The sequence below is a fragment of the Nocardia sp. NPDC050412 genome, assembly GCF_044458825.1.
Lineage (GTDB): Bacteria > Actinomycetota > Actinomycetes > Mycobacteriales > Mycobacteriaceae > Nocardia.
This window is the reverse complement of sequence record NZ_JBITIJ010000003.1, coordinates 229,601-287,271: the sequence shown is the minus strand read 5'-3', so window position 1 is coordinate 287,271 and position 57,671 is coordinate 229,601. Positions and strand designations below refer to the sequence as shown.

Genomic DNA, 57,671 nt, shown 5'->3' with positions numbered 1-57,671 from the left:
CGACGACGAAACCGTCGCGGACGTACGCGATCAGCCCGCCCAGCTAACGGCGTGTGGTGTCCTTCCCGGCGACCGTGCCGGTGAAGGTATGTTTCGATGTCGATGCCGTCGAGTGGCAGACGGACGGCGTTCTGAATGCCCCGGCTCCCCTGACATGTCGGGATTCTTCGAGGTCAGCCTCCCGCCCACCCCAGAGGTGCTTGTGTTCGCGAGCCCTGCTGATGCCTTTTCATAGGTATAGCCCACGTCCATTACCGATGCTGGGGTCTATACCTACGGCCCATGCTGGTTGTCGTGCAGAAGACGAAGGTCTGGGTGACGCCGTCATCAGCCCTTCAACCACACAATCTTGCGACGGGCCGAGCTCGACTTCATTGCCGAGTCGACGGCGAACAGGTGCGTATATGCCGCCCTGCGATGACAAATCCATCCGGCTGACCGAAGTGTAATCTCTCGTGGCCGACCGACCGGAAACCGAATCATCCATGACAACTGCACTATTACCTCTTGCATACGGATACGTGCGTGACGATTTGCTCTGTGACCGCGACTGGAATTCGAGCGAAGCCAGACTGCGGGACACTGCCAGGTCACTCGGCTACGAGCTGGGCACCGTGTTTCGCGAGCCCCCACCACAGAACGGGACACTGCCCCCGGCGTTCGTCGATCTCGTCCAGGAATGCAGGCGAGCCGAGGCACACACCGTGATAACCCTGCGTGGACACATGTCGGATATGTCGGTGTGCCGGATGGTCCTGCTGGCGGTCCTCGAAGTGCGAGCCGGTGCCGCGGTGCACGAAGTCGAGTTGTGAACCATTCCATCAGCGCATCAGCCGCGAGGTACGGCTGAAGCTATGCACCGTCGTTGCCATCGCGCAGGGAATGGATCATGCTCCGCAGGATCCGGAAGGCGTTTGACTGCTCGGTCTCGGTCATGCAGGCCAGCATTCTGACCTCGACGGACCGGACCGCTACGGTCGCCTTCTCGAGGCTCCGTCGGCCGCGAGGCGTGAGCCGCGTGGGCAGAACCTTCCCGACGGGTGCCTCCGCAGGCCTGGTCACGTAGCCGTCTCGTTCCAGGGCCTGGAGCAGCACGTTCATCGTCTGCCGGGTCACGAACGCGCCCCGCGCGAGCTCGGAGTTCGACAAGCCCGGTCGTTGAGCCAGCAGCTCGAGGCAGGAGTAGTGCGTCACGCTCATCCCGAGCGGCCGCAGCACCTCGTCCATGGCTGCACGCAGCGCGCTCGACGCCTCTTTCAGCAGGTAGCCCAGTGACGTCTCCAAGTCGACGCCAGCACCGTCTTGACTCATGTCAGTATTCTGACATAGATTAACCGGTGTCAGAAAACTGACACAGACTGAGGAGCATCATCATGCCCGCCACCGGCCCCGACTTCATCTCGCTCCAAGCGCGCGACCTCGACGCTTCGCAGGCGTTCTACGAGCAGTACCTCGGCCTCGTCCGCTCGCAGACCGGACCTCCGCACGCCGTCGTCTTCGACACGAAGCCGATCGCGTTCGCACTCCGCGACGTCGTTTCCGGCACCGATCTCGCATCCGTTGCTCAGCCCGGCATCGGTGCCGCGATCTGGCTCCACGCCACAGACGTCCAGGCCATTCACGATGCTCTCGTCGCCGACGGTCACACCATCGTCTCCGCACCGATCGACGGCCCCTTCGGTCGGACATTCACCTTCGCCGACCCCGACGGCTACCAGGTCACGCTCCACGACCGCGCCTGACAGGCCAAACGCCACCGGACGATCACCAGCCCCCGCAGAGCGCGGTTGCGCCCGAGACTCGAGAATCCGGGCGACGTTTGTCTACCCCGGGGTGATACCGATACCGACCAGCCGCGACCCCGTCGCCCGTAACGAGTGCGCACTCCAGCGCGCGGCTGGCCGTATCCCGGCCGACGTGGCTCCGACGGTGGCCGCGATCCTGACCCGACACGCACCAGCCGCCACGGCGATGAACGCCTTCTACTGGAAACTGTTCGATGGCGAAATCCACACGGATTACGCCCAGTTGGTAGATCAGCACGATCTGACCATTTGACCGGTCATCGGGTGCATGAGCGCGCTCGACCGACGCGCGACGCATCTTGTGGTTCCTGAGCGAGAAATCGGTCGAAGCCCCATCTCACCCGCCTGTTTGCCAAGCTCCGCGTCTCGTCTCGCGCCGAACTCGCCGCCGTCGGCGCCGGTGTCCGGCATCGGCCACGACTCGACCGGTAACCGATTTGAGGGGTTTCCCTACTACCTGCGCTGTCCGACGGTATCCGAAACTTGTTGCGGCAGTGGCGTCGAACGTCTGACCGGCGAAATCTCGGCGAGCTGCGGAAGCCGAGACCGGAGGACGTGCGCTGTGCAACCCATCCATGCCGACCTCTGGTGTACGGCATCGCGGCCGGACCGCCGATGAGCGCGGCATTGTCAGGTCCTGTCGTCGTACGGAGCGCCCACATGGAGCCGATCGAGACCAGTGCCGACGACCAGACGGCAAACCGGCTCACCACGGAGACATTGTCGTCGCTGCGGAACTGGGTGGGGGCCGTGTGTGAGGCGGAGCTGCGTCGCCTGGACTCCCGTGCACCCAGGCTCGACGCCGACGCGCGCGCCGAAGTGGCCCGCGCCATCCAGCGGGTGGTCGATGGCCTCCTCGGCGACCTCGGATCGCGGGTGGCCCGCGATGCCGGACTCGTCGACGCGCTTCGGACCTTCTTCGTATTCGACCGCCCAGGAGGCAAACCTTGACCAGAGTGGGTGTGGTTGTGCCACCGTCCAATCCGGCGGTGGAGCCGGAGTTCGCACGCCTCCTCGACGCGCGGGCAGATCTGCATGTCACCCGCTTTCCGGTACGGCCAGGCCGCCCGCTGGCGGAGCGTTTGGACGCCTACAACGACGCGTTGCCCGACATGATCCGTTCGTTCGGCGATCTGTCGCTCGACGCTCTGGTCATGGCGTGCAGCGGCTCCCGTTATCTGCTCGGCCCGGCCGACGATCGTCGCCAGTGCGCCGAGCTGAGCGCAGAGTTCGGCCTGCCGGTCGCCTCCGCCACCGAAGCCATCAGATGCGCGCTGGCACACCTCGGCGTCGATGAAGTCGCCTTGGTCTCGCCCTACCAGCCGTGGCTGACCGCATGCGCCGAGCGGTTCTGGGCGGCGGCGGGCGTCCGAATCGCCCAAGTGGTCGCGGTGCGGGCCGGAACGCGTTTCGCTCCCTACGAGGTGACTACGGACCAGCTTGTTGCGCAGCTCGAGCAGGCCGCGCCGCCACGGGACACGGCGCTGCTGCTGACCGGCACTGGCATGCGCACGCTGCGCGCGATCGACCTGCTGACTTCGCGTGCTGAGCGGCTCGTTCTGACCGCCAACCTGTGCAGCGTCTGGTGGGCGCTGACCAGCGCAGGCCTGCCCGCCTCCTGGGGACGCACCGCGCCCCAGACGCCGGCCCAGTCGGTCGCGACATGAGCCCCGAGGTGATTGTCGCGGGCGCTGGACCGGTCGGTTTGGTTGCGGCTCTCACCCTGGCCAGGGCCGGGGTGTCGGTGCTGATGCTGGAACGAGAGCCACGGCCCGCGACGCGTTCACGCGCCGCCACCTTTCACCCGGCCACGCTCGAACTGCTAGACGAGCATGGAGTGGCCGCGGCCCTGGTGGCGCGCGGCGTCGTCGTGAACCGCCTGCAGTGGCGCGACCTGTCCGGGGCGGTACTTGCCGAGATGAGCATGGCCACCTTGAGCGAGCTGACCCGGTATCCCTTTCGGCTGCACGTGGAGCAGTCGGAGCTCGTCGCGCTGCTGCTCGCCGCCCTCGAAGCGTATTCAGAGGTCGATGTCCGATTCGGCACCGCGGTGCAAACGGTCACCGACACAGGCGTATCCGTGTGTGTCCGCGCCGCGGGCGGCTGGTGTCGGGCCAGGTACCTCATCGCTGCGGACGGCGCGCACAGCACTGTCCGGGCCTCACTCGCTGCGGCATTGCCGCTGTCGGTCTATCCGACGCATGCGTTGCGGATCTTCACCCGCGCACCGCTGGACGAACTGCTTCCGGGCTTGGCGTCGGTGACCTATGTGCGTGACCCGATTCAGTCGTGCAGCTTGTTGCGGTTGCCCGACCACTGGCGGCTCATTCTCCGGCTCGCCCCCGACGAGCCCGTGCCGCGGAGCGTGGCCGGGCTGGAACTGAGCACCTTGGACATCTTCGATGTGCACCGCTACAGCTTGGCGAGTGGCGTACTCGACGCTTTCCGCCACGGCCGGGTGTTGTTCGCGGGCGACGCCGCCCACGTCACCTCCACCGCAGGCGGTCTCAATATGAACGCCGGTATCCACGATGCGGTCGATCTCGGCCGGACACTCGCCGGCGTGCTGGCCGGACAGGCCGCACCGGACGCGCTGGCGGAGTGGTCGCGGCGACGCCGCGCGGTCCTGGTCGATCATGTCGTCCCGGCCAGTGAGGCCAGGGTCGCCGGCGTTCAGGACGGCGACAGCGCGCGGCTGCGCGCCGCTGTCGCCGCGCTCACAGCCATCGCCGCCGAACGCGAGGCCACCAGGAACTACCTCGTGAACGCCGCCATGCTCGACACCGCCCCATTACCGGTAAGGAAGATCTGACATGCGAATTCGGTTCCAGAAACATGCCGTCGAGGGGCGTTCGCAGCTGCTCGACAAGCTCTACGCCGACCATCTGGCAAAGGTCTCCGATCCCACCACCGAGGTCGAGATCCATACCCTGCCGCCGCTGCTCTACTCGACCGAGCTACCCGAGGACTTGGTCGGGTTCGGGACGATCGGGCTGCTTTTCGCCGACTATTTCGCGCGCACCGCCGTCGCCGCCGAACGCGACGGCTGTGCCGCTTGGATCAGCGGCGCTGGCCAGGACCCGGGGCTGGTCGCGGCACGGGTGCGCGCCACCATTCCCGTCGTCGGGTACGGCGATGCCACTTGGCAGACCGCCAGGCAGGAGCGTCATCGGCTCGGCCTGATCGGCTTCATTCCACATCTGGTCGAGCCGATTACCGACAACATCGCCGCCGCGGGCGCCGCATTGGCCTCTTATCAGTTGATCGATGACGGCGCGGCGGTCATCTCTCGTGCGCTGGCCGGCGACTTCGAACCGTTTGTACGGGCCTACACCGTCGCCGCCGAGCGGGCGGCGGCGGCAGGCGCTCACTGGTTGGTGCCCGCAGAAGGCATACCCAACGAGCTCCTCGTCCACCTGGAGATCCAGGAGCTGTGCGGACTGCCGGTCATCGACCCCGGCGGATTGGCGATCAAGACCGCCGAGCACCTGGTAGGACTCCGCGCTCTCGGCATCACGGCCAAAGCCACGACCGGATACTGGCATCGGCGGCCATCCCCGGACCTGCTGGCGCACATCGAGCAGATCTTGGAGTTCAAGGCATGAGCTTCCCCACCGACCGACCGCGGCGACTGCGCCGCACCGCCGCGCTACGAGCGTTGGTAGCCGAGCATCGGCTGCACCCGTCGGACCTCGTTCAGCCCATGTTCGTGCGCGAGGGCATCGACGAGCCGAGGCCGATCCCAGCCATGCCCGGCCAGGTCCAGCACACGCGCGAAAGTCTGCGCAAGGCGGCTGCGGCGGCCGCGCAGGCAGGCGTCGGCGGCATCATGATCTTCGGTGTGCCCGAGCACAGGCACCCGGACGGACGTGGCGCGTGGGATGAGCGCGGCATCGCGCAGCTCGCGATCCGCGACGTCGCGGCCGAGGTGGGCGACACGACTGTGGTGATCAGTGATGTCAATCTCGACGAGTACACCGATCACGGCCAGGTCGGGCTCCTCGACAATGACGGTGACGTGGATAACGACGCCACGCTCGACGCCTACGCCCGAGTCGCGTTGGCGCAGGCCTGCGCCGGAGCCCACCTGGTGGCGCCGAGTGGAATGATGGACGGTCAGGTCGCCGCCATCCGTGCCGGACTCGACGCCGCCGGACACGAGCGCGTCGCCATCCTCGCGTATGCCGCTAAATACGACTCCGCCTTCTACGGTCCGTTCCGCACGGCTGTCGAATCCTCGTTCACCGGAGCCAGATCCACTCATCAACAGGACCCCGCCAACCTCCGGGAGGCGATCCGCGAGGTACTGCTCGACATCGAGGAGGGCGCCGACCTGGTCATGGTCAAACCCGCAGGCCTCTATCTCGACGTGGTGCGCCGAGTGGCCGACGCCGTGAACGTGCCGGTTGCCGCCTACCAGGTGTCGGGCGAGTACGCCGCCATCGAGACGGCAGCGCAGCACGGGATGGTGCAGCGCGAGAGGGCCATCGAGGAGAGCCTCATCGCGATCCGCCGGGCCGGGGCACGGATCGTCCTCACCTACTGGGCCACCGAGTTCGCTCAGCGACTGCGTGCTTAGTCGACGACCCACAACCCAACTCGGCCGCTGTCGACGTCGCGAGAGAGGCGATCGGTGAGCGATCCTCGGCGCCTCAGGCGTCGTCGTGACCTCACCGAGGCGGTGTTCCGAAGTCGGTGTACGCGTCGGCGCCGATAACGGTCGAGGCGCCACCGGCCAGACTCAGTGTTCGGGCTCGCTGATAGCGGCAGTGGGCAGACGAAGTCGCGGGAGGCCTTGTCCGCGGCGGACGGTTCGTCGGCCTCCTCGCCCTCCTCGACCTCCTCGGCCGAATCGAATGCCGCGGCTGTGGCGAGCGGGCGCGCTGGGTCATGGCCGAACAGGGCGGTGGCCCCCGATGCCGATTTCGGCCGCTTCGGCCAAGGCGTTGACCCGCTCCAAATGCCCCCAGCCGGTGTCATCGGGACCGAGGCCAGCAATTCGACTCGCCGATAGGTGGTTTCGGCGGTCGCGAAGATACCCCTCCCAGCACTAGGCCGCGTCGAGCCGCGCTGCGCGCCAGCGGGGCACCGGTCCGGTCGGCCAGGGCCACCACCCGCTCGATCCGGCCACCGCTGTCATTGCCGAGCGCGCGGGCCGGCTGTCACTGTCGGCCCCCGGTCCGCGAACAGTGCTACCGGTCAGGTCAAGGCCACACATGCGCCGAGGCTGCCAATGGATCGACGTAGTCCATTGCGCGCCAGACGGATACGAACGGTTTGGCTCGAAACTGAGTGCACGAAGGTGCGTTTCGGTAGCTGCAACGCAATCGCGTCACGCAATGCCGAGACCGGCGCCGAGGTCATGCGCAAGCAGTCCACGGAGATCTCGAAATCCTTCGCGATCCGCTTCAGCGGCCGCTGGCTCTTGCGGGCCCCAGCGACCACGTTGCGGTCCACCTTTCGGGCTCACCCGCTCGGGTGCCGACCCGCCGAGAAGCACGAAATCTGCTCGGTCGCAGCAGGAATACGGTCTTGACCCTCGACCGACACGCCATTATGGTTCTCTCAATTATTCGTCAACTTTTATCGAATAATTGATAACTCCGGATCCAGCTTTCGGTGGCGCTGGCGTACACGGGCGTACGCCACATGGAGAGGTACGCAGTTGTCCTTGATAGGCAGGTGCTTCGGGCGCATCGGCGTGTGGGCCAGGGCTTGGATCGCTGTTGCGATGTTTGTGGTCCTCGCGCTGGCAACTCGGGTTCCTGCGGTCGCCGTACACCACACCTCCGAGACGACGATCGGGGCCATTTGCCCGGATGACGAAGTCGCCGCTGCGCCGGAGTGGGCACCGTCGAGCAGCGAGGTCGATGCCGCCTACGATCGACATCCCTTCGTGGGCAATGGCTATCTCGGGCTGCGGGTGCCCCCGCGCGGTATGGGCTACGCCGTGACGAACGAGCGCAGTGGTTGGCCGTTGTACACACCCCGCTACGACGGCGCGTTCGTTGCCGGACTCTACGGTCATACACCGACTGTCGCCGCGGACCGCGAGGTGGCGGCGGCCATTCCGAACTGGTCGGGCCTCACCGTTGGTGTCGGCGACGAGAAGTACTCCGGCGCGACACCGGCGGCGCAGATCACGAATTTCGCACAGACGGTGCACCAGCGGTGCGGGCTGGTACGCACCACTCTCACCTGGACCACACGGGACGGCAAGGCCACCGATCTGGTGTACGAGGTGCTCACCGATCGCGTCGATCAGCATGTCGGTGCGGTGCGGCTGACGATGGTTCCGCACTGGTCCGGTCAGGTCACTGTCAGCGATGTGATCGACGGCGCCGGGGCGCGACGAATGACGCAGAGCGGCGGTGGTGCGCGCGGCGAGGACGGTATCGGCGTCGGCTTCCGAACTGATGGCACTGCGGTCACCGGCGAGGTCGCTTCGGTGTTACGCACGAAAGCATCGACGGCACAGCAGGTTTCGCCAGCGCTCGAACTGAGTATCGGCCGCGAGGTGCGGTGGGAGGTGCGGGCAGACGAAACCTACGAGGTGACGAAGTTCGTCGGTGTGGACACAACGCTCACCGCCTCGGATTCCGCGGCTGCTGCTTTCGACGCCGCGCGCGGGGCCGCGGACAAGGGCTGGTCGCGGCTGCTCGCCGACACAGCGGCGGCGTGGCGGACGCTGTGGCGCGGCGACATTGTCATACCGGATGATCCCGAGGTCCAGTCTTGGGTGCGTGGCTCGCTGTATTCGCTGTATTCGAGTACGAATTCCCAGCAGGACAACAGCATTTCACCGGTTGGGCTCAGCAGCGACAACTATGCGGGCGCGGTGTTCTGGGATGCCGATACCTGGATGTTGCCGATGCTGTTGCAGTTCGCGCCCGAGCTGGCGAAATCGGTTGTGGACTACCGATACAAGACGCTACCGGCCGCGCAGGCCAATGCGCGGCTCCTAGGCTTGCGCGGCGCGTTCTATCCGTGGACCAGCGCCAGCCGCGGCGATCTGGCCGATTGTCACAGCTGGCTACCGCCGCACTGCCTGAACCAGATCCATCTGCAGGGCGATATCTCGCTGGCCGCCTGGCAGTATTACCTCGCTACCGGTGACGAGGACTATCTACGCACCCGCATTTGGCCGATCATGCAGAACGTGGCCGAATTCTGGGTCTCGCGTGTCACGTCGAATCCGGACGGCAGCTACTCCATCAACAATGTCGCAGGCCCCGACGAATACAGCAACGGCGTACCGGATGGGGTCTATACCAACGCTGTGGCCGCCCTTGCCCTGCGCGACGCCGCACACGCCGCCGATCTCCTCGGCGAACCGATCCCACCCGAATGGACCACGATCGCCGACCGGCTCCACATTCCGTTCGATCCGGCGCGGCAGATCTTCCTCCAGTACGACGGCTATCCAGGCACACCGATCAAACAAGCTGATGCCGCGCTGCTGATCTATCCACTGGAATGGCCTATGTCCCAAGAGGTTTCCGAGCATACGCTGGACTACTACGTCGAACGCACCGATCCCGGCGGTCCGGCGATGACCGACTCCATCCACGCCATCGCCGCTGCGGCGGTCGGGCGCCCTGGATGCGTGACCCAAACCTATCTCGAACGTGCGGTGCGTTCATTCATGCGCGCGCCGTTCGGGCAATTCTCGGAGTCGCGGGGTGTCGGTGGTATCACGGAGACCTTGAGCGCTCCAGCGTTCACGTTCGTTACCGCGGCTGGGGGATTCCTGCAGTCTTTCACGAACGGACTGCTGGGGCTGCGCCTGCGCGAGGGCGGGATCCGTATCGACCCCCTGCTATCGCCGGAACTGAAATCCGGAGTGTCTATTCACGGAATGCACTGGCAGGGAAGAACGTTCGACGCCGAGCTCGGGCCCGAGAGCACAATCATCACCCTCACCGATGGTGTGCCGATGCACGTCGAAACCCCGACCGGCATAGACCTGCTAAGTGCCAGCCAGCCCTTGACCGTCATGACTCGACGACCGGATCTGGAGCACAGCGAAAACCTCGCCCGATGTACACCGGTTGCCGCCTCCTCCGAGGAACCGGGCCGATACGCCGCCGCCGCGGTCGACGGCAGCCTCGCCACCGGTTGGGCGCCCGAGGGCACCCAAGCAAACCTCACCGTCGATCTCGGCACCGATCACCCCATCAGCAGAATCCTCCCGCGCTGGGCCGAGCACGCCCCGACGTACACAATCACCGCATCCACCGACAACCAAACCTGGACACCAGTCACCACCGATCCCGCAACCGGCACAGTACAAAACTCACTCACCGCCCGCTACCTACGCCTCCAGGTCATCAATCCCAATCCCACAATCCATCCCACTGTCCAAGAACTGGAGATTTCCGGCCCACCACGCTGACGTGGACTATCGCTAAGGAGTTTCCGGCGTTATTCCGCGCTGATCCGGCAGGTGAGCGGACCCACATCAGCGGTTCGGGATACAAAATGGGTGGGGTTCGATCCATTGTCGGTTCTCCTCGAATAGAAAGGCGGGAGACCACGTGCGTGGTCTCCCGCCTTTGCTGTGATTACCAGGGCCCGATGATATCCTTGACTTTCTGGACGATCTCCTCGATTGGAACGTCTGCCTGGATTATCGTGCCGTCGTCAGGGTTGATGAGATCGAGGCGTGTGCGGGTGAGTTTGGAATATTTGATCACCCACTTGCCGTTGCTGTTCACATAGCGATCGTGGTAGTTGCCATAACCGTGCACTCCGAGTGTGCCACCCCAGATGAGTATGTCCTCCAGCCTCCAGTCGCCCTCGGCAGTCGTCGCGGACGTCAGCCGGATCGCAGGATCGAAGCCCTGGTGGTGCGTTTTAGCGGGACCGATCGTGAGCTTCAGGAAGGCGATGAAATTGTCCCTCCCGACAAGGATGGGGCCACCGCTGCCCGTGGTGTCCACGATGACGTCCGGAGCGAGGAGTTCGCGCAGCGCGTCCCAGTTTTTCGCATCGATATCCGCGAAATAGCTGGTCTTGAGCTGCTTGATCGCTTCGATATCGGCGACCGCGTCGGTCGCCGAGAAGGCGCCCGGGGTAGCGGGGGACGGCGACGGCTCGGCGTTGGCGATCGAGATGCCGACAGCGCCGAGCATTGTCGCCGTGCTCAACGCGACAGCGGTGCGCAGTACACCTCGCTCGCTCGGTCCGGGAAGGAACCGACGATGGATTTCTACAGACATATCTCTTCTCCTCTTCGAGAGGATATCTCGAATAATTTGGTCAGTTGCGGATGCTCGACAGGACCGAGCAGCTCGAGTGCTTTGGTCCATGCAGAACCTAAAAGGCGATGTCTTTTCTGAATACGGAAGCATTTCCTCCACTCGGCGTGCGGCACCCGGTGGTTCATTTCGTGCATTGCGGTGTTTCTGAGCCGAAGGAGCTCGAATCGATTTACCTCGAACAATAGGAGGTGTGCATAACTGGTGCCGTACGTTGGTGATATTTTTAGCACCGAGCACTGAAAACGGGAAGAAATAAAAGTTGTGCGGAATTTGTCAATCTCGATCCCATCCGCGAGAGCGGTTCAGCGCGCTTTCATCCCACTCACCGGGAGCGGGGTTCGACAGGGCAAGTACGGGGTCGCAACCGTAAACCAGCAATGCTGTTGAATTGGCCCTATGTTGATCGGATGATCGAAAGGCTATCAATGGGCCGGTCAATAAATATATAGCATACTAGTCCGGTTTAAGCCGTGCGGTAACCGGAAATTTCCGTTTACCGAGATACGAAGTATCGGAACCTCGTTCAGCGCACCGAGCCGAAACCGCCGATGGATCCACGGTCCCGCTCTTGCTGGGCATCGTCGATTACCCAGGCCACGATCTGTGCGCGGGAGGTGAAGCCGAGTTTGCTCAGGATGTGTTCGACGTGGTGCTGTGCGGTGCGTTGGGAGAGTACGAGTTTCGCGGCGATCTGTTTGTTGGTGAGCCCCTGGGCGACAAGGTTGGCGACCTCGCGTTCGCGCTTGGTCAGCGTGAGTCCGGAGTCGGGTGGAGTGGTGGTGAGTGGTTCTCCCAGGGCGTACGCCACTGCGGCGTTCATCGCCATGGCTTGTCCGCGCCGGAAGGCGACGTCGAATCCTCGGTCGCCGAGTGCGCGACGCACCGTGCGCTCGCTTTCGTCGTGATAGCGGGCTAGCTCCGTGAAAAATGTGGTGACACCAGGGGCGGGTCGCAGCAGGTTTTGGGCGGCACCCATCAGGATGGCCGCGCGTTCACCATGGTCGTCGGCGTCGGTCCAGGCCAGTCCCTCGATGGCCATAGCCGCGACGACGGGGCTGCGCACGCGCCGGTTGGCCCGTAACGATTCCAGCAGTAACTCTTGCGCATGGGAACGGTCGTTTTGCTGCCATACGGCGATGGCGATGCCCCACAGTGTGGTCGATCGGAACAGCGATTCGCCGCACGCTTGGGTGATGGACAGTATCTGCTCGTGATACTGCATCGCCCGTCCGGTATCTCCCTGGAGTGCGTGTGCCCAACCGAGGTCGGACAATGTGGAGATATAGAGATGTCCTCGAATATTGGATTCGAATACCGCGAGGGCGGGTTCGAGTACGGATACCGCCCGATCGAGCTCACCCCGAAACAGTGCCAGAACTCCCTCGGCGGATGCGGCCAGCGCTTTGGTGGTGGGCGCGGGATCTTGTTCGGCGAGTGTGCGTGCCTGCTCGACGAGGGTGGCCGCGTATTCCAAGTTTCCCTGTACCGCAGCCATGTGCGTGCTCGTATGCAGCGCTTTGACGCGATCGGGTATCGAGTGCGCGGCCGGGTGGGCCAAGAGGCGGTCGAGCCACCGTCGGCCTTCACCGAACCGCCCTCGGAAGCTCCAGAACACGAATAACGCTGCGGCGGTGCGCAACCCGGCCTCCGCTGACTCCGCGGTAGCGTCGGACACACAGAACTCGAGCGCTTCTCGCAGATTCGATTGTTCGCGGTCGAGGCGAGCGAGCCAGTCGAGTTGCTGATCGCTGATCCACCCGGCCTCAGCGTCCAACGCCAACCGCTGGTACCAGTCGCGGTGTCGTCGGCGCAGATCCTGGCTTTCGCAGGCCTCCTGCAACTTCTCCCGACCGTAGTCGCGCATCGTCTCGAGCATTCGGAAGCGCACAACGCCTTCGGGTTCCTCCCGGTTCACGATCGACTTGTCCACCAGGGACGACAATGCGTCGAGCAGACTTTCCGGTGCCAACTCGGCACCACATACGTATTCGGCGGCGTCGAGTTCGAAACCCCCGGCGAATATCGTCAGCCGAGCCCACAGCCGCTGCTCGACCGGGGTGCACAGCTGGTAGCTCCAGTCGATGCACTCTCGTAGCGTCTGTTGCCGGGTGGGCGCTGTGCGGCTACTGCGGGTGAGCAGCGCGTATCGATCGGTGAGCCGCTGCAGGATCTGATGCGGCGACATTGCGCGCATCCGTGCCGCGGCGAGTTCGATCGCCAGCGGCAATCCGTCCAGCCAGGAACAGATACCCGCTACAGCCGCCTTATTGTCGTCGGAGAGTTCGAATCCGGGAACTACCGCAGCGGCGCGGTCGGCGAACAATGTCACGGCGTCGTATTTGGACAGTCCGCGCAGCGCCGGTTCATCGTCGGGGTCCGGAACGGTCAGCGGCAACACCCGCAGTACCGCTTCGCCGGCGATGTCGAGCGGCTCGCGGCTGGTGACGAGAATCCGCTGATTCGGACAAGCCATCAACAACGTCTCGACCAGCTGCGCCGCAGCCGCCAACACTTGCTCGCAGTTGTCCAGAACGAGCAGGGTTTCCTGGGACTGCAGGAACTGGACCAGCACTTCCTGCGTCGATCGGGCCGAATCGTCGCGCAGGCCGAGCGACGCCGCCACGACGTCGATCAGCAGCGACGGGTCGCCCACATCGGCCAGTTCGACAATCCGGACGCCATCGGTGAAATCGCGTCGAGCGTTCGCCGCCGCGCGCAGCGCCAGCCGGGTCTTGCCGACGCCACCGATCCCGGCCAACGTCACCAGTCGGTAGGTGGACAACAGATTCTTCACCTCGGCCGCCTCGGAGCGGCGGTCGACGAAACTGGTCAGCTCCAGCGGCAGCTGGCCGACGCTGCCGCGACCCGCAGCCGTCACTGGCGGGCCCCATTCCTGCATCGCGGACGTGTAGTCCAGCGGCTCGGGGGCTGGGTTCGCGTGCAGCGCCATCTCACCGACCGGGTATCCGTGGTGGCGCTGTACCTGCCGGATGGCCTTACCCATCTCACCCGCCGACATCCGCTGCCTCGGGTCCCGGCTCATCGCCGATTCCACCACGGCCGACAAGTCGTCGGGAATGCCGCTTTCCCGCAGGTTCGGCACCGGTTGACTGGTGATCCTGACGAACTGGGCCACCACTTGCTCACCGCTGCGTCGTTCGAAGGCGGCGTGCCCGGTGAGCGCGCAGAACAGGGTCGCACCGAGACCGTAGATATCCGCAGCCGACGTCGGGTCGTCGCCACCGAGCACCTCGGGCGCGGTGAACGCCGGGGATGCGGTCAAGATCCCCGTCGCCGTCTCGAACCCGCCCGCGAAGTGCGCGATACCGAAATCGGTCAACGCCGGCTCGCCGTAATCGGTGAGCAGAATGTTTCCCGGCTTCACATCGCGATGCACGATGCCGAGCCGATGCGCGCTCTCGAGCGCACCGGCGATCTTCACCCCGATCCACAACGCGGTCTGCACCGGCAACGGACCCTGCCGGCGAATCCACGCATCCAGCGAATCCAAAGGGTGATACGGCATCACCAGATAGGGGCGCCCGCCTGCGGTGACACCTACCTGCAGCACAGTGACGATATTCGGATGTCCGGTCAGCCGACCCATTGCCTTCTGCTCGCGAAAGAACCGCGCCTCATTGTCCTCGTCGAGTTCAGCTGTCAGTACCTTCACCGCCACCGTGCGGTCCAGCGCCACTTGCTTGCAGCGATAGACCTCACCGAAACCGCCACGCCCGACCTCTTCGGCGTCTTCGAACCCGGACGCGCTCAAATCGGCCGTGACGGGTGTGACCGCGTCGCGGCGGGTCCGAAGCGGATCACCGTCTGTCATCAGCGGCGTGTAATCCACTCGGCAGGTACGCGAATACCGGGCGCCATGCGCTCACCTTTCGACAATGCCAGCGTATCGCCAGCAAAGGTAAACGGTCCGGACGTCCGCGAGTATTTACGTTCCTCGGGACGTGCTCACCACAGTGCCGCGGCAATGGGTGGCAGATCCTGGGCGGTGCGGATCCCCGGTGGTGCGGCACATAGGTAGGGAATGGTGTTGACGGCGCGGTTGGCCGCGTAGGTTGGCGCGGCGGCATTCGCCTGATCAGACGCTTCCCCCGGCCGAAGGTCGACCTCGAGGGGCGTATCGCCCTCGACCGAGATATGCCATCCGGTAGGGCGCAGTGCCCAGTCGGAGTCGATGTCGGTGCTGCAGTAGCGGGTCGAGCGGAACTGCAGCAGCGGCTGGCCGCGGCGTGTGCCGGAGACGGTGATCCGTTGCGCGACAACGGTTCCCTTACGGAAGACGGCGCCGCCGACCTGGACGTCCCGATTCGCGGTGGCGAGTTCGCCGCGGATATCGATCGCGTCGAGTGGCGGACCGAAAGCGTCGGCGGCCATGCACAGTGACGGGCTGATCGCGCGGCGGGCCTGGATCAGGCGGTGGGGCTCGAAGGCCGCTTGGCTTATGCCGAAGCCCATGCCGAGCAGCGTCCATGGGGTTTCGGAGTGGGTGAGGTCGGTGTATTCGTCGATCATCAAGCGGTCCAGGCGTCGTTGGATCGAGCCGAGTGCGATGGACATGGTTTCGGTGATGAAGCCGGGACTGTGGCCGGTGCTGTGGATCGAGGCTCCGCCGGACCAGCATGCCGCCTCCACGCGTGCGTACAGAGCTTCATCCATGCTGGCCGGATGATGGAATATGCCGTGGGTGGTCACGATATTCGTGCCGGTGGTCAGTAGTCGGCAGACGGTGTCGATGTCGAAGACGCGCGGTGTATAGACCACGCAATCGGCACCCAGTTCGATGATTTCGTCGATATCACCGGTGGCGTTGATCCCGGTGTCTGTCGGCAGTTGACACAGGCGGCTGGCATCGGTGCCGACCTTTTCCCGGCTGTGGGTATGGACCCCGACAAGTGTGAGGTTCGGGTGTTCTATGAGGGCGCGTAGAGCGGGTCGGCCGACATTCCCGGTGGCCCACTGAACCACCCGATATTGTCGCGCCGTTGGCTCGATTATGTTGTGCGGCAAGGGATTCGTCCCGTCTCGGTGGGCTGGATAAGGGGCGTGATCGACCCGGCCTTCACATACCGACCCGATCCGATTGCAAGCGAGTCGATTTCGCGGCCATCATCGTCTTCCTGGTTGTCGGGCTATCGCGACCTGCGGCACCGGCATGAAGGGAAATCCGAATCGCAACCGCGAGCCAGCTCTAATTATCTAGTATTCGATAAATTTTATCTAATAATTGATAGAATCTTAGCTCTGGCGGCGAAAAGGCGTCAAGCTGGCTTGCGTCTGCTGTCGACGTGAACTCCGCGCCGCCGCCACCGGTTTCGCCGCACAGACCGTAAGAGCGTGCCGCAGGTAGGCGAATTTTGTTGTGGTGCAGTAGTTCTCGATGCGCCGCGCGCGGTCTAGGTCGAGGCGCGCACGACGAGCCGGGCGATATCGGTCGGCTCGGGAGCCGACGGCACCGGATACCCCAGTTCGGTGAGAACTGCCGCGATTGCCGCAGTGGCGACCGCGGCAGGATCGAACTCCACCGTGGTCAAGGGCGGCGAACTGAACGCTCCCATGGGATTGGCGTCCACACCGATCACGGCGAGGTCGTCGGGGCAGCGGAGTCCGGCTTCGCGGATGCCGAACAGCACCAGGCCCGCGATCTCGTCGCTCTGCGCGCACACGGCGGTCACACCGTCGCGCACCCACCCGGCCACTACATCCGAGACATTGTTTGGAGTGACCTCACCGACGCTGATGGACGGCAGATCGCGCAGGCGTGCCGCCCGGGCGACGCCCTCGAACCAATAGTCGCCCAGGGCACGCCATTTCGCGATTCCGGTATAGGCGAATCCGATCTTGTGGTGCCCACGCGAGACCAGATGCCCGACCCGCAACGTGCCGACCGACAGCAGCGGATCCCCGAGCGCGGGCAGCAGCCCGATCTCGATATGCGGCACCTTCGCCGCTCGCACCGCGGTCCGTACGCGGCTGCTCAGCGGAAACATGCTGACGACCGCGATCGGATCGAGATTGCCTATGGCATCGACGACCTGCTGATCGTCCTCGGTCTGGAAGATCTGCACCTGCAGCAGCCCGTGGCGGGCGAGTTCGGTGGTCATCCGGTTACCGGCCTCGATCGGCATGTCACCGACTGCCACGCGCGGCACCACGTACAGCACCACGCCACCCTTACCACGCGCCAGATTCCGCGCAGTGACATTCGGCCGATACCCCAACTCCTCGGCGGCTGCGTAGACCGCCTCCCGGGTTCGCGCCGAAATCCGCTTGCCCTCGGCATTGTTCAGGACATAGCTGACCGTCGCGGTCGATACCTTCGCCAGCCGCGCCACATCGGCATTCGTAGGCCGCACAATCCTGTCCTCGACGCTCGACGCGTCACCCTCACGAGCGGCCATGGCCTCATGATGGCACGCCGTGCACCGCTCATCCCGTTCGCCATCCCCGTCGGCGGTGCTCGAAGAACTCCGCGGCGCGGCGGATCGAATTCTCCACCGGCTCCGGCTTCCAGCCGAGTTCGCGCTCGGCCTTGCCGTGGTCGAGCGGCGACATCAACTCGGCCATGCGCAAACCGACTGTGGCGAATGGGAGATCGCGGTTCAACACTCGGGCGGCGAGGTCGTTGCCGCGGGCAGCGAAGTAGAGCAGACCCAGTGGCAAGCCGATGCGCGGTGCGCGGGCTCCCACAGCAGCAGCGGCGATCTCGTGGACCTCGCGGCTGCTCATGTAGCGGTCGGAAATGATGTACCGCTCACCGGGACGGCCATGGGAGCCCGCGAGGACCATCGCACGCGCAGCGTCCTCGATGCCGACCACCTCCGAGGAGAAGTCGAGATAGAACGGGAACCGCCCGGCGGCGACCCGGGCGATCACCGAACCGTGCGGTGTCGGCCCCCAGTCGCCGGGGCCATAGGTCGTGGAGATGCACATGGCCACTGCCGGAAGGGACTTCTCCCCGACGTAGCGCATCACGAGATCCTCAGCCGCGACTCTGGCCGCGATGTACGGACCGCCATCGTTCCAATTGTGCGGGTCGTCCTCGGTGACCGGGCGCTGGTTGCTGATGGCCAGCGTTCCGGCGGTACTTGTGAAGACGAATTTGTCCGGACCGGCCGCGACCGCGGCGTCCAGCACATGCCGTAAGCCTTCGACATTGGTGCGGAACAGGGGCGCCGGATCGCGTAACCACATCCGCGCGTCCACGACACAGTAGTAGACGACGTCACACCCCTTCATCGCCGAGCGCAGTGCGACGTCGTCGAAGACGTCACCGTAAACGCGTTCGACATCGAGGTCATCGATCCCCAACGTCGAACTGGAGGGGCGCAGCATCACCCGTACGTCCGCGCCATCTGCCGCCAACCGACGGGTGACGTGGCTGCCCAGGAAACCACTGGCCCCGATGACCAGCTTCTTCGACTGTGTCATAGCCGCCGACATGCCTACTTCAGCATGCTGCCCGCGTCGATCGGCAAAGGTACGCCGGTCACGTAGCGGGATTCATCGGAGGCCAGGTAGAGCACCGCATTGCTGATGTCGCTCGGCTCCACCCACGGCACCGGCAGGGTGTGGAACATCTGGCAGATCGGCTCGAGATCCTTCGGGCCCGGATTCTCCAGGTCGGGGCGGAACAGCTTGAAAGTTCCCTCGTTCAAGAGCATGTCTGTGTTGACGTGCGTGGGATGCACCGAATTGACGCGGATCATATGCTGGCCCAATTCGACGGCGAAGGTTCGCATGAGGCCGACCACACCGTGCTTGGCCGCGACGTAGTGCCCGACCTGCGGGTACGCCTTGAGACCGCCGACCGAGCTGGTGAGGATGATCGAGCCGCCACGGCCAGCCGCGATCATATGCGGCACAGCAGCTTTCACGCTCTTCCATACCCCACCGAGGTTCACTCCGATCATGTCCTCCCAGAGGTCTTCCTCGAGATCGACCAGCTGACCACCTTGGTTGGCGAGGCCCGCGTTCGCGATGATGATGTCGAGTCGGCCCAGCTGCTCGACGCCACTATCCACCGCCGCCTTCAGCGCCGCGTAGTCACGCACGTCGACCTCGGCGGTGACGACGCGCCGGCCTTCGGCCTTGACGAGATCGGCCGTGGTCGCCAAGTCTTCCGGCGTCGGCATCGGAAAGGGCACCCTATCCAGCTGTTTGCAGACGTCGATGGCAATGATGTCGGCGCCCTCCTGCGCCAGCCGCACGGCGTGGCTGCGACCCTGGCCGCGCGCCGCGCCGGTGATGAATGCGACCTTTCCTTCGACCCGTCCGGTCATGATTACCTCTATTCGTTGTGTTGATTCGGCGGTCAAGATGTGAAGGCGGGCAACGTTTCCCAACCGCGGACGGTCGAGGTGGGCGACAACTTGGCGCTGGCCATGTCGACCTCCCACTCGGGGAACCGCGCCAAGATCTCCTCCAGCGCGATCCGCCCCTCCAACCGAGCCAGCGCCGACCCCATGCAGTAGTGCGTGCCCACGCTGAAGGTCAGGTGTTGGCGGGTGTCCCGATGGATGTCGAAAACATCGCCGTCCGCTGGGAATTGCCGGTGGTCGCGGTTCGCCGCCCCGATGAGCATCATCATGACGCTGCCCTCCGGAACCGTCCGGCCGTGCAGTTCGACATCCCGAGTCACATAACGCGCGACGTGTGGCGCGGGGGGCTCGAACCGGAGCAGTTCCTCGACCGCGTTCGGAATGAGCCGCGGGTTCTCGACCAGTTCACGCCGTTGGTCAGGATGTTCGGCGAGAACCTTGCCCGCCCAACCGATCAGCCTCGTCGTGGTCTCATTACCGGCACCGGCAACCACGTTCACGTAGATCAGCAATTCATCGCGGGTCAGTCGCCGCACGACTCCGTTCTCGTCCTCGAACTCCACGTTGAGCAGCTCGGTCATGATGTCGTCGGACGGGTGCTCGGCACGCCAATCGATATACGCGGAGAAGATTTCGCCGGTGGCAAGCCCCTCCGAGGCAGCCTTCATCGGCTGGCCTTCCTCGGTCCGCATCTGATCGTTCGCGAAGTCTCGGATCGCTTCCTGATCCTCCTCGGGAATGCCGAGCAGCATGCCGATCGTGCGCATCGGCATCTGCGCGCCGATATCGGCGATGAAATCCAGCCGACCGGTGCCGACCAATGGATCGAGGCTGCGGACGCAGAACTGGCGAATCTTGTCCTCGAGTTCCCGGATCTTGCGCGGAGTGAACATGCGCGACAAGAGCTTTCGGTGAATGTCGTGGACCGGCGGATCCTCGAAGATCAGAATTCCCGGCGGCATCTCGATTCCGGCCTTGATCAGTTCGAGGATGGCTCCGCGGGCGGAACTATAGGTACCCGTATCGAGCAGTGCCGCATTCACATCGGACCACCGGCTGATCGCGTAGAAGTCGTGCTGCTCGTTGTAATAGACAGGCAGCTCTTCGCGGAGCCGCTTGAACATCGGGTAGGGATCAGCATTGAGTTGGATATCGTAAGGGTCGTAGTAGATGTCGTTGATTGCACTGGTGGTCACGGAGATTCACCCCTCCTGCTCGAATTTCGATATGGCACTTTTTAGTTGGATGGCGGGGCGGACCGCTTAGGGCAGTTCGACCTTGCTCGTCAGCCAGCGACCGTCGACGCGGTCCATGGTCATCAAGATGCGGTTGCGATCGATGCGTGGCGTCGGGTTGGTCATGTTGGTGATTTCGGCGTCGACGAACAGCATGATCACGGCGTGGTCCTCGGCAGCGGACTGCACGCTCGCGGCGACGACGTGTCCCTTGCTGACCGACTTGGCCTGCAACAGCATCGGTTTGAGCTGATCGGCCGACTTGCTGTACATGCTCTTGAATTCCCCGGTCGCCCCGTTCAGGACGGTCGCGAAATCGCTGTCGATATGCGAGGAGTCGATGCTGGTCAGGGCTACCGCATAGTCCTGAGCGGCCGCCAAAGCCGCCGTGCCCGCGGCTTGGCGATCGTTGCGGGTCTCGAGTTTCCAGCCGAACACCGCTGCGAGTATGACCGATACCACGACCAGCAGCATCAGGATCCCGGTCAGCGGGCGTGGCTGCAATCGGCGCCACGAGCGGCCGGATTTCCCGGTGCCCTCGGCGGCGTCCGCGACCGCTACCACGCCGTCCTCAGCGGCGACGGCGTCGGCGTTTTCAGTTGCGTCCGCACCGACGTCGGACGCTTCCGCGCCGACAGTCAACGGTTCCGAATCATCGTGACTCTCATCGGGTTTCGTGGCTGACACCTGGTCGGACACCGCACTCGCGCCGTCGGACGAGACCGAGTCGTCGACCTTGTCCAATGCCATCACTGAGCTCTTGTTCATCCTTGTCTCCTGTTCACAATCGTCGTTCCCCCGATGCGCTATCCCCCTTGCACGAATGGACCGCCGTAGGTCTGTGGCACGGTGTACGGCCCGGTCGGTGTCGGGTCCGCGCGCTGCTGTGGATCCACGCCGGGTGGGATGGTCGCCGTGTTGTCGCCGGGCGGCCGGGGCGCGTTCGCCGCGCCACGTGGCATCAGCGACGGGTCGGTATTCGTACACCGGGCGTGCAGATAGGGTTCCGGGGAATCCGGAATGGTGCCTGGGAGGCGCGGCAGGTCGTAGTCGCACGCATACTTCGGGTAGACACTCGCAATGGCCCACACCCCGCCGTCGTGCAGGGCCGAGATGATGGCATCGAGCGTCGAGCCGGTGCGCTGCTGTGGGAAGAAGAATTCTTGCAGCGCCGGCACATGTACGTAGGCCATCTGTGACGTGGTGGCCAGGTTGCCGAGCAGCTGCACCATGGTCGGCGAGTTGTCGGCGATGATCTTGTCCACCGCGGTAAGCGCACCCGGTGTGTTGTCGACCAGGGTCTGATAGCCGCCGGTCATCGATCCGACGCCGGCCATCGTCTGTGACAGGTTGGCGGCGGTCGCCTGCAGCCCCGGAGCGACATCACCCAGCGTGATGAGCACTGCCTTGCTGTTGTGCAGTAGCGAAACTGTCTGCGGCAGAACCGAATCCAGGGTCGAAAGCAGGAACATGCCGCCGTCGACGATGGCAGCCAGTTTCTCGGGTGCTGCCGAACTCGCACCGAGTTCGCGCACTATCGCCTCGATCCGGGCCGGATCCAGCTGCGCCAGCGTGCCGCTCATACTGGCGAGCATGGTGGCCAACGTGACCGGTGTGGACGTCCGCTCTTTGGCGACGACGTCGCCGTCGGCTAGATACGGCCCGCTCTCGGATGCGGGCAGGAAGTCCAGATATTGTTCGCCAGCCGCCGACAACGAGGCAACCCGAACCTCGCCGGTACGCGGGATCCGCACACCGGAGCGGATGTCGGCAACGGCGACGACCTTCTCGCCGTCAACGCCCACCGACCGCACGCGGCCAACCCGGACGCCGCGCAGCGTGACGTCCTGACCGGACAGCAGGCCACCGGATTGGGCCAGTTCGATCCGCACCTGGTATTGCGACCGGAACGGATCGAGTTGCAGGGAGCCCAAAAGCAGGTACCCGAGCCCGAGGACAAGTACGAGCAGCAGGCCAAGGCACGAGGTCAGCAGGCGGTGGCGCGAAATTTGCCGCGCCGTGTAAACCAGTGCCCGCGCGGGTGGTTCCAGAATTACGGCTGTGTTCATCGGCCTGGCTCGACTTTTTCTCGCAAGCGGTTGAGGGTGTATTCCAGCGATCCGATGAAATTCACCCAATCGGTCGCGTCCGGCATTCTGGCGCCGGCATCGGCCGGAGTATTCGGATCCGGCAGCGCGCCGATGGCGAGCCGGGCGACATCGACGTTCACGTGCGCCGACGACGCACTCGTCACTTTCATGATCAGCGGGATAAGCCCGATGAGTGCGTCGAGGTTTGCGTCGGGATTGTTTGCTGCGGTGTTCATGCCGTCGGCCAGCAGATTGACCGATTCCATCAAGCTGCGGTCGTTCGTGCCGTTCACCGAGGGGTACCGGGCAATCTGCTGGGTGATCCGGTTCACCTGCCCGACCAGATCGATGATGCCGCGGGTGTTATCGCCGATGACCTGCAGAGCCGGTCCGGCCGCGGCGAGAACGTCGCTGACGTCGGCGCGCTGCGTCGCGATCGTCGCGCTCAGATCACCGGTCGCCGCCAGGATTTCGCGGATCCGGTCGGACCGGGCCGAGAGGTTCTTCACCAATTCCCTGGTCTGCTCGATCATCTCGGCCAGGCGGTCACCACGACCGCCGACGGCTGCGCCGAGGCTGTTGGCCAGGCTGGTGAAGTTCTCGATGGCACCACCGTTGACGAACAAGGCCGCTCTGGTGAGCACTTCCTCGATGGTCGCCGCAGCCGACGTCGACTTCAGCGGAATTCGCGCGCCGTCGCCCAGATCCGGAGCCGCAGGATCCGGCTCGGCGGGCGGGGTAAGTGCGACGAACACGTCACCCATCGGTGTAGCCGAACGCAATTCGGCGGTGGTCTCCGCGGGCAACCGCACACCGGATTTGATCCGCATCACGACCACGGCCGTGTAGTTTTCGGCCTGCATCGACTGGACCTCACCGATATCGGCGCCGTTGAGCCGGACCTTCGCTTTGGCCGGCAGGTTGAGCGCGTTGGCGAAGGTAGCCGTCAAGGAGTAGCTGTCGCCGCCGACGCCCGGCGCCGGTAATGGGAGCTTGTCCAGGGTCACCGAACACGCAGTGGCCGAGCAGGCAGCGGCCGATACCGCCACCACCGCGGTCATGCGGAGAAGGCGTTGTCGCGAACCGAATTTCGTCATAATCGAGTCATCCCTGCTATTTCGGCGGTGCGCCGGCCATGACCGCGAGCATCTGGCCGATACCGAAGTCGGGACCCATATCACGCGCGGTTCCGGTCGCACAGCCGAGCTCCTTCAGCCCCAACAGGTTGCAAACCGTCTTCAGCATCTGGCCGTCGAGGAAGAACCTGTTCAAATCGACCGTGGCGCGCAGTGCGCCGATATTCTGGTCGATAGCGTTGTATGCGTTGTCGGTCACCAGCGGAAAGACGTCGAGAAATTCCGCCAGATTGTCGTTGTAGTCGGCCATGGATTTGGTGATCGTGTTCGAATTCGAAGCCAGCGCCCGCAGATTGCCTTGATTACGCTGCAGCAGATCGGTCATCGCGATGATGATCTGATTCAGTTTCGCCCCGGTGTCCCCGGTTCCCAGGTGCTGGTCGGCGAGAATATCGCTGAGCGTCCGCACACCGGAACCGAATTCGCGCAATGCCTGATCATTGCGGGCCGCGGCCGCGGTCAAGGCATCGAGATTCTGCACGACCGAGGTAACCGCGGCACGGGTCGCGGCCCCGTTGTCCGGTCCGAGCTGCATTGCGCGCGACAGTTCGCTCATCGCGTCGCGCAGATTGTTCCCGTTGTCGGCCACGATCTGCGAGCCGACGTCGAGCAGACCACCGACCGGTCCCTGGCCTTTGCCGTCCCCACCCAGCGAGGTGGACAGTTTGTCGGCCATCGCGAGCAGGCTGTCGAATTCCACCGGGGTCCTGGTTCGATCGGTGGTCAGGACAGTGTGGTCGGCCAGCGTCGGACCGTCGCGATATACCGGAGTGAGTTCTATGTGCCGGTCGGTCAGCACGGAGTCCGACACGACAACCGCCTGGGCATCGGCCGGAATCTTGACCCATTTGTCGATATCCATGGTGACGTCGACGCGCGTCGCCCGCGCCTGGATGTCGACGACTTTGCCGACCCGCATACCGAGTACTGAGACGGCGTTGCCGGTGTACAAGCCATTCGCATTCGCGAACTGCGCGGTAATCGTCATGGAGGTATCGGTCAGCCCGCCGAGCGGGCCGCTGGAACATCCCGCGACCACGGCGCCGATGAGGGCGACGGTCGCCAGCTTCACTCCTCGGATCACACTATTCATTTGCAGTCCTGGAAGTACGGTTGCTGGTTCACTTGTTTCGCGTATCCGCTCAGTGCGCACATGAAGGAATCGATGAAGGCGCCGTCGGGCGCATTGGCCGCCAGTTCCTGGCCGGACCCAGATGCGTTCGCGAACAACCGCCACGGCACCGGCAGGATCTGCAGGATGTTGCGCAACAGGTCGTCGTGCCCGGCGATCATTGCCGTCATCTGCGTCAGATCGGTGATCAGTTGCTGGATTTCCGGCCCGTCGTCCACCGCGATGGGCTTCAGCTGTTGGACCAGAGTGGTAGCGGCGTTCAGCAGTGCTTCGATGGCCTGCCGCCGAGAAATAATCTGCTCCAATACATTTCGGCCCTGACCGACCATGGCCGCCAGGTCCGCCTGCTGCTCGTGCAGCACGTCGAGCACCTGAGCGGTGCCGTTGAGCAGCGAACCGATCTGGGTGCGGCGATCGGCGATCACCGAGGACAGCGACCTGATGTTGCCGAGGATTTCGGGCATCAACGCAGGTGTACCGCGCAGTTGCTCGGACAAGGTATTCATCGTCTGCGCGACCCGATCGGCATCGATGCTGCTGAAGGTCGTGGTGGCATTCTGCAGCGCGGTTTGCAGGTCGTAGGGCACCTCGGTGCGAGACAGCGCGATCGAATTGCCGCGCAGATGCCCCGACCCGGCGGGGCGGAGTTCGACATAGCGCGACCCGAGCAGCGTCGTCAGTTTGATGGCGGCCCCGGTATCGGATCCCAGTGGTAGGCCGCGGCGCAGCTTCATGGTCACCACCACGTGGTCCCCGGCCAGCCGTGTCCCGGTCACGGTGCCGACCTGGATACCGGCGAGGGTCACCGCATCGCCGGAGCCGACACCTGCGGCCTGCGCGAAGTCGGCCCGGTAGGTCTGCTCACCGAGGTGCAGTGAATTCACGAATACCGTCACCCCGACCACCACCGCGACCACGGTGACCGCGACCAAGCCGATTCCCAGTTTGCTGCGGTCCTCGAGCGGGCAGCCGCGCATCCGCTGCCACACAGTTTTCAGTCGTCGTATCATCGCTGCCTCACCTGCAGATCGCCGAGTTCTCGACTTTGCCGCCGGGGTTGCTCGCCCCGAGAATCGCCCCGAGCAGCGGATCGAATCCGGGCAGCATGCTCACCTGCACATCGCAGGGGTAGGCGTCCACATAGGCGCCGTTGTCGGTAACGCGGGCCATTCCCTTCAGCAGGAACGGCAAATTGAAACCCAGCTCGGCGAACTTCTGCTTGTTGTCCATGAAGTGCTGGGCGAATCCCGGTTGCCGATCGACGAACGCATTGATCGAGGGACTGGCACCGCGCACTACTTCCGCGGCGCGGCTCAGCACACCGGAGATCGAATCGACCTGCTCGAACAGCACATCACGCTGCTGGTCCAGCGCATCGAAGATCCTGCGCGTCTGCTGCAGCACCGTCTTCAGGTTGCCGCTCTGCTTGGACATATCGCCCAGTACCGCACCAAGATTGTCGATCACCTGACCCAGCACCTGGTCCGGCCCCGCGAATGCCTGTGCGAGCGAGGCGGTTTCGGCGATCAAGGTGGTGATCGCACCATCGTCACCCTGCAGTGCCCGCACCACCGCCGCACTGATGTTGTCGACCTGTTGCGGATCGAGCACGCTGAACAGTGGCTCGAATCCGTTGAGCAGCTTCGAAATATCGAACGACGGCTCGGTGTGCTCGACCGGGATCTGCCCACCTGGCGGTAACACCTTCGGATCACCGAATTCCCGCAGCGACAGTCCGATATAGCGCTGCCCGATGAGATTCTGATAGGTGACCGACGCTGCCGTGTTGCCGTACAACACCTGGCCGCGCTGGACCTCGAAGGTCACCTTCGCACGGGTGCCCTCGAGTTCGACGGCTTTTACTCGGCCGACCCGTACCCCGGCCATGCGCACGTCGTCGCGCGCATGCAGTCCCGATACGTCGGTGAAGATCGCGGAGTACGTTTCGGTCTGCCCGCTGACGTCACGTGACAGCGTCACGTACATCATCCAGGTCAGCCCGACCGAGACCACCAGGAACAAGATCAGGCCGAGCAACGGTTTGCGGTAGCTCATCGCGGCTCTCCTGTCGGGGCATCCGGTGCCGGGGTGAGCTTCACGTCGTTGCCCCTTAGTAAGGGGCCGAACAGGATGTCGGCCGCAGTATTGGGCCCGCCGCCGAGAATCGATGCGATCTGCTGCTGCTCCTGACTGCTACCGATCGGACCCACATTTCCCCCGATAGGAGACGAATAATTCGCCGGTGCTGCAGCCGCATTCGGGCCGATGATGGTGGGCCCGCCGACCGGGGCCGTGCGACAACTCGGCCCCTCGAGATCGCCGTAGCGCGGGCAATCGGCGCGTGTGTACTGCCGATGCGGCGTCAGCTCGACGATGACCTTGGCAGTGACGTTCTGATCCGCGGTGTCCCACAGCCCCAGGAACGTCCGGGCCAGCCGGGTCTGCGAAGTGGTCATCTGGACGAAATTGCGACTCCCCACCGCGATAGTGCCGACCACCGGGGACAGCTTCGCGGTCATGTCGGTGATCGTCCCCGTGTTGTTCTCCAATGCCGTGCCGATCGTCGCGGAGGTATTCAGGCCGCCCGTCAGCAAGGTCGCGAGCTGGTCTTTGCGCTCTGCCACCGCACGCATCGGACCCACCGCGTTGTGCACCGCGCTCATCAGGTCGGGCGCCGAGTTCCGAAGTCCGGCAAGGGCATCCGACAGCGCGCCGAGTGTCGACGCGGTCCCGTCGGGAGCCATCGCCGCATTGAACGCCTCCGAGATCCTGGTCAGTTCAGCACCGGCCCGAATGGCCTCGGCGCCGCGACCGCTGGTGGCGCGTTCGACGACGGCCAAGACCCCGAGCGCCGGATCCGATTCCGAACGCCCTGCGGCGGCGACGATTCGGCTCAGCGCAGTCAAGGATGTCTGCAGCCGGACCGTATCCAGGCTCTGGTCCTCGGGAATGTGCGCGCCCGCGGCGAGCGGTGCACCGCCGCCCTGGTAGACCAGCTGGACCGACGGCACCGCGAACACGTTGCTCGGCACCACACGTGCGGTCACCGTCGCCGGAATCCCCTGCACATATTCGGGTTTCAGATCGATCCGCACGTAATTCGGGCCGCCGCCGCTCGACGGGGTCACACTGTCGACCTGACCGACCAGAACGCCCTGATACTTCACATCCGATTTCGGCGGCAGGCCGTCACCCACATTAACGAGAACCGCCGTAACCAGCACGGTCTCCCGGAATGCGCCTTGCGATCTGGCGACCATCAGGGCAGCGGCCGCCGCGAGGACCAGGAGAAAGGCAGTCCCGCGCAGAAGCAGCTGCCAGTCGGGCAGGACCTTGCCATCGGATTCGAACGCAATCGACATCTGTTACCCACTGATTCTCGCGCCGGCGTCAAAGCCCCACAGCGTCATCGTCATCAGCAGATTCACGAAGATCATCGCGGTGATGCTCGCGCGCATCGCTCGCCCGGCCGCCACGCCGACCCCTTGCGGGCCGCCCGAGGCGTAGAAACCGAAATAGCACTGAATCGTCGTGGTAATGATGACGAAGACGACAGCCTTCGACAGCGAATAGATAATGTCGGTGCCGCTGAGCACCAGGCGGAAATAGTGTTCGTAGGTACCCGGCGACTGGCCGCCGGACAGACCGACAACGATTTCGACGGCCAGGTAGCTGGACGCGAGGCAGGCCAGGTACAGCGGAATCATCGCCACGATCGAGGCCAGCATTCTCGTCGTGACCAGATACGGTATCGGGCGGATCGCTATCGAATCGAGAGCGTCGACCTCCTCCGCGATGCGCATGGATCCCAGCTGCGCGGTGAAGCGGCAGCCCGCCTGCGCGGCGAAGGCGATCGAGGACATGATCGGCGCCAGTTCGCGGGTCACCGCCGTCGAGGCGATCATCCCGGTAGCCGGTGCCATGCCGAGCAGTTTCAGTGCGCTGAAGCCCTCGATGGCGACGATCGCCCCCGCCGCGGCACCGAGCACGAGAACGACCTGCCCGGTTCCGCCGCCCACGACGATGGAGCCGTTTCCCCACGTCACATTCGACAGAATGCGCAGGAACTCCGTGCGATAGTGCCGCAGCACCACCGGAATACCGCCCAGCACACGGCCGAAGAAGGTGACCATGTACCCCAGCCGCATGACCGGAACCGCCATCGTGTTCCCGGCTACTACGAGCGGCCGGATTCCTGGCGGATAGTAGCGCGACGCCATCAGAGCGTCGTCCTCGGAAAGAGGATGGTGTACAACTCGGTGAATCCCGCATTCACCAGCATGAGCATGATGATGGAGGCGACGACGGCGGCGTTGACGGAGTTCGCGACGCCTCCTGGACCACCCTTGGTGCTCAGGCCTTTTTCACACGCGACAACGGTGACGATGACGGCGAACACCACGGCCTTCACCATCGCCAGGTAGAGGTCGCCGATCCTGGCGAAAGAGGAGAACGTAGCCAGATAGCTTCCCGAGGTGCCGCCCTGGACATACACGTTGAATAGGTATCCGGCCAGAAATCCGACGAAGGAGCTCAGAATCGTCAACCCGAGCGCAACCACGATGCCTGCGGCCAAGCGGGGCACCACCAGCATCCGCAGTGGCGAGACGCCCATGACCTCCATCGCGTCGATCTCTTCGCGGATAGTTCGCGCTCCGAGGTCCGCGCAGATGGCGGATCCGACCGCCGAGGCCAACAGAATGGCCGTAACCATGGGCGCCGCCTGCCGGATCACCGCGAGGCCCCCCGCGGCACCAGCCAGCGAGGTCGCCCCGACCTGACCGGCCAACAGCCCGAACAGGATCGACATCGTCGCGCTGATCGGGATCGCGACGGCGATGGTCGGCACGTAGGAGGTCTTGGCCATGAACACCGCCTGGAGCACGAATTCACGGAACGGGAACTTGCCCGTGACGATGTCGACGACCAGGTACTGGATCGCCCGCACGGCCAGGACAACCTGCCCGCCGACGGTCTCCAGGGACGCACCGGGATGACGGCGCAGATATCCGCGTGCCCACAGCTCGATCTCACGGACCGCCGACCGCTCGGCGATCTCGCCCGAAGTCACCGGCGTCTTTGCCCGTGCCATCATGAATGCCTCTATCTCTCTGTGGTGCCGGACTCTTCGGTGATCAGCCGGGTCAAGGTGAGCGAGGCGAGTTTCCAGTCATCGTGGCGTCGTACCCAGCGTTCGTGGTAGTGCCCGTATCCGGTCAGTGCCGTCCCGTTGTTCCATACGATGCGGTCCTGCATGGCCCAGATGACGCGGGCCTCGTCGCCGTCCGCATCGATCAGCGGCGTGTGCACCTGGTGGGCAGTGCGAGCGCCGGTCAGCGCGGTGCGAATCATCGCGACAGCGTTGTCGCGCCCGGTGATGACGGGGACGCCGGTCTTGCTGTGGCTGACGTCCAGTTCGATGTCCGGGGTCATCAGGTCGGTGAGAGCCGCCCAGTCCTGGGTGTCGACAGCCAGGCAATAATGCGCTTTTGCCTGCGTCAGTTGGTGGACGGTGATGAGAATGTCCGGTGTGGGCATTGATGCTTTTCTCTCGGTTTGCGTCGCGAGTCACCCTCAGGTACTGTTATCGAATATTCGATAACTTCTATCAAATACTCGATGGGTTCGACCGTAAGGCAGAGCGGGAAGGGAGTCAAGATGCGTGGTGCGATATCGGCACCGACCGCGCGTGTCATCGACGTTGTGGAGTTGCTGGCACGTCGCGGCAATGAGCGGCTCCGCTACAGCGACATCGCACGCGAATTGGACCTGACACTGGCCACCACGCATGCGATCTTGAAGACCCTGTGCGATCGCGGATGGGTTACCCGCGACCCGGCGGGGAAGGCCTACGCACTCGGTCCCGGGCTCGCCGTCGTCGCGGCGGCAGTGAATACGCGCCCGTTCGTCGAGGCCGCGCGAGCCGCCGCGGTCGCGCTTACGGCCGAATTCGGTTATGCCGCATCGGTCACCGAGAAGATCGTCGACTCGTTGGTGATCACCGCGTTCGAAGGCGGTGAGCGAGCGTGGCCAGGTGATCGCATTCCCTACGCGCCACCGTTCGGCGCCGTGTTCGCCGCTTGGGACACCGCCGAGGAGCGCCGCGCCTGGATCCAGCGGGCCGCATCCACGAATACGGCGATCGCCGAACGGCTGAACGAGACGCTGGTCCGGATCCGCGACCGCGGATTCGATGTGGACTACACCTCGCCCGCCATCGGGCGAGCCGCGAGCCTCATCGGCACGCTCGACACCGGCACGATCGCGCTCCCATCGAATATCCAAGGGACTCTCGATCAACTGCGCGTGGAATTCACCACGCTCGGATTTCCGGACGTCAACTCCGGTCGGCCCCACCCGGTTTCCGCCATCACCGCGCCGGTCCTCGACTCGCAAGGACACGCGGCGCTGCTGCTCTCGGTCCACCCCCTCGGCGAACTCCCGCCGGAGCAGACCGAAACCATCGGCCACCACCTGATCCGGGTGACGACCGCGATCACCGACGGCGCCCGGTCGCACGCTTGACCGGGTGGCGGTGTCCTCACATGCCGAACAGTTTCCCCTCGGTGAGTGGGTCGAGGTAGAGGCGGGTGAGTTTGGAGCTTTTGATGCGCCAGCGCTCACCGTCGAATGCGTAGGTTTCGTGGTAGTGCCCGAATCCGACGACTCGGATATTGCCGGGAAAGATCAGTAGATCCTGCAGCGCCCACACCCCGGTCGCGGTGGTCGGTGACTGCACCTCGATTTCGGGCATGTGCCCGTGATGGACGGTCCGGGCGGGACCGATGGTGGCCTGGAGATAAGCGATGAAGGCGTCCGCGCCGGTGGTGATGATGCCGGCCGAGCCAGTCGTGTCGATCACGACATCGGGGGTTACCTGCTGTTTGAGCAACTCCCAGTCCTTGGTATCCACGGCCCGGAAATAGCGCGCCTTGACCTGTTTGATCGCGGAGACAGCCGCTACCACGGTCGCGGCGTCCGGTGCCGCCGCGGCAACCGGGTCCGCGGACACACGTGTCGCCCTCGCTCCCGCGAGACCGAGGGCGGCGGCCCCGGTTCCGATGAGGAAAGCTCGCCGCGTGTACGTCATGACTGATCTTCTTGCAGGCCAGTCGATTTGATGCTCGTGATCACCCATCGGCCGTCACGAATGCCGTAGGTATCGTGATCGTGGCCGAATGCCAGCAGGCGTTTGCCGTCCGGGCGGACCAGCAGTACCTGCACCGCCCATGTTCCGGTCGCCGCACCTGCGGCGGTGATCGTGATTTCGGGCATGTGTCCGTGATGAACGGTCACCGTTGTGCCGTAATCACGTTGCAGCGCAGCCACATAATTCGACGCACCCGTGACACTGGTACCGCCGAGCGCCGTGGTGTCCACGTCGATGTCATTGGCGAGGACGGACCCGAGTGTCGACCAATCCTTGGTGTCGAAACCGCGGAAATAGCGCGCCTTGAGCGACTCGATCGTATTGATCGCCTGCAATGTATCCGGATCCACCGCTGCCCCACATCTTCCTCGTTGTCGACGATCGCGACCGCAGCACCGTCGTGAAGAATTCCAGCGGCAGAGCATGCGGCAATTTTATCTAATACTCGATAATATTCATCGAATAGTTGGCAGAACCATATGCTCGCGGCGAAAACGCGTCAAGCCGAACTGCATGCTCGCCCGATCCTGAAACAGGGCGCCGATAAGTCACGGAAGCCCACGCCACGACTCCCCTGCCGACGGCTCGTGCTCGACGAGCACCGTGCGGTGGGCTGCGCCCACGCTGGAGCCGGTCAGCACCTACGGTGCTGGACGCCTTCTAGTTAAGCGCGTAACCTACGTCGCGTACGACGACCACGAGACCCCGACCTCGAGACGCAGGGCCCATCTCGAACTAACGGTCGGCGCCGGCCCAAGTCCTGCCGGCGGCGGCACGCGGCCAGATTCTTCCTGTGCTTGCACAGCAAAGGGTTCTCAACAACTGGAGGCACCGGCGCTTCTCCGTGTAGGAGCGGCTCGGCGAAAGGATGCGGAACATTGAGTAGCACGATCGACGTCGATCCTGCGGTCGAAAGCCCTAGCTCGGGGATCATCCCGGTATTCGACCCGTCCACCGAGGAGCTGATCGCGGAGGTCGTCGATTCCGACCAGGCGACCGTCGACGCTGCGGTGGCCCGGGCACGCGAAACATTCGAGTCGGGCGTCTGGCGCAAGCTGCCCGCCGCGCACCGCGCGGAGGTGCTCTTCCGCGCTGCGGACATCATCAGGGCCCGCACCGACGAGCTCGCTGCGATCGAGGCCCGTGACAACGGCATGAACGCGATGGCCGCGCGTCAGATCATCAAGGTGTCGCTCGAGATGCTGGTGTACTACGCAGGCTGGGTCGGCAAGATCCACGGCGAGTCGAGCAATCTCGTGTCCGACGGACTACTCGGCCACTTCGAGAACTACCACACCTTCACTCAGCTCGAGCCGGTCGGCGTCGTCGGCCTCATCATCCCCTGGAACGGGCCGTTCTTCGTCGCGATGCTCAAGGTCGCGCCCGCCCTCGCGGCGGGCTGCAGCGCTGTCCTCAAGCCCGCCGAGGAGACGCCGCTCACCGCGCTGAAGCTGGAGGAGATCTTTCGCGAGGCCGGTCTGCCCGACGGCGTCCTGAATGTCATCACCGGCTACGGCGAGACCACAGGTGCGGCGCTCACTGCGCACCCGGACGTCGACAAGATCGCGTTCACCGGGTCGACGGAGGTCGGACGGTTGATCGTCAAGGCGGCCGCCGGCAACCTCAAGCGCCTGACACTCGAGCTCGGTGGCAAGTCACCACTGATTATGTTCGACGACGCCAATCTGGACAAGGCGATCATGGGGGCCGGCATGGGCCTGCTCGCCGGCTCGGGCCAGAACTGCTCCTGCACCTCGCGCATCTACGTTCAGCGCGGCATCTACGAACAGGTCGTGGACGGTCTCGCCGCCTTCGCCAAGATGCTGCCGATGGGCGGAAGCGATGATCCCAACTCGGTCCTCGGGCCGCTGATCAGCGAGAAGCAGCGCCAGCGCGTGGAAGGCATCGTGAACGACGGCGTGGCCGCCGGCGCGCAGGTGGTGACCGGCGGCCAGGTGATGGACCGCCGCGGCTACTTCTATGAGGCGACGATTGTCACCGGCACCACGCCCGACATGCGTCTCATCCGCGAGGAGATTTTCGGGCCGGTCGGCTCGGTGATCCCGTTCGACGACGAGGACGAGGTCATTGCCGCCGCGAACGACACGGAGTACGGGCTCGCCGGCTCCATCTGGACCGAAAACCTCGGCCGCGCACATCGCGTCGTGAACGAGCTACGCGCCGGCCAGATCTGGGTGAACTCCGCACTCGCGGCGGATCCCTCGATGCCGATCTGCGGCCATAAGCAGTCGGGTTGGGGCGGCGAGCGTGGCAAGAAGGGCATCGAGTCCTACTACAACATCAAGTCGGTCTACATCGGCCACTGAGAGCGGTCGCCCCCGGGAGAATCCGGACACCCAACACCCTTTCGGTCGAGGATCTCGGATTGTGATTCGAGGAGTCCGGGTGGGTTGCGGCGATTGCGTGTGGTGGGAACCCTCGGCTTTCCACCTACACCATCAGGCGACCCAGGGCGGGTTGATGACGGTTCCGTCGGGCAGCTGACCGCGGAATCCGACCGGGACCGTCACGACGATTACGGCCGGCTCGGCGGCCGAATTCGTCAGGGCGATCATCGAATTCGCGGGCGCCACTGCGGCGTCACCGGCCACCAGGGCCTCCGCCTGCCCGTCGATTGTGATCGTCACCGCACCCTGGATGACCACGAACGCCTCTTCGCGCAGCACCTTGTGCGGCACGCCTTCGGTGTGGGCCGACACCTGGATCTGCCAGACGCAGAGTTCGGCGCTGCCGGTGCCAGGACGGATGTAAGAGGTGAATCGGGTGCCGTGCATTTCGTGGACCTCGGCGTCGGCGGCACGGGTCACTGGCATGTCTGAACTCCTTCATTTGGTCAAGCAGATTGACTATATAGTCAACCAACTTGCCTATCTGTGTCAAGATGTCAGCCATGTCGAATCCGAAACCCGCTTCGACCCTGCGGCCCGGCCAGGACCTCGCCCTGCTGTTGCTGGCCGCAGGAGCCGCCGCCACGGATGCCATTCATGCAGGAGTGGTCGCGGCCGGGTTCACCGATGTGCGGCCGACGCACGGGTTCGCCTTCGTGCGACTGGCGCCGAACGGGGCGACGGTTGGCGAGTTGGCCGAACATCTCGAAGTGACCAAGCAGGCGGCCAGTCAGCTGGTGGACGAACTCGTGCGCAAGGGTTACGTCGAGCGCAACGCACATCCCGACGATGCGCGCGCACGGTTGATCACACTCACCCCGAAGGGGTGGGCCTGCACGCGCGCGGCCGATGCAGCCGCGGCTGAATTCGCCGACCGGTGGGCATCCGTTTTGGGCGATTCCAAGGTGGCCGAATTGCGTAACATTTTGACCCGCGTGGTAGCCCCCGGACGGGTCCGCCCGGCCTCTTGGTGACCAAATCGAGACAAAGTGGCCTGCGTTACCCTGAAATTTCCGTGACCTGCGTCACATCAGGTTTAGCAGCAAACTCCCCGCATAGAGGGGGTTTCAAGGAGCCCGACCAGGGCTTTCCAAGATCGGCAACCCCCGCCATTCACTATTCGTTCATGTTGCGTTAACCGGCCGTGACCAAGCTGAGACCAGGTCAGAAACAGACCTGCAGTTTGGTAACACTGTGGAGCAATCCACACACAGTCGGAAAACGACCGCAACGGCAGATGGGTTTCATCCGCCGCGGTTGCTGGAGATACCAGCGGCACAACAGCCCGTGACCGCATTCTCCTCGCTCGACAGCGGCACCCGCCGGGAACCGACCACGGGTGACTCGCACCGCGTCGTGCGCCAGGGCTCGCCTGGCCTTCACAACAAAACCCGAAAACAGCATACGAACCGATTCAGGCGGGCCTTCCCACCGGGTGCCCCGTCGGAGATCCGCACTGCCTCAACCGGGCCGGATCGCCTCTCTGGACACGACAAGGAACTGATTTCGAAATGCTCGACAAACGCCTCCCTTCTTTCCGCCGCCTTTCACTGCGTGACGGTGTCACCCTGGCAGTGGCCGCGGCCGGTGTCATCGCCGTCGGCACCTCCTCCGTAGTCGCGCTGGCCGACGACAGCGTTCCGTCGCGCATTGCCATGGTCTCCGAGCAGCAGCCGGCCCCCGTGGCCGCGCCGGTCGACGCGGCCGCTCCGGCTCCCGCGGTCACGCCGGTCGACGCCCCGATCCTCCCGGGTCTGCCCGCGCTGCCCGAGCTGCCGCAGATTCCGGGGCTGCCCCTGCCGCCGCCCCCGGCCCCGGTCTACGAGGACAACCTCGACGGCTGGATCCACCACGCCCTCGACATCATGGCAGGACAGGGCATCCCGGGTAGCTACAACGGCATCTACCGCAACGTCATGCGCGAATCGGGCGGCAACCCGCAGGCCATCAACCTCTGGGACTCCAACGCCGCCAAGGGCATTCCGTCCAAGGGCCTGCTCCAGGTGATCGACCCGACCTTCAACGCCTACCACGTCGAGGGTACCGCCTGGGACATCTGGGACCCGGTCGCCAACATCACTGCCGCCTGCAACTACGCGGCCCACCGTTACGGCTCGATGGATAACGTCAACTCGGCGTACTGATCCGCAACTGCTGAACAATGCCTCCCCGCCCGACGGCGGGGAGGCATTGTCGTAGGGTCGACCAGGACCGACCACCACCGATGCGGATTCCGCCATGACCGATTACGCCCACTCCGACCACGCGTCGAAGAGCCGCGCCGAGAAGGCGCGCCGCCTCGCCACCTATATCTGGGATCGCGGCATCACCGGAACGGAACTGCTGGATATGCCGGCGGCGGTCCGCCGGAAGCTGGCGCGTGCGGCCGAGACGAATCCGCCGAGCACCGACGAGACCTGGACGACCGTGGCGAAGCTGCTCGAGGAGAAGGACACCTGGGCCGCCCGGAATCCGAATCATCCTGCGGCACAGCGCAATAGTAGCGACGAGAAGCTGCTGTGGGTGAAGCCGCCGATCGCACCGTGGTGATTCAGTAACCGAGTTCGGACTCGCTCTCGGCCTCGACGACCACCTTGTCGGCCAGCGATCGCAGCGCACGCGCCTCGGCGGGTGTCATCGGATCGACGAACATCCGACGCACCAATTCGACATGGTTCGGGGCCGCCTTCTCGAGCACCTTGCGTCCCTCGGGTGTGAGTTCGACCAGAATCCCCCTGGCGTCGTCCTCAGCTGGGCGACGGTCGACGAGTCCGCGAGCGGCCATGCGCGCCAAGTGTTTCGAGAGCCTGCTCTTCTCCCAGCAGACCTCGGCGGCCAATTCCTTGGCGCGCAGACAGCCGCCGGGCGCGGCCGACAGCGGCACCAGGAGTTCGTAGTCGGCGGTAGACAGTCCGTCCCGGGCCAGCCCGGCCGATAGCGTCGCATCCAGGCGCTGGCGCAGCCGGATGAAGGCCTGCCAGGTCTGCTGCTCGTCATCGTTCAACCAACGCACCACGGGAATGATCCTAGCCAATGTTTGGTTGACATGGACACCAACTATTCAGGAGGTGCCCATGCCAGCCATCACCGTCCCCGACATCGTGGTGCTGCCGCGCCTGCCCCGACCCACGGATTCGACGCGGGAACGGCAGGTGAGCAGCATCAGCACCGCACATCAGCAGCGCGAAGGCGCCGGCTTCGAGGTGCGCAGGCCGTTCCCGAGCATGGATCTGCGCTCGGCAGATCCGTTCATCCTGCTCGACCAGATGGGTCCGGTCGCCTATGAGCCCTACGAAGCCAAGGGCGCGCCGTGGCATCCGCATCGCGGCTTCGAGACCGTCACCTACGTCATGGACGGCACCATGGTGCATCACGATTCCAATGGCGGCGGTGGCGTCATCAGCGAGGGCGATACCCAGTGGATGACGGCCGGTTCCGGCATCCTGCACGATGAACTGCCCGCCGAGGAATTGGTCATCGCGGGCGGCTGGTTCCACGGCATCCAACTGTGGGTCAATCTGCCGCGCGCGCAGAAGATGGCCACACCGCGCTACCAGGATCTGCGCGGCAGTGAATTGACGCTGGTCAGTTCGCACGACGGTGGGGCACTGGTGCGCATTATCGCGGGCGAGATGGGCGGCTTCGCGGGGCCGGGTTCGACCTATACCCCGATCGCCTACGCCCACGCCTCCATCACCCCGGGCGGCCAGCTGGAAACCCCATGGCCGCAACGGTTTACCGCGATGGCGTACGTACTTTCCGGCAGCGGAACAGTGGGCGCCGAGCGCCGGCCGATCAGCGAAGGTCAACTCGCGGTATTCGGTCCCGGCGACTCGATCACCGTCGCTGCGGATGCCCTGCAACACAACCGAACCGGCAACCTGGAGGTACTGCTGCTCGGCGGCCTGCCGATCAAAGAGCCTGTGGTGCAATACGGTCCGTTCGTCATGAACACCCGCGCCGAAATCATCCAGGCAATGGAGGATTACCAGGCCGGACGCATGGGCAATATCCCGGCCGAACATCTGGTAGGCAGGCGTTTGGGCGAATAACGGAAGTAGGGGCGTTGTCCCCTAATGCCCCTAATTGTTTTGCTGCGCAGTTGACAAGTACGCGGCCCGTCACAACAGTGGATGCGGCGTCTCCCCCTGGACGCTACTCCACCGCAGCACACAAACAGAGGAATATATGAACGTTCGCCGGCTCACCGTCAGCGTTGCCGCGGCAGCACTCGCCTTTCTAGCGGCGCCCGCAGCCCTGGCCGACGTCCCCACCGGTTCCGCAGGAACGGGCTCATCCGCCATCGATACCGGATCGGCCGCGACCGGTTCGGCAGGCATGTCCCAGACCGGCTCGGCCGGTGGCGCATTCGCCAACTGCGACGAGGCCCGCGCGGCCGGTCGGGCACCGCTTTTCCGCGGGGAACCGGGCTACGGCCCGCATTTGGATCCAGACGGCGACGGCTTCGCCTGCCCGACGGTCTGATAGCCCTGAAACGCAGAACACCCGGTGTGCTCAGCCACACCGGGTGTTCTGCGTTTTCGGCTCAGCGGAAAATCTTGACAAGCACCAACCCGACAACCACCACGGCCGTGCCGATCAGGCTGTACTTCACCTTCGGCTGGTTCAGCTTCGCCAGCACCATATGCTTGGTGTCATCGGCAATGCGCTGTGGATCGGCCCGTACGGCGATTTCGTCGAGCGTGCTCGCGAGCCGTGTCCGTGCGGTCTCGATCTCCCGCTCGATCCGCTCGGTATCCCTAGCCACGTATATCCTCCTGTGTTCAATTTGCGGTGCTCGCGGGGTCTCTCCGTGGTTACGCAGGCTGCCGCCTGGCGAGCCCGTCGCTCACACCGCGTGTTCAAATGTGCCGCGAACCGCGCTCGCCGACGAGTCTAGCCAGCCAGGCTGCGTGGGTGCGGCCGCGTTGTCGGGACGTTCGATTACCGTGCAAGAGGTGACCGACAACCAACGCCTCTCCCCCGGCGATCCCGCCCCCGATTTCACCCTGCCCGACGCCGATGGCAAGGACGTTTCGCTGTCCGACTACCGCGGCCGCAAGGTGATCGTCTACTTCTACCCCGCCGCGAGCACCCCCGGCTGCACCAAACAGGCCTGCGATTTCCGCGACAACCTCGCCGACCTCGGGGGTGCGGGCATCGATGTCATCGGAATCTCGCCCGATAAGCCCACCAAATTGGCCAAGTTTCGCGACAACGAAAAGCTCACCTTCCCATTGCTCTCGGATCCGGACAAATCCGTCCTTACCGCATGGGGTGCGTTCGGGGAGAAGACCATGTACGGCAAGACCGTCACCGGCGTTATCCGCTCCACATTCCTGGTCGACGAAAAAGGCGAAATCGAAGTGGCGCAGTACAACGTCCGTGCCACCGGCCATGTAGCCAAACTCCGTCGCGACCTGTCGGTGTAGACCTACTTGTCGAACGAGCGCAGGAACCGTTTGTAGCTGTCGAGCAACTGATCAGGACCGAACCGCAGATCGGCTTGCGCCCAACGGGTTTCGTCCATGTCGAAGGTGCATTGAGCGAAAGGTCCGGAGCCACTGGGGCACCGGACCTCTCGAGAGCTTTCACCTAGATGGGCTGCAACTGCTGGGCCGCCCATTGCATGAGCATGCGGACGTGGTTGTCCCACCAGCGGTAGAACTCGGGGGTGAAGGCCGCCGGCGGCGGAGCCTCACCCGGGAAGAGCATGGCGTCGTTCGGAGCACCGACTTTGACAGTCGGCCCCGGGGTTCCGGTGCCTGGAAGCTGCTGAGGCGATCCGGCCGCCTCGTTTCCGTGTTCGTGTGCGTCCGGAGAGACCAATACGGGTGGCTGAACGCCCCAGTGTTCGTTGTACTGCGGAAGGTTGTCCAGATCGAAGGCAGCCACCGTCGAGTCGGCGGTGTTTCCGGCGGCCGCGGGTTGGCGGGCCTCCGGACGATCGAACGGGTTGATATTCGGCTGCACCGAGGAGCCCGCGGTAGAGCCGCTCGGCGATCCGGTATCACCGTCGACCACGCGGGCATCCGCGGTGACCCGAGCGTCAGCGACGACTGTGCCCGTACGCGTTGTCACGTACAAGCCGCCCGCGACCAGCCCGCCCACCAGCACACTGGCCGCGGCGAACAGCGCAGGGTAAGCGCGCGTACTGCGCACCGGCTCGACCGGCTCGCTCACACCCACAGCATCGCCCATCGCGAACAGCGCGGCACCGACCGCCGAGGCGGAGGTCGCGATCTTGCACGGCAGCACCGGCGCACCGAAGCCGTCCATCGCCGCGGCAACCAACGGTCCATCCGCGGCCGAACCGATCGGCACCACCGCATCCGGCCGGACCATCGCCGCCTCGAACTGATCCCAGGCATCCGATACCGCGACGTCGAGCGTTTCGGCGGTCGCACTGCCGGACTGGCTCGTCGCGGCCAGCACCCGGCTGCGCTTGCGGTCGATCAGTGTGAACGCCTGATGCCCCGGGACGACCTCGCAGATGAGTAGATCGTCGAATTCATCGAGCCAGGTCATGACCCCGGCCACACTCAGATGTGCCGACTTGGCCGATACCAGCGAGGCAGTATGCCACGGGCCGGACGCCAATTTGGTGACGATGGCGCGCCGCTCGACGGCATCGCGGTAGGCGACTGCCGCGCCCACGATCTCCCGCTCCGACTCCAACTCTGCAGCTAGGGTGTCCAGCGCCGTCTGGACCGCGACCGCCAGGTCCGCCTTCGAATCGCCACGAGTTTTTACCACCCGCTGAAGCAGCACCCGCTCGGATAGCTTCTCGCCGCCGTCGGCGAGGGCTACCGCGTGAACGGCGCCGCGTTCGGTGGAAACGCCTAGTGTTACCACGGATCGAGCTCCCACTGATCACGCCTTCCCAGTGCAATTGCAGAGCTCACGAGCTTGCCGAAACCCCTGAGCCCCTTGGATTCCCCGGCACGAAACGTGCGTTGAGATGCACGCACGCTCGGTTATGTGTTCGGCGCCATCTCAGGCTTGGATGGGTGATGAAATGTGACAGTCCTTAACACGCAGATACGGTGCGCGTGTCGCACGCGTGTCTATACCGCTAGCCTTGATACGTGGATGTACGCACGGAGGCCAGGTCGAAGCAGCGACGTCTGGATCCTGCGTTGGACCTGCAGGACGACCCGCAGGAGCTCATGCCGCGGCGCAGGCCGACTCAGGAGCGCAGTAAACGCAAGTTCGATGCCCTCTTGCAGGCATCCCGGGAATTGCTCGTCGAGGTCGGGTTCGAATCGTTCACCTGTGAAGAGGTGGCCGCGCGGGCCGAAGTGCCGATCGGCACGCTGTATCAGTTCTTCGCCAATAAATACGTAATCGTCTGCGAGCTGAATCGCCAAGACCTGGTTGCGGTTTCGCAGGAACTCGCCGACTTCCACGGTGAAATCCCGTCATTGGACTGGTTGCGGCATATGAACCAGTTCGTCGACCATCTGGCGAATCTGTGGATGACCGACCCGTCCCGGCGCGAAGTATGGCTGGCCATGCAGTCGACCCCGTCCACCCGAGCCACCGGCGCGATCCACGAAAAGGAATTCGCCGAGGTCGTCTCGCAAATGCTGCGCCCGTTGACCCCGCGCACCCCCCGCGCACGCCGCACCATGATGGCCGAAGTCCTGGTGCATGTCGTCTACTCGATGCTGAACTTCTCCGTCCAAGACGACCAGAGCAACACCGAAGCAGTCTCCGAACTCAAACGGCTGATGGTGGCATACCTCATGGTCGCCGAAAAGGAATCCCGAACCGGCGGCCAGCGCTGATCTTTGGCAATCCGCGTTCGAGCCGAGCACCCCGGGGTGCTCGGCTCGAACATCGGTCGGCTACTGCGCTTCGCGACCTTCGATCAGGTCGGCGAGTTCACCCGGATCCTCCAGGACGACCATGGCGGCTGCGGTGTCGCCGTCGTGCGTCAGCGACAGGTGAACCCTTGCGCGGGGTAGGAATTCGGCGGCAAGGCCGTGCAGTTTGATGCTCGGGCGGCCCCAGGCGTCGTTGACCACCTCGATGAGGGGGTACGGATTATCGCCGATCTGCGGGCGGCGCGCGAAACGCGAAGACGCCCATGCCTTCAACACCGCCTCTTTGGCCGCCCAGCGCGCCGCGTAACTGCGTGCCGGGTCGGTGCCCTTGCTCTGGCAGTAGCGCCGCTCACCGGCGGTGAAACTCTCCCGGAGCATGGTGGTTCCGGACCTTTGCAACTGTTCGGCGAACTCGGAGATGGTCACCAAGTCCAAGCCGATACCCAGGATGGTCAATGCGTCGCCGCTCCTCAGCCTTCGAGCCCAAATGAAAAACTCAGAGTGCGGCCGCCGTAGCGACCGCACTCTGCACGGTAATGGCCGAAGCCGCTATGCCATAGAGCCACCGGCATCGAGCTGACCGAGAATCACTGCGCCGGTGCCGCAACCCGCGCCGTCGGCCCGGTAGGTGCCGTTACCGGACAGTCGTGCCTCCGGCGAGAGCAGCACGTCGGCCTCCAGCTGCCGCTTCTGCTCCGACGGCGTGCCATCGGCACCGAGACGCCGATCCGCGGGCCGCTCGTAGAGCGGTGCGCCGCCGCACATGGCCTCGGTGAACCGCTGCCGTCCGGCGAGCTGACGCTCCTGCGCCCGGCGCTGGTACTCCTCGCGCCGTCCCGGCTCGATCGCCTGGATGAACGCCTCCGGATGCACCACCGCGAGCAGACCCGATACGTGGCCGAAGCCGAGCGAGGTCAGCAGACCGGCCTTGAGCGGGAAGCGCTCACCGAAGCGCAGCGGTTCGCGTGCCCAGACCAGATGCGGGTAGGCCTGCATCTTGTCGTCGACGCAGTCCAGGCTCCGATTCGGCGGCACCACAGCGTTTTCCAGCACCTGGCACAGGCCGATGAGCTGGAAGGCGGCCGCGCCGCCCTTGGCGTGTCCGGTCAGGCTCTTCTGCGAAACCACGAACAGCGGTGCGCCTTCGGAACGTCCGATGGCCGTGGCCAACCGCTCGTGCAGTTCGGACTCGTTCGGATCGTTGGCCGCGGTCGAGGTGTCGTGCTTGGAGATGACCGCGATATCGTCCGGCGCCACACCGAGTTTGCGCAGTTCGGCGGCGAACTTGGATTCGCGACCGCCACGCCCGGCACCGAGTGCGCCCAGGCCGGGCGCCGGGATAGAGGTGTGCACACCATCGGCGAAGGACTGTGCGAAGGCGACCACACCGAGCACCGGCAGGCCCATTTCCACCGCCACGTCACCGCGCGCCAGCAGGACGGTGCCACCACCCTGCGATTCCACGAAGCCGCCGCGACGGCGGTCGTTGGCCCGGGAGAAGTACCGGTCGCTGATGCCCTTGGCGCTCATGGCCGCCGAGTCCGCGGTCGCCGACATATCACCGAAGCCGACGATGCCCTCGATACCGAGATCGTCGAAGCCACCGGCGACCACCAATTCGGCCTTGCCCAAACGGATCTTGTCGACGCCCTCCTCGACCGACACCGCGGCCGTCGCGCAGGCCGCCACCGGATGCACCATCGCACCGTAGCTGCCGACGTAGGACTGCACCACATGCGCGAGCGCGACGTTGGGCAGTGCCTCCTGCAGGATGTCGTTCGGGCGCGACTCACCGAGCAGGTTGTCGATGTAGAGCGAGCGCATCGAGGACATGCCGCCCATACCGGTGCCCTGGGTGTTGGCGACCAGGCTCGGGTGCACCCAGCTCATCAGCTCGGCCGGGCTGAACCCGGAGCTGATGAACGCATCGACGGTGCAGACGATATTCCACAGCGCCACCCGGTCCACCGAGGCCGCCATATCGGCGGAGATGCCCCAGATGGTGGGATCCCAGCCGGTCGGGATCTGACCGCCGACAGTGCGCGACAGCTTGGCCTTGCGCGGCACCCGGATCTCGGTGCCCGCCTTGCGGATCACCTGCCAGTCACCGGAGTCGGCGACCGGGGTGATCACCGTGTGCTCCGGATCCGCGGCGTAGAAGGCGCGCGCCTCGGCCTCGCCGCCGACCGTGAAGGTCAGATCCTGGTCCAGGAAGACCGAGGTCATCAGCGGTGCGGCATTGTCGATCATGGCGCCGTCGTCGGCGTAGCGGCGCACACCGCAGCGCGCGACGACCGCATCGTGGTACTTCTCGGCGACCTCGTGTTCAGGGACGTAGTCACCGGATTCGGTGTCGTACCAGCCGGGCTTGGGATCGTTCTCCCAAGCGACCAGACCGGTGGTCCAGGCGAGTTCGAGCACGCCGGCGGCGGAGAGCTCGTCGGAGACCTCCATCTCGAACCGGGTGCGCGCCGAACCGTACGGGCCGAGCTCGCCGGCGCCGACGATGACGACCATATCGGCGAGATCGGCGGTCACCGAACCCCATTCGGGCACCGGCAGCGCCGAGCTCATGGTCGGCGGTGCTGGCAGCGCCGAAATCGTCGCCGCCGCAACGGTTTCCTCGTTCTCGGCCGGTGCGTCCTCCTGGGCCTGCTTGGCCAGCGCGGGCAGATCGAGCTTGACCCTGGCAAGTCCTCCGGTGAGATCGATCTGCTGCGGTCCGGTTGCGGTCACCTGACGGGCCCGCGAGGTGCACCACTTGAGCAGCTCATCGGCCATCTCGGTGGTGGACCAGGTGTGCACACCGGCCTTTTCGACCGCGGTCACCATCGGATCGTTGTGGCCCATCAGCCCGGTGCCGCGCACCCAGCCGATCAGGGCGTGTACCAGGGTGACCCGGCTCGACCACGACTTCTCCGCGCGCCACTTGGCGACCACCGCGTCGAGTGCGGCCTTGGACTCACCGTAGGCGCCGTCGCCGCCGAACATGCCGCGGTTGGGCGAACCCGGAAGCACCACATGCAGTTTCGCGTCGACATCGTGATCGGCGCCGATCTTGGACAGCCCACCGATCAGCCGCTCGACCGACCAGAGCAGCACCCGCATCTCCATTTCGGCACGGGCACCGGCGTCGGCGAGATCACCGGCGACCCGCGGCGCCGCGAACGGCAGCAGCAGGGTCGGTGTCATCGCGTCCTTGATCTTGACCTTCGCACCACCAGCATTGTCGACCTGCTCGCTGCCGACCCAGTCGATCAACGCGTCGACGTCCTGATAGGAAGCCATATTCGCGGGCACGACCCAGAGCGCGGCGCCGTGGCGCGCGTTCTCCCGGTAGAGCTTGCGGTAGAAGCCCAGCCGCGCGTCGTTGAGGCTAGAGGTGGTGACCACGACCGTGGCGCCGCCGCCGAGCAGTCGACCGGCGGCCGCGGCCGCGATGGAACCCTTACTGGCACCGGTGATCACGGCGATATCCGAGGACCACAGGCCGGACTCTTCGGTGTTCAGCGCCGCCTCGGCGATGCGCTCGTACAGTCCGGCCAGCACCGAGCGGGCCTCGTGCTTGGCCTTCTCACGCCACCAGTTCGCCTGTGCCGCAACGGCTTCACCGGCACCGGAGAAACCCTCTACCGACTCCGCACCGGAACCGATGTCATCGAGCAGCCAGAGCTTGGCCAGATCCTCGCGCGCGGTCGCCCAGCGGTCGTCGATCAGCACGGCCTTGCGGGCATCGAAGGCGGGCGCGACCAAACGCGGCCAGTCCGAACCCAATTCGGCCGAGACCAGATCCACCAGGGTGTCGTCGCTGGCCTCCGGCGCGGAGACCTGCTCGGCCAGGCCGAGCTGTTCGAGCACCACGCGCGCGGCCGTGGCGAGCACGCCGTCACGACCGGTGATCTGCTCGGTGAACTCACCCAGCGCCGCGGCGTCCACAGTGGCGCCGCCACCGCCGCCCGCGCTCGGCAGCGATACCGCGACACCGCGACGGGCCGCGACGGCCTGCACGGCGGCGTCGATGGCGGCATCGACCGACGCGGCGTCGCTGACACTCGCGACCAGTCCGCCGAGATCGCCACCACGCACGCTGACACCCTCGCGGGTACCGAGCGAAACCTCGGCGGTGACATGGTGGGCCCAGCCGTCGCCCAGCTCCCAGACCTTCTTGACGCGCTCGGCGATCGCGGCGGGCCGCTTACCGGACGGACCGAACACCTTGCGCAGGTGATCGCCGATGGCATCCGACAGCACCGAACCAAAAGGCTTGTAAGTGCGCGCAAGTCGCTCGACCGTGGCCGAGAGCGCACCCATATCGGCATCGGCGGCACCGTCGATCGCACCGAGCGACAGCTCGGAGCCGAGGTCGACGAGCAGCTGATTGCGCCGCGACGAAACACCGTCGCAGAGACCCTCGATGGTGTCGACCGGGCCGATCTGATCCAGCCGCAGCTTGGTCCACAGCGCGATGAGTACGCGGGTGGCGTCGGCGGCGGTGAACGCGATGTCATCCGGACGCGGACCACCCGAGCTCGCGACGGGTGCGGCCACCGGGGCCGCCGCCGCCGGCGCTGCGGCCGAAGCGGTCTCGACCGGGTCGTCAGCGGGCTCGTCGACCGGCGCGGGATCGGTATCGGTCGAGTACACGATCGCGGCCTCGCGCTCGATATTCAGCACCTCGACGGTGACCGTGCCGAAGGCGGGCAGCTTCAGCGTCTGGCTGGCCAGGTTCGCCACGGTCGGCGTTGCGCCCAAACCGATTTCGACGAAACGCTGCACCCCGAGACCGCCGTGGTCGGCATCGGTGAACAGCAGATCCTGGGTCTCGATCCAGCGCACCGGGCTGGCGAACTGCCAGGCCAGCAGCTCGATAAGCACCACGCGGCACAGTTCGGTCGGGCGTGCGGCCCAGTTGTCGAAGTCGGCGAGCACGGCGGCCAGCGGCTCCGAGGGCACCAGATCGGCGATCTCCTGGATGAATGCGCGCTCCAGCGAGAACGGCTTGGGCACCAGGTTCGGAATGTAGCGGCCGAGCAGGATTTCCGGATGCAGATCCGCGGGCAGCAGCTGCTCGAGCTTCTGCCGGAACTCCGGCACACCCTCGCGCAGCACGGTGGAGTGGAACGGCACATCGATGCCGGGAACCAGGATGAACGCCCGCTTACCGCCGAATTCGGCACGGCGGCGGTCGATTTCGGTCTCCAACGCCTCGAGGCCCTTGACCGTGCCCGCGATCGCGTACTGCGAACCGCGCAGGTTCAGGTTGACGACCTCGAGGAATTCCCCGACGCTCTCGCCCACACCCTTGACGAAGTCGATGACCTCATCATCGGGCAGCCCGATCTGCGACGGCCGGATGGCGGCCATCCGATAGTCGCTGCGGCCCTGCGCATCCCGGGGCACCAGCTCGTGCATGGCGGAGCCGCGCTGGAAGACGACCTCCAGCACCGCCTCCAGCGGCAGCACACCGGCAACGGCCGCGAGCGCGTTGTATTCACCGACCGAATGTCCGGCCAGCATGGCGCCCTCGACGTAGGCACCGGCCTCACGCAGCTCGGCGACCTGAGCCACACCGAGCACCGCCATCGCGACCTGGGTGAACTGGGTCAGGTGCAGCACGCCGTCCGGGTGCCGGTGTTCGACACCACGCGCCTTGAGGTAGGTCGGGTTGTCCCGCACCACGGCCAGGATCGAAAAGCCCAGTGCCGCACGGGTGTGCTTATCGGCGCGCTCCCAGATCTCCTTGGCGGCCTTGGAGCGGGCGCGGGCGTCCAGGCCCATGCCCTTGCGCTGAATGCCCTGGCCCGGAAAGGCGTAGACGGTCTTCGGGGCGGCGGTGCGACCGGTCGCGGTCATCACCAGATCGCCGTCGGCGCGGCAGGAGACCTCGACGATCTCGCTGCCCCTGTCGACCGCGATTCGCTCGACGCGCACGTCGATCTCCGCGCCCGGGCGGACCATACCGAGGAAGCGAGTGGTCCAGGCGGTCAAAGTCCGTGCCGGAGTGGAGCTTTCGGGATCCACCGCGGACACCACGTGCTGCGCGGCGGCCGAAAGCCACATGCCGTGCACGATCGGGCTGCCGAGTCCGGCCAGTTTGGCGGCGGAATCGCTGGTGTGGATGGGGTTGTAGTCACCGGAGACCGCGGCGAAGGCACGCATGGTGCGCGGCGCCAGGATGGTGACGTCACGGCGGCGGCGACGCGGGGTGTCGGTGGCCGCATCGGAGACCACACCGGCCGCGCGCGGCGGATCGGTCAACTCGCCCGCGCCATTGCGGCCGCGGATGGCGAAGCGTTCGGTCAGCGTCGCCAGCGGCACCACATCGAGGCCCTGATCCCGCATCTCACCGACGGACACCCGCACCTCGACGACGCGTCCCAGATCGGTGTCGACAACGTCACCCGATTCGGCGCGGACAACAAGGATGCTGGTGTCGTGCGGCAGGTCGCGCTCGAGTGCGATCTGGTGATCGAGGTGGACCAGATCCAGCATGCCCTCGATGACACTGTCGCCGTCGGCGCTGCGCGCGGCGCCGAGCACTGCGAAGACGGCGGGCCAGCACGCACCGACGAGCACATCGGGCGCGCTGCGCCCGAGCGTGCTCAGTGCGCCGGGCAGGCCCGAACCGGTGACACCCGCGTGGTCGGCGATGAGGTCCGGGGTCCAGGCCACATTGAGGTGTGCGACCTTGCCCTTCACCTCCGGCAGCGCCTGGCCGGCGGCGACCGCGAGCAGTGCGGACATGGCGGTGTCGGCATCGGTTTCGGTGATCACCGGCGCGCCGCCGTTGTAGAGGGAGGTCGGCACGGTGATGCGCAGGCGGATGCGCACGGCGTCACCGCCGAACAGCGGCACCGTGAGCTCGACATAGGCGTGATCGGCATCCGGGCCGGTGGTTTCGGTGACCGTCGCACCGGTCGGCGGATGTACCGCCCCTTTGTCATCGACGGTCCATTCGGCGACGTCGCCGAGGCGGTGGATCGGGTTGACCGTGGTGCGGCCGGACCATTCGACATCCGGCGCGGCCAACACCGCGTCGATCGGTCCCTCGGTGACACCAGCGGAGCGGCGCGCGTGCACCACGACCGGCGACACACCGGCACGAACCAGCGCATACGCCGTGTCCTGCTCGAAACGATCGAGCAATTCGCCGACCGGCTCGTCGACGCGGGTAATACCGGCGACCGCGACCGTGCCCGGAATGACGCAGACCTGATCGGCCGAGTAACGCGGATCATGAGCCTGCCACAGCGAATCCGAACGCCACCAGCGGCGCACATCGCCGTCGACCACCGGCACGAAGTTCACCGGCTTACCCGGGGTCTTGCACAGACTGACGAAGAACGGCACATCCGCCGGGTGCAGCAGGGTCTGCTCGGCGGCCGGGTACTGCTGCTTCAGCGTGCACAGCGCGTCGACCGGGTTCTCGAAGACCTCGTCGGATTCGAACAACGTCGGGATCTCACCGCGGTCGGCCGGGTGCAGCCGGGATTCGGTGCGGCGCATCATCTCCGCGAACCGGTCCCGCCAGGTGATATCGAGCCAGACCGAACGGGTGGCGTCCAGGATGGCGTCGCCGAGGTCGCTGCCGCAGTCGAAGTCCTTGCGGCGGTCCAGGCCGACGGCCAGCTCGACGTAGCGTTCCAGCCACCCGAGGTAGGTCATGGTCGTGACATCGCCGAAATACGGCTTGGCGGTGGCATTCAGCGCGGCGATGATCTCGTCGCGGCGCTCGGCGACCGCATCGGCGTCACCGGCGACCTCGTCGAGCAGGCGGCCGGTGCGCGAGGCCGCATTGTCGATCTCGTGGATATCGGCACCCAATTGGCTACGGCCGGAAGCCATTCCGCCGGTCGCGGTGCCCGCGCCGACCCAGTCCGGGGTGCCGGGGGTATCGACGAGCAGCTGCTTGACCTCAGGTGCGGTGGTGGCCTCGAGCGTCGCCATGGCGGCGGTGCCGACCAGCACGCCATCGAGCGGCATCACCGGATAGCCGTACGGCACAGCCCATTCGCCGGTCAGGTATTCGGTGGCGCGCTCAGGGGTACCGATGCCGCCGCCGACGCAGACCACCACATTCTCGCGGTTGCGCAGCTCGGCGTAGGTCTCCAGCAGCAGGTCGTCCAGGTCCTCCCAGGAGTGGTGTCCACCGGCCCGGCCGCCCTCGATGTGCATGATCACCGGGTAGTCCGGCACCTCGTCGGCGATGCGCAACACCGCGCGGATCTGAGCGACGGTGCCCGGCTTGAACGCCACATGTGTAATGCCGACCTCGGTCAGTTCGGCGATGAGCGCGACGGCTTCTTCCAGCTCCGGAATGCCCGCCGTGACGACGACACCGTCGAACGGCGCACCCGCCGCACGGGCCTTCTGCACCAGGCGCTTGCCGCCGAGCTGCAGTTTCCACAGGTACGGGTCGAGGAACAGCGAGTTGAATTGCACCGCGCGGCCCGGATGCAGCAGCGTCTTCAGCTCGGCAACCCGGTCGGCGAAGATCTGCTCGGTGACCTGACCGCCACCGGCCAGCTCCGCCCAGTGGCCCGCATTCGCGGCCGCCGCAACGATTTTCGCGTCCACCGTGGTCGGGGTCATGCCCGCCAACAGGATCGGCGAGCGACCGGTCAGCTTGGTGAACGAGGTCTCGACCACGATGCGTCCGCTTGGCAGGCGCACCGGGCGCGGAGCGAAGGCCGACCACGGCTGAGCCACCTCGGGTGCGGCGCCAGGAGTCAGCAGGCTGCGCTGGCCCGCGCGGGTCGCGGCCGCGACGATGCCGACGCCGGTACCCTTCAGCGAACCGCTGGTGAGTCGACTCAGCAGGTCTCCGGGGCCCAGATCGAGAATCCACTGCGCACCGGCGGCGACGACGCCGTCTACCTCCTCGACCCAGTCGATCGGGTCGACGAGGATCTCCTTGGCCAGCGAACCCGCGAGTTCCGCATCCAGACCACACTGGGAAGCCCAGCCGCTCACGATGTCGACCGTGTCGGCGAGCGCGGGGTGATGGAAGGCGACATCGACGGCCAGATCCTCGAAGACCGGCGCGAAGACCGCGCCACCGCGCGTCTTCGCATCGCGCTCGCGGGTCTGCTCGTCATGGATCTGGGAGCAACGCTGACGCACCCGCTCCAGCTGGGTCGGCGTGCCGGAAAGGACCACGCGACGACGACCGTTGCGAATCGAAACCACCGCGGCCGCGGCGGGATCCACGCCCGCGGACACCTCGGCCACCACCGTGCGCAGATGTTCGGGATCGACATTCGACACCGCGACCATCGACGAACGCTCGCCCACCGGCATCAGACCGCGCCGCCGCGCAACCAAACCCGCTGCGGCACCGATCATTTGGGCGATGGCGAGCAGTTCGGCGTCGCGCTGTCCACCGGCCTGTACCGAGGTTGCGGCGAGGCGCCCCTGCGAGTGCCCGACAACCGCGACCGGCGCGTGCTCGTTGGCATCCAGCCCCTGCAGCCGCAGCGCGCGCACGGCGGCCACCTGCGTCAGGAATACGCCCGGCATCGAAACCACGGCCGACCGGAGCACCTGCTCCGAAGGCGCACCGGAAACCTCGGCCTCATCACCCTCGGCGAGCTCGTTCTCGAGCATCCAGCCGATCGGGTCGAAACCGACCGGTCGTACGACAAGTAGTTGTGCCGCAACAGGTTCCAGCAGTGTCGCCGCTTCGTTGACCAATGCGGTCAGTTCGGGCTCCAGTGCGGCGTCGCGCCCGATCTCCTCCAACTCACCGAGCCAACGCGCACCTTGCCCACCGAAGGCCAGCGCGTAGGGCGTTCCGCCCAGCAGTCGATCCAGCAGCGGGGACCGCGAACCCCCCTGCTGTGGCGCCCCAACCACTTTCGGGCTCTGTCCGGTTCCGGCCGCAGTGCTCTCATTGATCGTCAAGACGCTTCGACTTCCTTCTCCTGGCGACATGCCGTTCAAGACACGCCGCTCCCTCCGGTGCGCAGGTGTTCCTCACCAATGAGCCCTGATGACTGCAAGGATTCCAGAAAATCATGAGGAAATCCTCACGTTTGTGTCGCGACGCGTGTCTTACCGTCGAGTATTTCCGTACCGACGTACCAGAATGCCCAGAAACATGACTCTCCCTCATGTTCAAACCCGCTGGTCCACCCGGTTACTAACGCGTACGAAACATGAGCACTCCTCATGTTGAGCGTTATCGAATCGTTATAATACCAGGTGGGGTTACTGGCGAGTACGACATGCCGGGGCTGCGCTTCGCGATGTCGGTCAAGCCCGGTAGAGTTTGGACGGTCGTACCATCAAGCGCGAGTGGCGAAATTGGCAGACGCGCCAGATTTAGGTTCTGGTGTCCACGGACGTAGGGGTTCAAGTCCCCTCTCGCGCACAGATTCCCGGCAGATTTGCCGGATTTGCGTGCCGTGTGTTCGAGCGCACTCGAACACACGGAGGTGACCAGGGAAAATGCGCACCCACCTGCGACAACTTCTGACAGATCCGCCAGGATCGACCATCGATGACCCTGCCGAGCCGGACACGGGAAACGATCGGGGCCGCCGATGATTCCCCCGCTCGTTCTCCCGCAGGCACCACTGGAACAGCTGATCCGCGGTCCGCTGCCGGGCCCGCCGGAACCGGCGTCCATCCCCGCCGACGACATCCTGTACGGCATATCAACGCTCGGCGAGGCCGGCCGAGTCCTCGACCGGTATGTCATGACAGCGCTCGACTGGTCGCCGGGAACGAAGCTGCAGATACAGCCTGTCGACGACGTTCTACTTGTCGGCCCGTCTCCCGACGGTCAGGTACGCGTCACCGGCGACGGCTATTTCCGCATCCCGTTCCGGCAACGACGCCGAGTCAGCCTCCTCATCGGCCAGCGCGTCCTGCTGACCGGCCGCCGCAGCCGCGAACAGCTCCTGGTCCATCCGCTCGACCGCCCGCACCAACCGAGCCTCCCGCGGAGGCATCAGCGCCGTCGAACACTTCATCTCCACCGTCCGCTGCATCTACCGATACGCAGAAGACAGAGGGTGGATCCGCCCCAGCGACAACCCCGCCCGCCAGCTCACATTCCCGACACGCCGCAAATCGCACCGCTATGCCATCCCCCCTCCGACCAACTCGCCGAAATCTGCCAGGTCGCCGCTACCACCGGCAACGACCCCGACCTAGACTCCCTGCTCCTGCGCCTGCACCTCGAAACAGCCTGCCGCCGAAGCGGAGCCCTCGCACTACGCCCCCACGACCTCGACACCACACAATGCCTGCTCTACCTCCGCGAGAAAGTCGGAACCGACCGCTGGCAACGATCTCCGCCAGCTCGCCGGGCTCAGCGACGCCGTGCCGGTCGAACACCGTGGCCAGATGCTCGCGGTAACGCGAACGCGCCTCACGCCGGGCGCGCTCGATACGCGCTCGATGCTCGGCGGCCGTAGGCAGCACTGGTTCGTTGCTCACAGCAATTGAGGGTGGCACGCGGTCGGGGCAATGTCGCGCGAGTTTTCGAACCCGAGCACGCGGCAAGCAGCGACACCTACGGAATCGTCCTTGCTAGCGTCGGCCTACAGCGGCGCCGCCCGCCGGTGTCTGTGTCTCTTCTGCCCGCCCGCTAGTGCTGTCGTCTTCTTCTGTCGAGATGCAGCGAAGATCGACAGTCAGAAACGGCAGCATCCGGTCGCGTGCGACCAGCTGGTTCTCGTCCCCTGGCTGTCACTAGTCCTGAGGTTCGCCTGCCCGCAGGCCACGGCAACGTCGGCCGATTCAGGTATGCCTACAGGTATCTATTCGGGTAGTCGAACCGATGTGCGCCGCATCACTTGGCGGCCATTGTCACTTCATGACGAACAATGACGTTGACGCTGTAGTCGTCGGTGGCGGCTTCTCTGGCTTGTATGCCACCCATCGCTTGCGCAATCTGCAGGGATTGACCGTGCAGGCCTTCGAGGCTGCCCCGAGTGTCGGCGGAGTGTGGTTCTGGAATCGCTATCCCGGTGCGCGCTGCGACTTCGAGAGCATCTTCTATTCGTATTCGTTTGACGAGGATTTGCAGCGGGACTGGCGCTGGACCGAGCGCTACGCCTCTCAACCGGAGATCTTGCGCTATTTGGAGCATGTCTGTGGCCGCTTCGATCTGCGCCGGAGCTACCAGTTCAACACCCGCATCACGTCGGTGGTGTGGGATGAGCCCGCGACGCGCTGGGTGGTCGGCACCGACGACGGTCGCACCACTACTGCGCGGTTCTTCATCAACGCAGCGGGGGCCTTCTCGGTCTCCAAGCCAAATGACTTTCCCGGCCAGGACAATTTTCAGGGTGCAGTCGTGCACACCAGTCATTGGCCGGCCGACGGCGTTGATCTGACCGGTAAGAGGGTCGCAGTGGTCGGCACGGGCTCGACCGGAATACAGGTCATCCAGACGATCGCACCGCAAGTTGCCGAGCTGACGGTATTTCAGCGCACCCCGAACTTCGCTTGTCCGCTCGGCAACCGGCCACTGACCGACGAGGAATTCGATTCCGTTGTCTCCGACTATCCGCGTCTTCGCGAAGAATCGCGCAACAGCATCAGCGGGGCCGCTTTTCCGCGGGCCGTTTTGCCGGCGCACGCGCACACCCCCGAAGAGCAGCGCCAGATGTACGACACGTACTACAACGGCGGGGGATTTCGGATGCTCGCCTCGACCTACTACGACCTGATCTTCAACCCGGAAGCCAACGCGACTGCGGCCGACTACATCCGCGACCGCATCCGGGAGCGAGTGAAGGACCCGCAAGTCGCCGAACTGCTGTGCCCGAACGATCACCCCTACGGGGCAAAGCGAGCGACGTTTGAGACCAACTACTACGAGGCCTTCAACCTGCCGCATGTGCATCTGGTTGATGCACGGACCCATCCGATCGTGCGGATCACAGAGGAGGGCATCGCCACCACGGCCGCGGAATACGAGTTCGACGTGATCGTGCTCGCCACCGGATTCGACGTCGGCGGGGCGGGCCTGATGCGCATGGGCGTCGTCGGCCGCGACGGCGAAGCGCTGACCGATCACTGGGCGCACGGACAGCGCACCTACCTCGGCACGGCCACCGAGGGCTTCCCCAATTTGTTCCATGTCAACGGTCCGCAAAGCGCGGCGGCGTTGTTCAACAACCCGATCGCCATCGAGGACAGCGTTGACTTCATCGGTGCCCTCATCGCTCACATGGACGCCAACGGCTACACCACCGCCCAGGTGACCGAGGCGGCCGAAACCCGGTACAACGACCTGGTGCGTGAGGTCGCCGACGCGACGTTGTTCCCGAAAGCGACGAGCTGGTACATGGGCGACAACATCGCGGGGAAGCCGCGAGTACCCATCTCGCTGTTCACCGGTGCGCCCATGTACCGGGCGATCTGCAGCGAGGCGCGAAGCAGCGCGTTTGCCGGATTCTCTTTCGACGGAAGCGATTCCGACGTCCCTCCCACGATCACACTTAACGGCGCGTCGGTGTTCTTTCTCGCCGGAATGATGAATATGGGCGCCAAACCGCTGGAGCAGTGCTCGCTGGAGGAAGCCCGCTTCACGATGGAAACCTTCAAGGCGATGCAGCTACCGCTGCCGCCCGATGTCACCATCACCGACACCGCCTTCCCCAGCGAGGCGGGACCGCGGGCGGCGCGGCTGTATCGACCGTCAGTGGAGGGCACGCTTCCGGCGGTGGTGTTCATCCATGGCGGTGGGTGGATCGGTGGCAGCCTCGATGCGTTCGATGAGCCGTGCGCCGCACTTGCCCACCGGCTCGGCGCCCTTGTCGTGTCGCCGGACTACCGGCTGGCCCCCGAGTATCCATTCCCCGCGGGCCCAGATGACACGTTGGCGGCCCTGCGCTGGGTCGCCGACCACGCCGCCGCGTTGGGGGTGGATCCCGACCGCATCGCGATCGGAGGCGAGAGCGCCGGAGCAAACCTCGCCGCGGTCACGGCGCTGCGGGCCCGCGACGAGGGAGGCCCGCGACTGCGAGCCCAGGTGCTGGTGACGCCGCCGATAGACCCTTTCGCCGACACCGAATCCCGCAACCTCTACGCCGGTGGACCAATCATCTCCGCCGAGCTCGGCGCGCGGATGTGGGCGCTGTATTTGGGTGATCTGGCGAACGCGGCGTCGCCGCATGCGGCACCGAACCACGCCGACGACCTGTTGGGGCTGCCCCCGGCGTTGGTGATCACGATGGAGGCCGATCCGACGCGCGACGAGGCCGAGGATTACGCCAAGGCGTTGGCCGACGCCGGCGTGCCGACGGTGTGCCAGCGGTTCGACGGTTTGTTCCATACGACGCTGTCGCTATCCGGTGCCGTCCCGCGGGCGGCGGAGATCCAACAGGCGATGTGCGACTTTCTCACTCCGCTGCTGTCGCGGGTATCCGCAACCGTGCCTACTGTCGTCGGTTGATTCCTGTCGACGCCGACCATGGCAAGCGAGGGTCTTCGCTACTGCTCTGCGCCAGGTGGCCCGAGGGGTACACCAAGAGTGCAGACCGGCAGCCCTTCGGTTGCTGTGCTTGATGCGTTTACCACCGATGGCGTGTCCGGAGGGGCGTAGCATCCCCGCATGAGTGCGCTCGGACCTAGTCGAGGGGGAGAGCGGGTCGGTCCGTCGCTGAACCGGCTCGTGGCTCGCAGGCAGGACCTCGATCAGGCGCAACGCGCACTGTCGGAAGCCCGGCTGCTGACTTTCACCGGCCCCGGTGGGGTGGGCAAGACACGGTTGGCGCTCGAGTTGGCCTTCCGGGCCGCCGACCGATTCCCCGACGGTGCATGGCTGGTACGGCTCGGTGAGCTTGGCATCGGTGCCGACGTGACCGACATCGAGGCCGCCATCCTCAACGCGCTGGGGGTAAGTGATCAGTCCGCGACGGAGCCCCGCCAAAAGCTTGTCACGTTCCTCCGTGACCGCAAGCTGCTGTTGGTGACGGACAACTGCGAGCATGTCTTGCCCGCCTTGCGTGTCCTGTTGCCACTCCTGCTGCGCGAGGCACCGCAGATTCGCGTCATCGCCACCAGCAGAGAGCCGCTTGGTGTAGAGGCCGAGGTGCTGCGACCTGTGCTGCCTCTGACCGTGCCCGAATCGGGCACGCCGACCGAACAATTGATCGCCGACGGTTCGGTCAGTCTTCTGATGGAGCGTGTGGGTGCGGTGGACCCGGACTTCGATATCAGCGACGACAACGCGGTCGCTGTCATTGAGTTGTGCCGCCTGCTGGAGGGTGTCCCGTTGGCCATCGAGCTGGCGGCGGCGAAGCTGCGCGCGTTAACCGTCGAGCAGC

General features: G+C 65.2%; 48 protein-coding genes and 1 tRNA gene (1 of these 49 cut by a window edge). 21 read left to right on the top strand and 28 right to left on the bottom strand.

Going from position 1 to position 57,671, the window contains the following annotated elements; all coding sequences use genetic code 11:
- Nucleotides 1–521 precede the first annotated feature (521 nt).
- Complete coding sequence (locus ACIBI6_RS09215) at nt 522–812, top strand: hypothetical protein (protein ID WP_364338805.1); 291 nt, start codon at nt 522–524, stop codon at nt 810–812.
- Between the two features lie 40 nt (nt 813–852).
- Here the strand turns inward: ACIBI6_RS09215 and ACIBI6_RS09210 are convergent, their stop codons facing one another.
- Nucleotides 853–1,311: a MarR family transcriptional regulator gene (locus ACIBI6_RS09210; protein ID WP_364338803.1), complete on the bottom strand. Its 459-nt coding sequence runs from the start codon at nt 1,309–1,311 to the stop codon at nt 853–855.
- Between the two features lie 62 nt (nt 1,312–1,373).
- On the opposite strand from ACIBI6_RS09210, the gene ACIBI6_RS09205 reads away from it, so the two are divergent.
- The 7 genes from ACIBI6_RS09205 to hemB all read left to right on the top strand — a co-directional run bounded on the left by ACIBI6_RS09205 (nt 1,374) and on the right by hemB (nt 6,384).
- Nucleotides 1,374–1,742 (top strand): VOC family protein, encoded by a 369-nt coding sequence (locus tag ACIBI6_RS09205; RefSeq protein ID WP_364338801.1) that lies wholly within the window; start codon nt 1,374–1,376, stop codon nt 1,740–1,742.
- Between the two features lie 175 nt (nt 1,743–1,917).
- The gene (locus ACIBI6_RS09200) at nt 1,918–2,058 is read left to right on the top strand and encodes a hypothetical protein (RefSeq protein WP_364338799.1); all 141 of its coding nucleotides are present in this window, start codon (nt 1,918–1,920) and stop codon (nt 2,056–2,058) included.
- A gap of 407 nt (nt 2,059–2,465) precedes the next feature.
- Nucleotides 2,466–2,756 (top strand): hypothetical protein, encoded by a 291-nt coding sequence (locus ACIBI6_RS09195; protein WP_364338797.1) that lies wholly within the window; start codon nt 2,466–2,468, stop codon nt 2,754–2,756.
- A 5-nt stretch (nt 2,757–2,761) separates the two neighbouring features.
- Nucleotides 2,762–3,472 carry a hypothetical protein gene (locus ACIBI6_RS09190; RefSeq protein WP_396955985.1) on the top strand — a complete coding sequence of 237 codons (711 nt, stop codon included), beginning with the start codon at nt 2,762–2,764 and terminating at the stop codon, nt 3,470–3,472.
- Nucleotides 3,469–4,617: an FAD-dependent oxidoreductase gene (locus ACIBI6_RS09185; protein WP_396955730.1), complete on the top strand. Its 1,149-nt coding sequence runs from the start codon at nt 3,469–3,471 to the stop codon at nt 4,615–4,617. Before ACIBI6_RS09190 ends, ACIBI6_RS09185 begins: the two co-directional genes overlap by 4 nt.
- Before the next feature lies 1 nt (nt 4,618).
- Complete coding sequence (locus ACIBI6_RS09180; protein WP_364338791.1) at nt 4,619–5,410, top strand: aspartate/glutamate racemase family protein; 792 nt, start codon at nt 4,619–4,621, stop codon at nt 5,408–5,410.
- Entirely contained in the window at nt 5,407–6,384 is a 978-nt protein-coding gene (gene hemB / locus ACIBI6_RS09175) for a porphobilinogen synthase (protein ID WP_364338789.1), read from the top strand. The genes ACIBI6_RS09180 and hemB overlap by 4 nt, the downstream gene beginning before the upstream one ends.
- A gap of 620 nt (nt 6,385–7,004) precedes the next feature.
- Here the strand turns inward: hemB and ACIBI6_RS09170 are convergent.
- The gene (locus ACIBI6_RS09170) at nt 7,005–7,262 is read right to left on the bottom strand and encodes a hypothetical protein (protein WP_396955729.1); all 258 of its coding nucleotides are present in this window, start codon (nt 7,260–7,262) and stop codon (nt 7,005–7,007) included.
- A 274-nt stretch (nt 7,263–7,536) separates the two neighbouring features.
- On the opposite strand from ACIBI6_RS09170, the gene ACIBI6_RS09165 reads away from it, so the two are divergent.
- Nucleotides 7,537–10,200, top strand: coding sequence for a discoidin domain-containing protein (locus tag ACIBI6_RS09165; protein ID WP_364338785.1), 2,664 nt, complete (start codon nt 7,537–7,539; stop codon nt 10,198–10,200).
- Nucleotides 10,201–10,369: 169 nt separating this feature from the next.
- On the opposite strand, the gene ACIBI6_RS09160 is transcribed toward ACIBI6_RS09165, so the two are convergent.
- The 17 genes from ACIBI6_RS09160 to ACIBI6_RS09080 form a co-directional block, all read right to left on the bottom strand.
- Complete coding sequence (locus tag ACIBI6_RS09160; protein WP_396955728.1) at nt 10,370–10,939, bottom strand: nuclear transport factor 2 family protein; 570 nt, start codon at nt 10,937–10,939, stop codon at nt 10,370–10,372.
- A gap of 652 nt (nt 10,940–11,591) precedes the next feature.
- Complete coding sequence (locus ACIBI6_RS09155) at nt 11,592–14,900, bottom strand: protein kinase (RefSeq protein ID WP_396955727.1); 3,309 nt, start codon at nt 14,898–14,900, stop codon at nt 11,592–11,594.
- A gap of 134 nt (nt 14,901–15,034) precedes the next feature.
- Entirely contained in the window at nt 15,035–16,051 is a 1,017-nt protein-coding gene (locus ACIBI6_RS09150) for a dihydrodipicolinate reductase (protein WP_396955726.1), read from the bottom strand.
- A gap of 428 nt (nt 16,052–16,479) precedes the next feature.
- Nucleotides 16,480–17,484 (bottom strand): LacI family DNA-binding transcriptional regulator, encoded by a 1,005-nt coding sequence (locus tag ACIBI6_RS09145; protein WP_396955725.1) that lies wholly within the window; start codon nt 17,482–17,484, stop codon nt 16,480–16,482.
- A 28-nt stretch (nt 17,485–17,512) separates the two neighbouring features.
- A complete protein-coding gene (locus ACIBI6_RS09140) occupies nt 17,513–18,514 on the bottom strand; it encodes an NAD-dependent epimerase/dehydratase family protein (protein ID WP_364338775.1) in 1,002 nt (333 codons plus the stop codon).
- A gap of 14 nt (nt 18,515–18,528) precedes the next feature.
- Entirely contained in the window at nt 18,529–19,365 is an 837-nt protein-coding gene (locus tag ACIBI6_RS09135; protein WP_327099472.1) for a mycofactocin-coupled SDR family oxidoreductase, read from the bottom strand.
- Between the two features lie 32 nt (nt 19,366–19,397).
- Nucleotides 19,398–20,528 carry a cytochrome P450 gene (locus tag ACIBI6_RS09130; protein ID WP_396955984.1) on the bottom strand — a complete coding sequence of 377 codons (1,131 nt, stop codon included), beginning with the start codon at nt 20,526–20,528 and terminating at the stop codon, nt 19,398–19,400.
- Between the two features lie 138 nt (nt 20,529–20,666).
- Nucleotides 20,667–21,407, bottom strand: a complete 741-nt coding sequence (locus tag ACIBI6_RS09125) for a hypothetical protein (RefSeq protein ID WP_396955724.1) — start codon at nt 21,405–21,407, stop codon at nt 20,667–20,669.
- A gap of 38 nt (nt 21,408–21,445) precedes the next feature.
- Nucleotides 21,446–22,708: an MlaD family protein gene (locus ACIBI6_RS09120; RefSeq protein WP_396955723.1), complete on the bottom strand. Its 1,263-nt coding sequence runs from the start codon at nt 22,706–22,708 to the stop codon at nt 21,446–21,448.
- The gene (locus ACIBI6_RS09115; protein WP_396955722.1) at nt 22,705–23,790 is read right to left on the bottom strand and encodes an MlaD family protein; all 1,086 of its coding nucleotides are present in this window, start codon (nt 23,788–23,790) and stop codon (nt 22,705–22,707) included. Before ACIBI6_RS09115 ends, ACIBI6_RS09120 begins: the two co-directional genes overlap by 4 nt.
- 52 nt (nt 23,791–23,842) lie before the next feature.
- Nucleotides 23,843–24,958: an MCE family protein gene (locus tag ACIBI6_RS09110; protein WP_364338766.1), complete on the bottom strand. Its 1,116-nt coding sequence runs from the start codon at nt 24,956–24,958 to the stop codon at nt 23,843–23,845.
- Nucleotides 24,955–26,007: an MCE family protein gene (locus ACIBI6_RS09105; RefSeq protein WP_364338764.1), complete on the bottom strand. Its 1,053-nt coding sequence runs from the start codon at nt 26,005–26,007 to the stop codon at nt 24,955–24,957. Before ACIBI6_RS09105 ends, ACIBI6_RS09110 begins: the two co-directional genes overlap by 4 nt.
- A 7-nt stretch (nt 26,008–26,014) precedes the next feature.
- Complete coding sequence (locus tag ACIBI6_RS09100; RefSeq protein ID WP_364338762.1) at nt 26,015–27,052, bottom strand: MCE family protein; 1,038 nt, start codon at nt 27,050–27,052, stop codon at nt 26,015–26,017.
- Nucleotides 27,049–28,359: an MCE family protein gene (locus tag ACIBI6_RS09095; protein WP_364338759.1), complete on the bottom strand. Its 1,311-nt coding sequence runs from the start codon at nt 28,357–28,359 to the stop codon at nt 27,049–27,051. The genes ACIBI6_RS09100 and ACIBI6_RS09095 overlap by 4 nt, the downstream gene beginning before the upstream one ends.
- Nucleotides 28,360–28,362: 3 nt before the next feature.
- Nucleotides 28,363–29,217 (bottom strand): ABC transporter permease, encoded by an 855-nt coding sequence (locus tag ACIBI6_RS09090; protein ID WP_364338757.1) that lies wholly within the window; start codon nt 29,215–29,217, stop codon nt 28,363–28,365.
- Nucleotides 29,217–30,092 carry an MlaE family ABC transporter permease gene (locus tag ACIBI6_RS09085; protein ID WP_396955721.1) on the bottom strand — a complete coding sequence of 292 codons (876 nt, stop codon included), beginning with the start codon at nt 30,090–30,092 and terminating at the stop codon, nt 29,217–29,219. The genes ACIBI6_RS09090 and ACIBI6_RS09085 overlap by 1 nt, the downstream gene beginning before the upstream one ends.
- 8 nt (nt 30,093–30,100) lie before the next feature.
- Nucleotides 30,101–30,535 (bottom strand): nuclear transport factor 2 family protein, encoded by a 435-nt coding sequence (locus tag ACIBI6_RS09080; RefSeq protein ID WP_364338755.1) that lies wholly within the window; start codon nt 30,533–30,535, stop codon nt 30,101–30,103.
- A gap of 120 nt (nt 30,536–30,655) precedes the next feature.
- Between ACIBI6_RS09080 and ACIBI6_RS09075 the strand changes: the two genes are divergently transcribed.
- Nucleotides 30,656–31,522 carry a helix-turn-helix domain-containing protein gene (locus ACIBI6_RS09075; RefSeq protein ID WP_396955720.1) on the top strand — a complete coding sequence of 289 codons (867 nt, stop codon included), beginning with the start codon at nt 30,656–30,658 and terminating at the stop codon, nt 31,520–31,522.
- A gap of 16 nt (nt 31,523–31,538) precedes the next feature.
- Here the strand turns inward: ACIBI6_RS09075 and ACIBI6_RS09070 are convergent, their stop codons facing one another.
- Both ACIBI6_RS09070 and ACIBI6_RS09065 read right to left on the bottom strand, forming a co-directional pair.
- Complete coding sequence (locus tag ACIBI6_RS09070; RefSeq protein ID WP_396955719.1) at nt 31,539–32,087, bottom strand: nuclear transport factor 2 family protein; 549 nt, start codon at nt 32,085–32,087, stop codon at nt 31,539–31,541.
- The gene (locus ACIBI6_RS09065) at nt 32,084–32,497 is read right to left on the bottom strand and encodes a nuclear transport factor 2 family protein (RefSeq protein WP_364338749.1); all 414 of its coding nucleotides are present in this window, start codon (nt 32,495–32,497) and stop codon (nt 32,084–32,086) included. The genes ACIBI6_RS09070 and ACIBI6_RS09065 overlap by 4 nt, the downstream gene beginning before the upstream one ends.
- A 528-nt stretch (nt 32,498–33,025) precedes the next feature.
- On the opposite strand from ACIBI6_RS09065, the gene ACIBI6_RS09060 reads away from it, so the two are divergent.
- Complete coding sequence (locus ACIBI6_RS09060) at nt 33,026–34,474, top strand: aldehyde dehydrogenase family protein (RefSeq protein ID WP_364339742.1); 1,449 nt, start codon at nt 33,026–33,028, stop codon at nt 34,472–34,474.
- Between the two features lie 132 nt (nt 34,475–34,606).
- On the opposite strand, the gene ACIBI6_RS09055 is transcribed toward ACIBI6_RS09060, so the two are convergent.
- Entirely contained in the window at nt 34,607–34,981 is a 375-nt protein-coding gene (locus ACIBI6_RS09055; protein WP_364338747.1) for a cupin domain-containing protein, read from the bottom strand.
- 77 nt (nt 34,982–35,058) lie between these two features.
- On the opposite strand from ACIBI6_RS09055, the gene ACIBI6_RS09050 reads away from it, so the two are divergent.
- From ACIBI6_RS09050 to ACIBI6_RS09040, 3 genes are all read left to right on the top strand, one after another.
- Nucleotides 35,059–35,529, top strand: a complete 471-nt coding sequence (locus ACIBI6_RS09050) for a MarR family winged helix-turn-helix transcriptional regulator (RefSeq protein ID WP_396955718.1) — start codon at nt 35,059–35,061, stop codon at nt 35,527–35,529.
- 537 nt (nt 35,530–36,066) lie between these two features.
- Nucleotides 36,067–36,699 (top strand): transglycosylase SLT domain-containing protein, encoded by a 633-nt coding sequence (locus ACIBI6_RS09045; protein WP_364338743.1) that lies wholly within the window; start codon nt 36,067–36,069, stop codon nt 36,697–36,699.
- Between the two features lie 94 nt (nt 36,700–36,793).
- On the top strand, nt 36,794–37,105 hold the full coding sequence (locus tag ACIBI6_RS09040; protein WP_396955717.1) for a hypothetical protein: 312 nt from the start codon (nt 36,794–36,796) through the stop codon (nt 37,103–37,105).
- A gap of 1 nt (nt 37,106) precedes the next feature.
- Here ACIBI6_RS09040 and ACIBI6_RS09035 read toward each other — a convergent pair whose 3' ends face one another.
- Entirely contained in the window at nt 37,107–37,571 is a 465-nt protein-coding gene (locus ACIBI6_RS09035) for a MarR family transcriptional regulator (RefSeq protein ID WP_364338739.1), read from the bottom strand.
- Between the two features lie 58 nt (nt 37,572–37,629).
- Here ACIBI6_RS09035 and ACIBI6_RS09030 point away from each other — a divergent pair, with 58 nt between their 5' ends.
- Both ACIBI6_RS09030 and ACIBI6_RS09025 read left to right on the top strand, forming a co-directional pair.
- Nucleotides 37,630–38,607, top strand: coding sequence for a pirin family protein (locus ACIBI6_RS09030; protein ID WP_396955716.1), 978 nt, complete (start codon nt 37,630–37,632; stop codon nt 38,605–38,607).
- 136 nt (nt 38,608–38,743) lie between these two features.
- Nucleotides 38,744–39,040 (top strand): excalibur calcium-binding domain-containing protein, encoded by a 297-nt coding sequence (locus tag ACIBI6_RS09025; RefSeq protein ID WP_062993065.1) that lies wholly within the window; start codon nt 38,744–38,746, stop codon nt 39,038–39,040.
- Nucleotides 39,041–39,101: 61 nt separating this feature from the next.
- Here the strand turns inward: ACIBI6_RS09025 and ACIBI6_RS09020 are convergent, their stop codons facing one another.
- Nucleotides 39,102–39,323 (bottom strand): DUF3618 domain-containing protein, encoded by a 222-nt coding sequence (locus ACIBI6_RS09020; protein ID WP_364338734.1) that lies wholly within the window; start codon nt 39,321–39,323, stop codon nt 39,102–39,104.
- Between the two features lie 190 nt (nt 39,324–39,513).
- On the opposite strand from ACIBI6_RS09020, the gene bcp reads away from it, so the two are divergent.
- Complete coding sequence (bcp, locus tag ACIBI6_RS09015) at nt 39,514–39,987, top strand: thioredoxin-dependent thiol peroxidase (protein ID WP_364338733.1); 474 nt, start codon at nt 39,514–39,516, stop codon at nt 39,985–39,987.
- Nucleotides 39,988–40,150: 163 nt separating this feature from the next.
- Here bcp and ACIBI6_RS09010 read toward each other — a convergent pair whose 3' ends face one another.
- Nucleotides 40,151–41,410 (bottom strand): hypothetical protein, encoded by a 1,260-nt coding sequence (locus tag ACIBI6_RS09010; protein WP_396955715.1) that lies wholly within the window; start codon nt 41,408–41,410, stop codon nt 40,151–40,153.
- Nucleotides 41,411–41,724: 314 nt separating this feature from the next.
- Between ACIBI6_RS09010 and ACIBI6_RS09005 the strand changes: the two genes are divergently transcribed.
- Nucleotides 41,725–42,345 carry a TetR/AcrR family transcriptional regulator gene (locus ACIBI6_RS09005; RefSeq protein WP_245721387.1) on the top strand — a complete coding sequence of 207 codons (621 nt, stop codon included), beginning with the start codon at nt 41,725–41,727 and terminating at the stop codon, nt 42,343–42,345.
- 60 nt (nt 42,346–42,405) lie between these two features.
- Here ACIBI6_RS09005 and ACIBI6_RS09000 read toward each other — a convergent pair whose 3' ends face one another.
- Nucleotides 42,406–42,840 (bottom strand): holo-ACP synthase, encoded by a 435-nt coding sequence (locus tag ACIBI6_RS09000; protein WP_040687506.1) that lies wholly within the window; start codon nt 42,838–42,840, stop codon nt 42,406–42,408.
- A gap of 93 nt (nt 42,841–42,933) precedes the next feature.
- Nucleotides 42,934–52,287: a fatty acid synthase subunit beta domain-containing protein gene (locus tag ACIBI6_RS08995; RefSeq protein ID WP_396955714.1), complete on the bottom strand. Its 9,354-nt coding sequence runs from the start codon at nt 52,285–52,287 to the stop codon at nt 42,934–42,936.
- Nucleotides 52,288–52,674: 387 nt separating this feature from the next.
- On the opposite strand from ACIBI6_RS08995, the gene ACIBI6_RS08990 reads away from it, so the two are divergent.
- Nucleotides 52,675–52,756 (top strand) — tRNA-Leu (locus ACIBI6_RS08990).
- Nucleotides 52,757–53,144: 388 nt separating this feature from the next.
- Here ACIBI6_RS08990 and ACIBI6_RS08985 read toward each other — a convergent pair.
- Nucleotides 53,145–53,360 (bottom strand): hypothetical protein, encoded by a 216-nt coding sequence (locus tag ACIBI6_RS08985; RefSeq protein WP_396955713.1) that lies wholly within the window; start codon nt 53,358–53,360, stop codon nt 53,145–53,147.
- A gap of 848 nt (nt 53,361–54,208) precedes the next feature.
- Here ACIBI6_RS08985 and ACIBI6_RS08980 point away from each other — a divergent pair.
- Nucleotides 54,209–56,797, top strand: coding sequence for an alpha/beta hydrolase fold domain-containing protein (locus tag ACIBI6_RS08980; RefSeq protein WP_396955712.1), 2,589 nt, complete (start codon nt 54,209–54,211; stop codon nt 56,795–56,797).
- 159 nt (nt 56,798–56,956) lie between these two features.
- On the top strand, nt 56,957–57,671 hold the 5' end (the start) of the coding sequence (locus tag ACIBI6_RS08975) for an ATP-binding protein (RefSeq protein ID WP_396955711.1). 1,601 nt of this gene lie beyond the right edge of the window; the window shows 715 of its 2,316 coding nt (coding positions 1–715); the start codon lies at nt 56,957–56,959; the stop codon falls past the right edge of the window.

What these genes read in the sequence shown, in the direction of transcription:
- ACIBI6_RS09095 (WP_364338759.1), bottom strand. Translation starts at nt 28,359, where the DNA reads ATGTCGATTGCGTTCGAATCCGATGGCAAGGTCCTGCCCGACTGGCAG.
- hemB (WP_364338789.1), top strand. Translation starts at nt 5,407, where the DNA reads ATGAGCTTCCCCACCGACCGACCGCGGCGACTGCGCCGCACCGCCGCG.
- ACIBI6_RS09185 (WP_396955730.1), top strand. Translation starts at nt 3,469, where the DNA reads ATGAGCCCCGAGGTGATTGTCGCGGGCGCTGGACCGGTCGGTTTGGTT.
- ACIBI6_RS09005 (WP_245721387.1), top strand. Translation starts at nt 41,725, where the DNA reads ATGCCGCGGCGCAGGCCGACTCAGGAGCGCAGTAAACGCAAGTTCGAT.
- ACIBI6_RS09120 (WP_396955723.1), bottom strand. Translation starts at nt 22,708, where the DNA reads ATGAACACAGCCGTAATTCTGGAACCACCCGCGCGGGCACTGGTTTAC.
- ACIBI6_RS09070 (WP_396955719.1), bottom strand. Translation starts at nt 32,087, where the DNA reads ATGACGTACACGCGGCGAGCTTTCCTCATCGGAACCGGGGCCGCCGCC.
- ACIBI6_RS09195 (WP_364338797.1), top strand. Translation starts at nt 2,466, where the DNA reads ATGGAGCCGATCGAGACCAGTGCCGACGACCAGACGGCAAACCGGCTC.
- ACIBI6_RS09045 (WP_364338743.1), top strand. Translation starts at nt 36,067, where the DNA reads ATGCTCGACAAACGCCTCCCTTCTTTCCGCCGCCTTTCACTGCGTGAC.
- ACIBI6_RS09135 (WP_327099472.1), bottom strand. Translation starts at nt 19,365, where the DNA reads ATGACCGGACGGGTCGAAGGAAAGGTCGCATTCATCACCGGCGCGGCG.
- ACIBI6_RS09130 (WP_396955984.1), bottom strand. Translation starts at nt 20,528, where the DNA reads ATGTTCAAGCGGCTCCGCGAAGAGCTGCCTGTCTATTACAACGAGCAG.
- ACIBI6_RS08985 (WP_396955713.1), bottom strand. Translation starts at nt 53,360, where the DNA reads ATGAAGTGTTCGACGGCGCTGATGCCTCCGCGGGAGGCTCGGTTGGTG.
- ACIBI6_RS09115 (WP_396955722.1), bottom strand. Translation starts at nt 23,790, where the DNA reads ATGACCGCGGTGGTGGCGGTATCGGCCGCTGCCTGCTCGGCCACTGCG.
- ACIBI6_RS09180 (WP_364338791.1), top strand. Translation starts at nt 4,619, where the DNA reads ATGCGAATTCGGTTCCAGAAACATGCCGTCGAGGGGCGTTCGCAGCTG.
- ACIBI6_RS09090 (WP_364338757.1), bottom strand. Translation starts at nt 29,217, where the DNA reads ATGGCGTCGCGCTACTATCCGCCAGGAATCCGGCCGCTCGTAGTAGCC.
- ACIBI6_RS09160 (WP_396955728.1), bottom strand. Translation starts at nt 10,939, where the DNA reads ATGCTCGGCGCTGTCGGCATCTCGATCGCCAACGCCGAGCCGTCGCCG.
- ACIBI6_RS09080 (WP_364338755.1), bottom strand. Translation starts at nt 30,535, where the DNA reads ATGCCCACACCGGACATTCTCATCACCGTCCACCAACTGACGCAGGCA.
- ACIBI6_RS09110 (WP_364338766.1), bottom strand. Translation starts at nt 24,958, where the DNA reads ATGAATAGTGTGATCCGAGGAGTGAAGCTGGCGACCGTCGCCCTCATC.
- ACIBI6_RS09055 (WP_364338747.1), bottom strand. Translation starts at nt 34,981, where the DNA reads ATGCCAGTGACCCGTGCCGCCGACGCCGAGGTCCACGAAATGCACGGC.
- ACIBI6_RS09075 (WP_396955720.1), top strand. Translation starts at nt 30,656, where the DNA reads ATGCGTGGTGCGATATCGGCACCGACCGCGCGTGTCATCGACGTTGTG.
- ACIBI6_RS09210 (WP_364338803.1), bottom strand. Translation starts at nt 1,311, where the DNA reads ATGAGTCAAGACGGTGCTGGCGTCGACTTGGAGACGTCACTGGGCTAC.
- ACIBI6_RS09205 (WP_364338801.1), top strand. Translation starts at nt 1,374, where the DNA reads ATGCCCGCCACCGGCCCCGACTTCATCTCGCTCCAAGCGCGCGACCTC.
- ACIBI6_RS09140 (WP_364338775.1), bottom strand. Translation starts at nt 18,514, where the DNA reads ATGACACAGTCGAAGAAGCTGGTCATCGGGGCCAGTGGTTTCCTGGGC.
- ACIBI6_RS09145 (WP_396955725.1), bottom strand. Translation starts at nt 17,484, where the DNA reads ATGGCCGCTCGTGAGGGTGACGCGTCGAGCGTCGAGGACAGGATTGTG.
- ACIBI6_RS09165 (WP_364338785.1), top strand. Translation starts at nt 7,537, where the DNA reads ATGTTTGTGGTCCTCGCGCTGGCAACTCGGGTTCCTGCGGTCGCCGTA.
- ACIBI6_RS09105 (WP_364338764.1), bottom strand. Translation starts at nt 26,007, where the DNA reads ATGATACGACGACTGAAAACTGTGTGGCAGCGGATGCGCGGCTGCCCG.
- ACIBI6_RS09100 (WP_364338762.1), bottom strand. Translation starts at nt 27,052, where the DNA reads ATGAGCTACCGCAAACCGTTGCTCGGCCTGATCTTGTTCCTGGTGGTC.
- ACIBI6_RS09025 (WP_062993065.1), top strand. Translation starts at nt 38,744, where the DNA reads ATGAACGTTCGCCGGCTCACCGTCAGCGTTGCCGCGGCAGCACTCGCC.
- ACIBI6_RS09155 (WP_396955727.1), bottom strand. Translation starts at nt 14,900, where the DNA reads ATGACAGACGGTGATCCGCTTCGGACCCGCCGCGACGCGGTCACACCC.
- ACIBI6_RS08980 (WP_396955712.1), top strand. Translation starts at nt 54,209, where the DNA reads ATGACGAACAATGACGTTGACGCTGTAGTCGTCGGTGGCGGCTTCTCT.
- ACIBI6_RS09125 (WP_396955724.1), bottom strand. Translation starts at nt 21,407, where the DNA reads ATGAACAAGAGCTCAGTGATGGCATTGGACAAGGTCGACGACTCGGTC.
- ACIBI6_RS09085 (WP_396955721.1), bottom strand. Translation starts at nt 30,092, where the DNA reads ATGATGGCACGGGCAAAGACGCCGGTGACTTCGGGCGAGATCGCCGAG.
- ACIBI6_RS09040 (WP_396955717.1), top strand. Translation starts at nt 36,794, where the DNA reads ATGACCGATTACGCCCACTCCGACCACGCGTCGAAGAGCCGCGCCGAG.
- ACIBI6_RS09050 (WP_396955718.1), top strand. Translation starts at nt 35,059, where the DNA reads ATGTCGAATCCGAAACCCGCTTCGACCCTGCGGCCCGGCCAGGACCTC.
- ACIBI6_RS09030 (WP_396955716.1), top strand. Translation starts at nt 37,630, where the DNA reads ATGCCAGCCATCACCGTCCCCGACATCGTGGTGCTGCCGCGCCTGCCC.